The 57,003-nt window shown below is 52.2% G+C and carries 55 protein-coding genes and 1 tRNA gene (2 of these 56 cut by a window edge); 22 read left to right on the forward strand and 34 right to left on the reverse strand.

Annotation, left to right across the window (positions count from 1 at the left end):
* From CCY01nite_RS06455 to rimP, 9 genes are all read right to left on the reverse strand, one after another.
* Positions 1–524, reverse strand: the 5' portion of a protein-coding gene (locus tag CCY01nite_RS06455; RefSeq protein WP_146858900.1) for an anaerobic C4-dicarboxylate transporter family protein. Its footprint begins 817 nt before the window's first position; only the first 524 of its 1,341 coding nucleotides appear in the window; its start codon is at positions 522–524; the stop codon falls past the left edge of the window.
* Positions 525–669: 145 nt separating this feature from the next.
* Positions 670–2,076 carry an aspartate ammonia-lyase gene (aspA, locus tag CCY01nite_RS06460; protein WP_146858903.1) on the reverse strand — a complete coding sequence of 469 codons (1,407 nt, stop codon included), beginning with the start codon at positions 2,074–2,076 and terminating at the stop codon, positions 670–672.
* A 72-nt stretch (positions 2,077–2,148) separates the two neighbouring features.
* The gene (locus CCY01nite_RS06465) at positions 2,149–2,589 is read right to left on the reverse strand and encodes a hypothetical protein (RefSeq protein WP_186830932.1); all 441 of its coding nucleotides are present in this window, start codon (positions 2,587–2,589) and stop codon (positions 2,149–2,151) included.
* A 286-nt stretch (positions 2,590–2,875) separates the two neighbouring features.
* On the reverse strand, positions 2,876–3,379 hold the full coding sequence (locus CCY01nite_RS06470; RefSeq protein WP_146858907.1) for a SixA phosphatase family protein: 504 nt from the start codon (positions 3,377–3,379) through the stop codon (positions 2,876–2,878).
* 124 nt (positions 3,380–3,503) lie between these two features.
* Positions 3,504–5,231, reverse strand: coding sequence for an amidophosphoribosyltransferase (locus CCY01nite_RS06475; protein ID WP_246129871.1), 1,728 nt, complete (start codon positions 5,229–5,231; stop codon positions 3,504–3,506).
* Between the two features lie 249 nt (positions 5,232–5,480).
* Positions 5,481–6,866, reverse strand: a complete 1,386-nt coding sequence (locus CCY01nite_RS06480) for a peptidylprolyl isomerase (protein WP_146858911.1) — start codon at positions 6,864–6,866, stop codon at positions 5,481–5,483.
* A gap of 153 nt (positions 6,867–7,019) precedes the next feature.
* Positions 7,020–10,370: a translation initiation factor IF-2 gene (gene infB, locus CCY01nite_RS06485; RefSeq protein WP_246129872.1), complete on the reverse strand. Its 3,351-nt coding sequence runs from the start codon at positions 10,368–10,370 to the stop codon at positions 7,020–7,022.
* A gap of 71 nt (positions 10,371–10,441) precedes the next feature.
* On the reverse strand, positions 10,442–11,689 hold the full coding sequence (gene nusA / locus CCY01nite_RS06490; protein ID WP_146858913.1) for a transcription termination factor NusA: 1,248 nt from the start codon (positions 11,687–11,689) through the stop codon (positions 10,442–10,444).
* A gap of 16 nt (positions 11,690–11,705) precedes the next feature.
* Complete coding sequence (rimP, locus tag CCY01nite_RS06495) at positions 11,706–12,170, reverse strand: ribosome maturation factor RimP (RefSeq protein WP_146858915.1); 465 nt, start codon at positions 12,168–12,170, stop codon at positions 11,706–11,708.
* Positions 12,171–12,360: 190 nt separating this feature from the next.
* On the opposite strand from rimP, the gene CCY01nite_RS06500 reads away from it, so the two are divergent.
* The 3 genes from CCY01nite_RS06500 (at position 12,361) to CCY01nite_RS06510 (ending at position 13,370) form a co-directional block, all read left to right on the forward strand.
* A complete protein-coding gene (locus CCY01nite_RS06500) occupies positions 12,361–12,669 on the forward strand; it encodes a DUF2752 domain-containing protein (protein WP_146858917.1) in 309 nt (102 codons plus the stop codon).
* On the forward strand, positions 12,666–13,019 hold the full coding sequence (locus tag CCY01nite_RS06505; RefSeq protein ID WP_146858919.1) for a TM2 domain-containing protein: 354 nt from the start codon (positions 12,666–12,668) through the stop codon (positions 13,017–13,019). The genes CCY01nite_RS06500 and CCY01nite_RS06505 overlap by 4 nt, the downstream gene beginning before the upstream one ends.
* A gap of 102 nt (positions 13,020–13,121) precedes the next feature.
* Positions 13,122–13,370, forward strand: coding sequence for a hypothetical protein (locus CCY01nite_RS06510; RefSeq protein ID WP_146858921.1), 249 nt, complete (start codon positions 13,122–13,124; stop codon positions 13,368–13,370).
* Between the two features lie 3 nt (positions 13,371–13,373).
* On the opposite strand, the gene CCY01nite_RS06515 is transcribed toward CCY01nite_RS06510, so the two are convergent.
* Complete coding sequence (locus CCY01nite_RS06515; protein ID WP_146858923.1) at positions 13,374–13,994, reverse strand: HAD family hydrolase; 621 nt, start codon at positions 13,992–13,994, stop codon at positions 13,374–13,376.
* Between the two features lie 123 nt (positions 13,995–14,117).
* Here CCY01nite_RS06515 and CCY01nite_RS06520 point away from each other — a divergent pair.
* Positions 14,118–14,191, forward strand: a tRNA-Ile gene (locus CCY01nite_RS06520).
* 50 nt (positions 14,192–14,241) lie between these two features.
* Here the strand turns inward: CCY01nite_RS06520 and CCY01nite_RS06525 are convergent.
* The 10 genes from CCY01nite_RS06525 to CCY01nite_RS06570 form a co-directional block, all read right to left on the reverse strand.
* Positions 14,242–16,083, reverse strand: a complete 1,842-nt coding sequence (locus tag CCY01nite_RS06525; RefSeq protein ID WP_146858925.1) for a carbon starvation CstA family protein — start codon at positions 16,081–16,083, stop codon at positions 14,242–14,244.
* 157 nt (positions 16,084–16,240) lie between these two features.
* Positions 16,241–17,821, reverse strand: coding sequence for a sulfatase family protein (locus CCY01nite_RS06530; RefSeq protein ID WP_146858927.1), 1,581 nt, complete (start codon positions 17,819–17,821; stop codon positions 16,241–16,243).
* Positions 17,822–17,823: 2 nt separating this feature from the next.
* On the reverse strand, positions 17,824–19,038 hold the full coding sequence (locus CCY01nite_RS06535; RefSeq protein WP_146858929.1) for a hypothetical protein: 1,215 nt from the start codon (positions 19,036–19,038) through the stop codon (positions 17,824–17,826).
* 7 nt (positions 19,039–19,045) lie between these two features.
* Positions 19,046–20,407: a glycoside hydrolase family 2 TIM barrel-domain containing protein gene (locus CCY01nite_RS06540; protein ID WP_146858931.1), complete on the reverse strand. Its 1,362-nt coding sequence runs from the start codon at positions 20,405–20,407 to the stop codon at positions 19,046–19,048.
* Positions 20,408–20,409: 2 nt separating this feature from the next.
* Positions 20,410–22,068, reverse strand: coding sequence for an FAD-dependent oxidoreductase (locus tag CCY01nite_RS06545; protein WP_146858933.1), 1,659 nt, complete (start codon positions 22,066–22,068; stop codon positions 20,410–20,412).
* Positions 22,069–22,163: 95 nt separating this feature from the next.
* Complete coding sequence (locus CCY01nite_RS06550) at positions 22,164–23,741, reverse strand: RagB/SusD family nutrient uptake outer membrane protein (protein ID WP_146858935.1); 1,578 nt, start codon at positions 23,739–23,741, stop codon at positions 22,164–22,166.
* 12 nt (positions 23,742–23,753) lie between these two features.
* Complete coding sequence (locus tag CCY01nite_RS06555) at positions 23,754–26,987, reverse strand: SusC/RagA family TonB-linked outer membrane protein (RefSeq protein WP_222614320.1); 3,234 nt, start codon at positions 26,985–26,987, stop codon at positions 23,754–23,756.
* Positions 26,988–27,235: 248 nt separating this feature from the next.
* Positions 27,236–28,435, reverse strand: a complete 1,200-nt coding sequence (locus CCY01nite_RS06560) for a FecR family protein (protein ID WP_146858939.1) — start codon at positions 28,433–28,435, stop codon at positions 27,236–27,238.
* 83 nt (positions 28,436–28,518) lie between these two features.
* Positions 28,519–29,088 carry an RNA polymerase sigma factor gene (locus CCY01nite_RS06565; RefSeq protein WP_146858941.1) on the reverse strand — a complete coding sequence of 190 codons (570 nt, stop codon included), beginning with the start codon at positions 29,086–29,088 and terminating at the stop codon, positions 28,519–28,521.
* Between the two features lie 82 nt (positions 29,089–29,170).
* Positions 29,171–29,521: a hypothetical protein gene (locus tag CCY01nite_RS06570; RefSeq protein WP_146858943.1), complete on the reverse strand. Its 351-nt coding sequence runs from the start codon at positions 29,519–29,521 to the stop codon at positions 29,171–29,173.
* A gap of 439 nt (positions 29,522–29,960) precedes the next feature.
* Here CCY01nite_RS06570 and CCY01nite_RS06575 point away from each other — a divergent pair, with 439 nt between their 5' ends.
* The 4 genes from CCY01nite_RS06575 (at position 29,961) to CCY01nite_RS06590 (ending at position 33,188) form a co-directional block, all read left to right on the forward strand.
* The gene (locus tag CCY01nite_RS06575; protein WP_186830933.1) at positions 29,961–30,770 is read left to right on the forward strand and encodes a hypothetical protein; all 810 of its coding nucleotides are present in this window, start codon (positions 29,961–29,963) and stop codon (positions 30,768–30,770) included.
* 326 nt (positions 30,771–31,096) lie between these two features.
* Positions 31,097–31,597 (forward strand): DUF1648 domain-containing protein, encoded by a 501-nt coding sequence (locus tag CCY01nite_RS06580; RefSeq protein WP_146858944.1) that lies wholly within the window; start codon positions 31,097–31,099, stop codon positions 31,595–31,597.
* Between the two features lie 21 nt (positions 31,598–31,618).
* Positions 31,619–32,446: a formyltetrahydrofolate deformylase gene (purU, locus tag CCY01nite_RS06585; RefSeq protein ID WP_146858946.1), complete on the forward strand. Its 828-nt coding sequence runs from the start codon at positions 31,619–31,621 to the stop codon at positions 32,444–32,446.
* Position 32,447: 1 nt separating this feature from the next.
* A complete protein-coding gene (locus tag CCY01nite_RS06590) occupies positions 32,448–33,188 on the forward strand; it encodes an SDR family oxidoreductase (protein ID WP_186830934.1) in 741 nt (246 codons plus the stop codon).
* Here CCY01nite_RS06590 and CCY01nite_RS26590 read toward each other — a convergent pair whose 3' ends face one another.
* Together CCY01nite_RS26590 and CCY01nite_RS06600 are read right to left on the reverse strand one after the other, a co-directional pair.
* Positions 33,189–33,470: a hypothetical protein gene (locus CCY01nite_RS26590; protein WP_186830935.1), complete on the reverse strand. Its 282-nt coding sequence runs from the start codon at positions 33,468–33,470 to the stop codon at positions 33,189–33,191.
* 53 nt (positions 33,471–33,523) lie between these two features.
* Complete coding sequence (locus CCY01nite_RS06600; RefSeq protein ID WP_146858950.1) at positions 33,524–34,828, reverse strand: histidine kinase; 1,305 nt, start codon at positions 34,826–34,828, stop codon at positions 33,524–33,526.
* A 52-nt stretch (positions 34,829–34,880) separates the two neighbouring features.
* Here CCY01nite_RS06600 and CCY01nite_RS06605 point away from each other — a divergent pair, with 52 nt between their 5' ends.
* From CCY01nite_RS06605 to CCY01nite_RS06615, 3 genes are read left to right on the forward strand one after another with little or no spacing between them, the layout of a single operon-like run.
* Entirely contained in the window at positions 34,881–35,909 is a 1,029-nt protein-coding gene (locus tag CCY01nite_RS06605; protein ID WP_146858951.1) for a phenylalanine--tRNA ligase subunit alpha, read from the forward strand.
* A gap of 10 nt (positions 35,910–35,919) precedes the next feature.
* Entirely contained in the window at positions 35,920–36,762 is an 843-nt protein-coding gene (locus CCY01nite_RS06610) for a 3-hydroxyacyl-CoA dehydrogenase NAD-binding domain-containing protein (RefSeq protein ID WP_146858953.1), read from the forward strand.
* Positions 36,763–36,813: 51 nt separating this feature from the next.
* Complete coding sequence (locus CCY01nite_RS06615) at positions 36,814–37,815, forward strand: NAD-dependent epimerase/dehydratase family protein (RefSeq protein ID WP_146858955.1); 1,002 nt, start codon at positions 36,814–36,816, stop codon at positions 37,813–37,815.
* Positions 37,816–37,875: 60 nt separating this feature from the next.
* On the opposite strand, the gene CCY01nite_RS06620 is transcribed toward CCY01nite_RS06615, so the two are convergent.
* From CCY01nite_RS06620 to CCY01nite_RS06630, 3 genes are all read right to left on the reverse strand, one after another.
* On the reverse strand, positions 37,876–38,583 hold the full coding sequence (locus CCY01nite_RS06620) for a hypothetical protein (protein ID WP_146858957.1): 708 nt from the start codon (positions 38,581–38,583) through the stop codon (positions 37,876–37,878).
* A gap of 12 nt (positions 38,584–38,595) precedes the next feature.
* A complete protein-coding gene (locus CCY01nite_RS06625; RefSeq protein ID WP_146858959.1) occupies positions 38,596–39,537 on the reverse strand; it encodes a UDP-3-O-(3-hydroxymyristoyl)glucosamine N-acyltransferase in 942 nt (313 codons plus the stop codon).
* Positions 39,538–39,984: 447 nt separating this feature from the next.
* The gene (locus CCY01nite_RS06630; RefSeq protein WP_146858961.1) at positions 39,985–40,689 is read right to left on the reverse strand and encodes a Crp/Fnr family transcriptional regulator; all 705 of its coding nucleotides are present in this window, start codon (positions 40,687–40,689) and stop codon (positions 39,985–39,987) included.
* Between the two features lie 72 nt (positions 40,690–40,761).
* Between CCY01nite_RS06630 and CCY01nite_RS06635 the strand changes: the two genes are divergently transcribed.
* From CCY01nite_RS06635 to CCY01nite_RS06665, 7 genes are all read left to right on the forward strand, one after another.
* Positions 40,762–41,352, forward strand: coding sequence for a pseudouridine synthase (locus CCY01nite_RS06635; protein WP_146858963.1), 591 nt, complete (start codon positions 40,762–40,764; stop codon positions 41,350–41,352).
* Between the two features lie 55 nt (positions 41,353–41,407).
* Complete coding sequence (locus CCY01nite_RS06640; protein ID WP_146858965.1) at positions 41,408–42,283, forward strand: YicC/YloC family endoribonuclease; 876 nt, start codon at positions 41,408–41,410, stop codon at positions 42,281–42,283.
* A gap of 13 nt (positions 42,284–42,296) precedes the next feature.
* Entirely contained in the window at positions 42,297–42,782 is a 486-nt protein-coding gene (locus CCY01nite_RS06645) for a gliding motility lipoprotein GldH (protein WP_186830937.1), read from the forward strand.
* A gap of 9 nt (positions 42,783–42,791) precedes the next feature.
* Positions 42,792–43,808 (forward strand): sensor histidine kinase, encoded by a 1,017-nt coding sequence (locus CCY01nite_RS06650; protein ID WP_146858969.1) that lies wholly within the window; start codon positions 42,792–42,794, stop codon positions 43,806–43,808.
* A gap of 54 nt (positions 43,809–43,862) precedes the next feature.
* Positions 43,863–44,573, forward strand: coding sequence for a response regulator transcription factor (locus CCY01nite_RS06655; protein WP_146858971.1), 711 nt, complete (start codon positions 43,863–43,865; stop codon positions 44,571–44,573).
* A gap of 142 nt (positions 44,574–44,715) precedes the next feature.
* Positions 44,716–45,558, forward strand: a complete 843-nt coding sequence (locus CCY01nite_RS06660; protein WP_186830938.1) for a sensor histidine kinase — start codon at positions 44,716–44,718, stop codon at positions 45,556–45,558.
* Positions 45,559–45,579: 21 nt separating this feature from the next.
* Positions 45,580–46,323, forward strand: coding sequence for a LytR/AlgR family response regulator transcription factor (locus CCY01nite_RS06665; RefSeq protein WP_146858976.1), 744 nt, complete (start codon positions 45,580–45,582; stop codon positions 46,321–46,323).
* 2 nt (positions 46,324–46,325) lie between these two features.
* On the opposite strand, the gene CCY01nite_RS06670 is transcribed toward CCY01nite_RS06665, so the two are convergent.
* From CCY01nite_RS06670 to CCY01nite_RS06680, 3 genes are all read right to left on the reverse strand, one after another.
* Entirely contained in the window at positions 46,326–47,090 is a 765-nt protein-coding gene (locus tag CCY01nite_RS06670) for an SH3 domain-containing protein (RefSeq protein WP_146858978.1), read from the reverse strand.
* A 7-nt stretch (positions 47,091–47,097) separates the two neighbouring features.
* Positions 47,098–49,047 (reverse strand): BatD family protein, encoded by a 1,950-nt coding sequence (locus tag CCY01nite_RS06675; RefSeq protein ID WP_146858980.1) that lies wholly within the window; start codon positions 49,045–49,047, stop codon positions 47,098–47,100.
* A gap of 97 nt (positions 49,048–49,144) precedes the next feature.
* The gene (locus tag CCY01nite_RS06680; protein ID WP_146858982.1) at positions 49,145–49,855 is read right to left on the reverse strand and encodes an SDR family oxidoreductase; all 711 of its coding nucleotides are present in this window, start codon (positions 49,853–49,855) and stop codon (positions 49,145–49,147) included.
* A gap of 99 nt (positions 49,856–49,954) precedes the next feature.
* On the opposite strand from CCY01nite_RS06680, the gene CCY01nite_RS06685 reads away from it, so the two are divergent.
* Positions 49,955–50,650 (forward strand): YjjG family noncanonical pyrimidine nucleotidase, encoded by a 696-nt coding sequence (locus tag CCY01nite_RS06685; protein WP_146858984.1) that lies wholly within the window; start codon positions 49,955–49,957, stop codon positions 50,648–50,650.
* A 79-nt stretch (positions 50,651–50,729) separates the two neighbouring features.
* Here the strand turns inward: CCY01nite_RS06685 and CCY01nite_RS06690 are convergent, their stop codons facing one another.
* Genes CCY01nite_RS06690 through CCY01nite_RS06710 form a run of 5 tightly spaced genes read right to left on the reverse strand, consistent with a single transcriptional unit; the run spans position 50,730 to position 53,745 of the window.
* On the reverse strand, positions 50,730–50,939 hold the full coding sequence (locus tag CCY01nite_RS06690; RefSeq protein ID WP_146858986.1) for a hypothetical protein: 210 nt from the start codon (positions 50,937–50,939) through the stop codon (positions 50,730–50,732).
* An 18-nt stretch (positions 50,940–50,957) separates the two neighbouring features.
* Entirely contained in the window at positions 50,958–51,614 is a 657-nt protein-coding gene (locus CCY01nite_RS06695) for a phosphatidylserine decarboxylase family protein (RefSeq protein WP_146858988.1), read from the reverse strand.
* 45 nt (positions 51,615–51,659) lie between these two features.
* Positions 51,660–52,553, reverse strand: a complete 894-nt coding sequence (locus CCY01nite_RS06700; RefSeq protein WP_146858990.1) for a phosphatidate cytidylyltransferase — start codon at positions 52,551–52,553, stop codon at positions 51,660–51,662.
* Positions 52,554–52,584: 31 nt separating this feature from the next.
* Positions 52,585–52,821, reverse strand: a complete 237-nt coding sequence (locus CCY01nite_RS06705) for a putative signal transducing protein (protein WP_146858992.1) — start codon at positions 52,819–52,821, stop codon at positions 52,585–52,587.
* 3 nt (positions 52,822–52,824) lie between these two features.
* The gene (locus tag CCY01nite_RS06710; RefSeq protein ID WP_186830939.1) at positions 52,825–53,745 is read right to left on the reverse strand and encodes a CPBP family intramembrane glutamic endopeptidase; all 921 of its coding nucleotides are present in this window, start codon (positions 53,743–53,745) and stop codon (positions 52,825–52,827) included.
* 109 nt (positions 53,746–53,854) lie between these two features.
* Here CCY01nite_RS06710 and dusB point away from each other — a divergent pair, with 109 nt between their 5' ends.
* From dusB to proC, 3 genes are all read left to right on the forward strand, one after another.
* Positions 53,855–54,922, forward strand: a complete 1,068-nt coding sequence (dusB, locus tag CCY01nite_RS06715) for a tRNA dihydrouridine synthase DusB (RefSeq protein WP_146858996.1) — start codon at positions 53,855–53,857, stop codon at positions 54,920–54,922.
* Positions 54,923–54,951: 29 nt separating this feature from the next.
* On the forward strand, positions 54,952–55,521 hold the full coding sequence (locus tag CCY01nite_RS06720) for an NUMOD4 domain-containing protein (RefSeq protein WP_146858998.1): 570 nt from the start codon (positions 54,952–54,954) through the stop codon (positions 55,519–55,521).
* 140 nt (positions 55,522–55,661) lie between these two features.
* Positions 55,662–56,462, forward strand: a complete 801-nt coding sequence (proC, locus tag CCY01nite_RS06725; protein ID WP_146859000.1) for a pyrroline-5-carboxylate reductase — start codon at positions 55,662–55,664, stop codon at positions 56,460–56,462.
* A 127-nt stretch (positions 56,463–56,589) separates the two neighbouring features.
* On the opposite strand, the gene CCY01nite_RS06730 is transcribed toward proC, so the two are convergent.
* A protein-coding gene (locus CCY01nite_RS06730) for an efflux RND transporter permease subunit (RefSeq protein WP_146859002.1) crosses the window boundary here: on the reverse strand, positions 56,590–57,003 show its final stretch. Its footprint extends 2,781 nt past the window's final position; the window shows 414 of its 3,195 coding nt (coding positions 2,782–3,195); the start codon falls outside the window, past its right edge; the stop codon is at positions 56,590–56,592.

Below are 57,003 nucleotides of genomic sequence, written 5' to 3' on the forward strand. Positions count from 1 at the left end.
CTGGCGGGGATGCAGACTTTCAGGATGTGCGACAATTGTATCTGCCCCCCGAGAATGGTGATCATAGCTGCCGAAGCAGCGGAAATGGGACTGGCCGTAATGCCGAGGTGCGCCGCTATCACGGACACGCTCAACGGCCGCTCCGGCCGGATGCGCTTGCGGGTAGCCACTTCCGAGATAACGGGCAATAAAGAGTAGGTAATATGGGCAGTGCCGGCAAACACGGTAAAGCAGAAAGTCACCAGCGGCCCCATCAGCGTGATCATGGACGGCTTGCTGCGCAGTATCCGCTCCGCCAGCCGCACCATGTAATCCATGCCACCCGCGGCCTGCATGGTGGCGGCGGTGGACACCACGGCCAGGATAATGAGCATCACGTCGATCGGTGGCTCCGCCGGCCGCATACGGAAAATGAAAATGTAGACCGCCAGCGCCGCCATCCCCATCACCCCGAGGCCAATACCTTTCATCCGGGCGCCGATGAGAATAGCCGCTAACATGATTGCAAACTGAAGCCAGATCATAATCGTGGATATTATAGCCGCACAAGATATCTGTTTTCAGTAAAATATTCCAGGAGTTTTGCTGCTGCGGGCCCGCGGGCTGGAATGCAGGAACCGGAATACCGGTAAGGCATAAAAACCACAGGCAAAAAGTTGCCAGCCTTCGTTACCGGTTGATAAACTTTGGCCGGATCAGGTTTTCGAAGGTGAAGATCTCGTCCCACTTCTCCTGCGTCACCAGCTTTTTTTCCCGCACCGCAATGTCGTGCACGGACTTGCCGGTTTCCAGCGCCTCGCGTGCAATGGCGGCGGACTTTTCATACCCGAGGATAGGGTTGAGTTGTGTTACGATGCCGATGCTTTGCATCACCATGTCCTGCGTGCGGCTGGCGTTCGCGGTGATGCCCGTTACGCATTTCTCCCGCAGGGTGTTGCAGGCATTAGTCATGTAGGTGATGGAGGTAAACAGCGAGAAGGAGATCACCGGTTCCATCACGTTCAGCTGCAGCTGCCCGGCTTCCGCCGCCATGGTCAGCGTAAGGTCTGCACCGATCACGTAGAACGCGGTCTGGTTCACTACTTCGGGGATCACGGGATTTACTTTTCCGGGCATGATGGAAGAGCCGGGCTGCATGGGCGGCAGGTTGATCTCGTTCAGACCCGTACGTGGCCCGGAAGACAGCAGGCGCAAGTCGTTGCAGATCTTGGACACTTTTACGGCGGTACGTTTGAGCACGCCGGAAAGCTGCACGTAGACGCCGGTATCGTAGGTCGCTTCAATGAGGTCTCCCGCCAGCAGGAGGTCCAGCCCCGTTACGGTGCAGAGGTGGCGGGTAACCAGCGCGGGATATGCTTCCGGCGCATTCACGCCCGTGCCGATGGCCGTAGCGCCCATGTTGATCTCTGATATCAGTCTTTTACTGTCTTCTATGCGGGAAAGCTCCTCCCGGATATTGGTGGCAAAGGCTTTGAACTCATCGCCCATGCTCATCGGCACCGCATCCTGCAGCTGCGTGCGGCCCATCTTCAATACCTGTTTGAATTCTTCTCCTTTTTCATAAAAAGCGTCGGCCAGCAATTGCAGGCTCTGGCTGTAAGCGGTGAGCTTGTTGATCAGCGCAATGCGGAAAGCGGTGGGATAGGCGTCGTTGGTGGACTGCGAGCAGTTCACATGGTTGTTCGGATGGCAAAAATCATAATCGCCTTTTTCCTTTCCCATCATTTCCAGCGCAACGTTGGCGATCACCTCGTTGGCGTTCATGTTCACGGAAGTGCCCGCGCCGCCCTGGATAAGGTCTGTGATAAACTGGTCGTTAAACTCGCCGTTGATCACCCGGTTGCTGGCCTGGATGATGCGTTCCGCCACATCCCTGTCCAGCACACCCAGCTCCGCATTTGCCATGGCGGCGGCTTTCTTCACATACCCCAACGCCTGTACGAAAAGCGGTTCGGTTTTGAGCGGGATGCCCGTGATATGAAAATTCTCAATTGCGCGGAGGGTCTGAATGCCGTAGTATACATCTTTCGGGATCTCCCTTTCTCCAAGGAAATCGTGTTCACGACGTTGTGCCATAAGTTTAGCTTTGTTGTTGTTGTTAACGAAGATATTGCATTCATCGTTCACAATGAGCGGGGAGAAAGGGGGTTACCGGAAAGTGCCCTGCTGCTGCTCCAGCCTGATCTTTTCTCTTTCCAGCCGGCGTTCTTCCACCTGCCGGTATTTGAAGTAGAAGTAGATGGACAGGAACAGGAAAAATTTAAAGAGAAGGAAAGCGGTCAGGAGTATCCACTTCCATATTTTGTGTACGGAGATATAGTTTTTCTTGTCCGGGTGGATGTTGATGAAGGTATAGTTCTTCTGTTGGTCCTGCCCGCCGCCCGGATCGGCATCCGCCCAATTATAAGGCTGGAGGGCGCGCTCTCGCAGTTCCATGGGGGGCAGCACGGCTTCTTCAAAAGAAAGACGGTGAAAGGTACGCTCCACCGCATCCAGCTCTGTGCGCAGCCCGGGATGTTCCTTCAGCATAGCGGCCATTTCTGATACTTCCTCGGGGGAAGCCAGTCCTAGCACATAGCTTTCAACCATTCCATTTTCTATGTATTCCTGTAATTTCAATTACCGGTGGAAAATTTAATTGATATGCTTCCTGTTCGCTTATATTTCAGCTTTTCTGCTGCTGTTGACCCTGAGATCCCTTTGCATAAAATACCCGCAGGCGGGTGTGTCGCTAAATTGAATTAATACATTTGCTTCATTACCAGTTCATTCGATGTCCGGGCGTTCATTGATGGATAGTTTCCCGTGTCTTTAATGTATTTACGAAAATAAACATAATCCGGTTGGGTTGGTAATAAAAAAAAGAGGCCGATGCTCAAACGAGCCCTTCGCTTTTGGGGTAGTCAAAAAACAAAAACCGCTTCTTCGCGCGGTCAAAATCTTCCCAGTGGTCTGTTTCCGCTTCAATGGCAAAGATGCCGGTAGTGGGCACATTGTCTATGCGGATCTCTTCGGTGAGGTAATTGGCGAAATCGGTGATGCCGGGGTTATGGGCGAAGATGGCAACAGCATTGAAGTCGTCGTCGATCTTCGTGATCACCTTGAGGAAGGTGGAGGCGTAGCATAGATATAGCTCTTCCTCCAGCAGTATGGCCTGTTTGGGGTATTTCCATTCTTTGGCCATGATACGTGCTGTAGTGCGGGCGCGCTTTGCCGGGCTGGAGATGATCAGTTCAGGGACGGTTCCCCTGGAAAGCAGGCGCGAAGCCATTTCCGGAGCATTTATCTTTCCCCGCTTGTTCAGGGGGCGGTCAAAATCGTCCATGTCCGGATCTGTCCAACTGGATTTGGCGTGGCGAATAAGTAACAATGTTTTCATACACATTGTAAACCATTGAGTACAAACACTTATCCGAATTTACGGCATTTTACGGTAAATTAACACGTTATGGCTTCCGGGGAGAAAGCCAGGGCGGGAATTAAGATAAAATTAACACTGGAACCTAGTACCCTCTTTCGTTCTTGCCTTCCATGAAGTTCATGAAAGCTTTGTTCACCACGCGGTTGCCGCCGGGGGTGGGATAGTTGCCGGTGAAGTACCAGTCGCCGAGGTTATTCGGGCAGCTGGCGTGCAGGCTTTCGATGTTCTGGTAGATCACTTCCACTTTTGCGTTGATGTCCCCAGGTGTAATGATCTCGGCGATCTTGGCGGAGATCTGCTCGGGTGTGAAGGGTTTGTAGACGTTCTTCACTACGTTCTGGGCATGCAGGGTATTGGTGCGTTCCAGTTCCTTGCAAAGGCCGTAGGCTTCCTGCAGGATGTATTCCTTGCCCTGCTCGCGGAGCAGTGCAATAGCGGCCTGGAAGGCCACAAACTCGCCCATTTTGCTCATGTCTATGCCGTAGCAGTCCGGGTAACGGATCTGCGGCGCGGAGCTCATCACGATGATGCGCTTGGGACCGAGGCGGTCGAGCATTTTGATGATGCTTTCGCGCAGCGTGGTGCCTCGTACAATGGAATCGTCGATCACCACAAGGGTGTCTGTTCCCGGTTTCACGGTACCGTAGGTGATGTCGTATACGTGCTGCACCATTTCGTTACGGCTGGCGTCTTCCGTGATGAAGGTGCGCATCTTCACGTCCTTGATGGCGATCTTGTCGATACGGACGCGGCGATTCACCATCTCGCTGAGCTTCTCTTCGTCGAAATCCTTGCCCCAGCTCATGATGCGTTCCACCTTGATGCGGTTCAGGTAGTCTTCCAGCCCTTTGATCAGGCCATAGAAGGCCACTTCGGCCGTATTGGGAATAAAGGAGAAGATGGTATTGCGGAGGTCGTTGTCGATCGCTTTGAGTACGGTTTCGGACAGATGGTAGCCGAGCGCGGAGCGTTCTTTATAGATCTTTTCGTCGTTACCGCGGGAGAAGTAGATACGCTCGAAGCTGCAGGCGCGGCGTTCTTTCGGCGCCAGTATCTGCTCAATGCTGTATTCCCCGTTCTCTTTCACGATGAGGGCGTTGCCGGGCATCAGCTCGAGCACTTCATTTTCCCCTACGTTGAAAGCGGTACGGATGGCGGCCCTTTCGGAAGCCGCTACGATCACTTCATCGTTGATATAATAGTAAGAAGGACGAATGCCGTGCGGATCGCGGATCACGAAGGAATCGCCGGAGCCGATGAGCCCGCAGACGTGGTATCCGCCGTCGAACATGGAAAACGCCTGTTGGAGGATGGCTTTTACGTCCAGCCCGTTCTGGCGCACCTCGTCTTCCTTCGCCAGGAAGTGATGCACTACTTCCAGCATGGCGGCGAGATCGCTGTTCTTGTGGGTTTCCCCGGGGGATACTTTCACGAAGTTGAACAGCTCGTCCACATTCACGAGGTTAAAGTTGCCGGCCATGCAGAGGTTGCGGGCGGGAACCGTGTTGTGGCGCACAAAAGGATGGCACAGCTCAACGTTGTTCCTGCCTTGCGTGGCGTAGCGGAGGTGCCCCATCAGCAGTTCGCCGAGGAAGCGCATATGCCCTTTCATCAGGCCCGGGTAACGGGTGATCTCGGGCTGGTATTTTTCTATTTCTGCTATTTCTTCGCGGATCTTCGAGAAAACGTCCGCAATGGGTTGGGTCTGGCTGCTTCTGATGCGGTGCATGAAGGGAACACCGGGCTCTGTGTGCAATTTTACGGTGGCTACCCCGGCGCCGTCCTGCCCGCGGTTGTGCTGTTTTTCCATGAGCAGGTACAGCTTGTTCAGGCCGTAGAAAACTGTTCCGTGCTGTTGTTGATAATACGAGAATGGTTTCCTTAATCTTATGAATGCTAATCCGCACTCATGTTTTATCGCATCACTCATGGCCGTAAAATTGAAGTCGCAAAGTTACACCTAATATTTCAAACCACCATAAGGTGATGTGGCTGTCAAAAACAAACATCCCGGGCCTTTGCGGGACCCGGGATGCAGCATATCTTTCATGCCTTACGGCTATTTACTGGCAACGGAATTGGCTATCCACTTCGAGATATTGCCGCAGTTGCGGTACTCGGGTTCCACGTGTACGTAGAAGTCGGGGATGTGGTCTGTCAGCCATTTGTTCAGCGCTTCGGCCTGCTTTTCCTGCAGGGTGCGCTGCTGGATGCGGGAGTAGTCGTCCGTCAGGTTTTCCCGGTGCGGCTCGGTGCGTGTTTTCAGGTATACGATCCGCAGCGCTTTGCGGCCCTGCTCGTCTTCAAACATCATGGGTTTGGAAATGCCGCCGGGCTTCAGGGAATCGAGGATCATCACCAGGTCCTTTGTGGAGGGATCATCCAGCATGTCCATCGTAATGAAGTTGCTGCCGGTCATCTGGTTTTGCACCATACCGCCGTTGAACTTCGCCATCGGCTCATCGCTGTTTTTCACTACTGCTTCGGTAAAGGATGTTTTACCGGCGAGGATGGCGGAGCGGATGGAATCCAGGCGGTGCATGGAGGCGGTGATATCGGCGGTCATCACGTTCGGTTTAACGAGGATGTGCTGTACGATCACGTTGTCGCCCTTACGCTGTACCATTTTAATGAGGTGGTAGCCGAACTGTGATTTAACGGGAGATGACATTTCTCCTTCTTTCAGCCGGAAAGAGGCTGCGAGGAAGTCGGGGTCCCAGTTTTTGTCGTTACGGTTCAGGGTATAAGTGCCGCCGTTCTCTCTTACGCCGGGATCTTCAGAATACAGGCTGGCCAGTGTGGCGAACTCTGCTTCTTTCTTTTCCACCCTGTTTTTAAAATCGAGCAGGCGGTCGATCGCGTATTTATCCATTTCGCGGCTGGCTTTCGGCAGGAGTATGAGCTGGCCTACTTCCAGTTCGGATTCGTAAAAGGGAAGGCTGTCTTTCGGGATGCGTTCAAAGTTGTTCTTTACTTCTGTGGGCGTCACTTTTACGGCATTCACGATCTTGTCGCGCATGGCTTTCGCCAGCATGCTTTCGCGGATGGCGTCGCGGAAACGCTCGCGGAGCTGGTAGATGGTATAGCCGGTGACCTCGGTCATTTTCTCGCGGCTGCCGTACCGTTGTTCCGCCCAGCGGATCTGGCTTTCGATACGTCCGTCCACGTCCGATTCAGAGATGGGCAAGCTGTCCCTTTCCGCCTGCAGCACCAGTACTTTCTGGGCTACGATCTGTTCCACGGCGGAGCAGGAGGCGTTGGGCGGCAGCGGCGCGCCTTGCAGGGCCTGCTGCTGCATATCCACCAGGGCGGATTCAATGTCTGAATTAAGGATGATCTTGTCTCCAACCTTGGCCACGATCTTGTCTGCCACAATCTTTTGCTGTGCCACTGCGGCCTGGAACAGGAGCAGCGCGCCAACGGAGGATATGAGAATTTTTTTCATGGTAACGTTACTGTGATCTCAAAATAACCAATAAAAAATTAGCCGCACAAAGACGGCTAATCTATTTAACAAAAATTTCGGATTTGGAGCTGACCGCGGGCCGGGGCTTTGGGCCGGCTCCAAAGGTATTTTCCGGGAGCGTTCGCTTCCCTTTTAAAGTGTCCTTTTCACTTCCACTTCTTCGAAGCCTTCCACGATGTCGCCTACTTTCAGATCGCTGTAGTTCTTGATGCTCAGGCCGCATTCCATGCCGGAAACTACTTCCTTCACGTCATCTTTATAGCGCTTCAGCGACTGCAGTTCCCCGGTGTACACCACGATACCGTCGCGAACGAGGTTCACGCGCGTATTGCGGTTGAGCTTTCCGTCCAGCACATAGCAACCGGCTACGGTCACTTTGTCGAACTTGTAAGTCTCGCGGATCTCCACGTTGGCCACCACTTTCTTCTCGATCTTCGGTTCGAGCATGCCTTCCATGGCGCTCTTCAGCTCGTCGATCGCGTCGTAGATGATGGAGTAGGTGCGGATCTCGATGTTCTCTTTCTCCGCCAGCCTGGCCGCGTTCATGGAAGGGCGTACCTGGAAGCCGATGATCAGTGCGTCGGAGGCGGTTGCCAACAGTACGTCTGATTCGGTGATCTGGCCTACGCCTTTCAGCACCACGCTCACTACGATCTCTTCTGTGGAGAGCTTTTGCAGGGAGTCGCTCAATGCTTCCACGGAGCCGTCCACGTCGCCTTTGATGATGAGGTTCAGCTGCTTGAAGTTGCCGAGTGCAAGACGGCGTCCGATCTCGTCCAGCGTAATGTGTTTCTTGGTACGGATGCCTTGCTCCCGCACGATCTGCGCCCTGCGGTTGGCGATGTCTTTTGCTTCGGACTCATCTTCATACATCCTGAATTTCTCACCCGCCTGCGGCGCGCCGTTCAGGCCGAGCAGCTGTACCGGCGCGGAAGGCCCTGCCTTTTCCACCCGCTGGCCGCGTTCGTTGAACATGGCTTTGATCTTGCCGAAGTGGGAGCCGGATACGATGGTATCTCCCTGGGAAAGGGTACCGTTCTGTACCAGTACGGTCGTAACGTAACCGCGTCCTTTATCGAGCGTGGCTTCGATCACCGAGCCTGTCGCTTCGCGGTCAGGATTGGCTTTCAGTTCCAGCAGCTCTGCTTCGAGGAGTATCTTTTCGAGTAAAACGTCTATGTTCAGGCCGCTTTTGGCGGAGATCTCCTGGCTTTGGTATTTACCGCCCCAGTCTTCCACGAGGAGGTTCATGCCGGCCAGCTGTTCCTTGATCTTTTCCGGGTTGGCGCCATCCTTGTCGATCTTGTTGATCGCAAACACCATCGGCAGGCCTGCGGCCTGTGAGTGGGAGATGGCTTCACGGGTCTGCGGCATGATGGCGTCGTCCGCTGCCACCACGATCACGGCGATGTCTGCCACCTTGGCGCCGCGGGCACGCATCGCGGTAAACGCTTCGTGACCGGGGGTATCGAGGAAAGTGAGTTTCTTGCCGCTGGCAGTGGTCACCTGGTATGCACCGATGTGCTGGGTGATGCCGCCGGCTTCGCCGGCTACCACGTTGGCGCTGCGGATGTAGTCGAGCAAAGAGGTCTTACCGTGGTCAACGTGACCCATGATGGTCACGATCGGCGCGCGCGGCAGCATATCTTCCGGATCATCTACAATTTCTTCTTCATCATCCTCTGTTGCATCGTCTATGCCGATAAATTCCACTTCGTAACCAAATTCGCCGGCTACCAGCTCAATTACTTCCGCATCGAGGCGCTGGTTGATGGATACCATGATCCCCAGGCCCATACATTTCGAGATCACTTCGGCAAAGCTCACGTCCATCAGGTTGGCGAGCTCGCTCACGGAAACGAATTCCGTTACCTGGAGCTTGTTGCCGTCCGCGCTGCCCTGTGCTTCGCGTTCCGCCATTTCGTTCCGCTTGTCGCGGCGGCGGCTGGCCTTGGTGCTGCGGCCGCGTGAGCCTCCGCCCAGCTTGGCCATTGTTTCCTTGATCTTGTTCTGTATCTCGTTCTTGTCGATTTCCTTGTCGTCTGTCCTGCGTGGGGCGCCTTGTCCGAATCCGCCGCCGGGACGCTGGTCACGGCGCTGATGGGGACGGCTGGGTCCGCCGCCGGGGCCACGGTTGCCGTGCTGGCCGCCACCGGGACCTCTGTTACCACCGGGACCACGGTTGCCGCCTTGCTGGCCGCCGCCGGGGCCGCGGTTACCACCCGGTCCACCGGGACCGCGTTGATGTCCGCCACCGGGGCCGCGGTTGTCGCCGCGTGCGGCTACGCCGCCCTGTCCGCCTTCCTTGGCGAATTCGCCTGGCTTGATGGGCTCCGGTTTCTTTTCTATGACGATGCGCTTGCGTTTGCGCTTTTCTTCTTTATTGAAGTTTTTGTTATCCCGGCGATCCTGCTGCACCGGCAGGTCAATCTTTCCGATAACCTTGGGGCCAGAGAGCTTGGTGGCCTGGATATTTTCGATCACGGCGTTGCTGTTGTCTTCTCCTGATTCGTCTGATGGTTTTGCTGCGTCTGCCGGCGCTGCTTCGGGTTCCGCAGCCTGGGCGGCAGGTTTTGCTTCTTTGGGAGGCTTTGCTTCTTTTGCTTCCTTCGCAGGAGGAACAGCTTCCGGCGCCTGGGGTTCTTCTGCCTTGGCGGCCGGTTTTTCCGCCTTCACTTCCTGTTGCGGAGCGGGCTCTTTTGCAGGAGGCGTTTCTTTTTCCGCTACCGGAGCGGGTTCCTGCGCTTTGGGTGCAGGTTTTTCTTCCGGTTCCGCTTTTTTGGCGGCGGATTTTTTGGAGCGGTTAGCGGTATTCAGCGCTTCCAGGTCGATGGTGCCCATTACTTTGGGGCCATTGATCCGGGGAGATTCAGGTTTTGCGGGCTCTTCCGTTTTGGCGGGGGCCGGAGGTTCCTTCTTTGCTTCAGGCTGCGGAGCAGGTTCCGGCGCTGGTTCAGGCTTTGCTTCCTGTACCGGCTCGGGTTTCGGCCTGGGCGTGGGTTCAGGCTTAGGCTCCTGTTTGGCTACCGGCGGTTGCGGAGCCGCTTTGGGAGCTTCCGGTTCTGGTTCCTGTTTGACGGGCGCTTCTTCTTTCTTCTTTGCAGCGGCGGCGGCATCTGCCTCTTCTTTTTCCTTCTTTTTGGCTGCCAGCTCTGCTTCTTCCTTTTCTTTCTTCTTGGCCGCATCCAACACGGTACCCTTCGGCAAAGCTATCTGATCGCTTTTCCTTTTATTTGCCTTGTCTTGCTGGAACTCATTCTGCAAGGAGCTGTACATCTGGGCTGTGAGTTTGGCGTTGGGAGACCCGAAACCGTCCATATCGAAGCCCTTATTGGTCAGGAAATCGATGAGCGTTTCCTTTCCAATATTGAATTCCTTGGCCGCAGCCAGCAATCGCGGTGTGTTGTTTGTTACTTCAGGCATATCGTATTCTCGTCCTTCCCGTTTAATCCCCACCAGCCGGCGGAGCAATTCTTTTAACATTTAACAATAACTCAAAATATCTCTGCAATCAAAAAAGCCTACCCCATGGGAAGGTGTAGCGGCCGGCTTATTTATTCCTTTTCAAATTCTTCCTGCAGGATCCTTCTCACCTCATGTACGGTCTCCTCTTCGAGGTCGGAGCGGCGTACAAGCTCTTCCGGAGTCAGATCCAGCACACTGCGGGCCGTATCGCAACCGATGCGCTTCAGCTCGTCTATCACCCACGCTTCGATCTCGTCTGCAAATTCTTCCAGATCGATATCGAACTCTGTTTGTTCCTGTTCTTCGTCGCGGAACACGTCTATTTCGTATCCCGTCAATTCGCAGGCCAGTTTTATATTCACACCTTTTTTACCGATGGCCAGTGATACCTGGTCAGGTTTCAGGTAAACGGAGGTGTATTTGTTCTCGTTATCCACGTCCATACGGCTGATCCTCGCGGGTGTAAGCGCGCGCTGGATAAGCAGTTGTATGTTGGCGGTATAGTTGATAATGTCGATGTTCTCGTTGCGGAGCTCGCGCACGATGCCGTGAATGCGGCTTCCTTTCATCCCTACGCAGGCGCCTACCGGATCGATGCGGTCGTCATAAGACTCTACGGCCACTTTGGCCCTTTCGCCCGGTTCACGGACGATCTTTTTGATCACGATCAGGCCGTCGAAGATCTCCGGCACCTCAATTTCAAGGAGCTTCGCCAGGAAGGAAGGATGGGTTCTGGAGAGAATGATCAGCGGAGCGTTGTTTTTCATCTCCACTTTTTTCACCACAGCCCGCACATTTTCCCCTTTTTTGAAATAATCGGTAGGAATCTGCTCGGATTTAGGCAATATTAGTTCATTCCCTTCATCATCCAATAATAAAACTTCCTTTTTCCATACCTGGTATACTTCGCCGGTCACGATCTCGCCTACACGGTCGCCATACTTTTTCACCAGGATGTTCTTTTTCAGGTCGCCGATACGCGCTGTGAGCGTTTGTTTGGCGGCGAGGATGGCCCTGCGCCCGAAATCCATGATCTCCACCTCTTCATACAGGTCTTCCCCCACCTGGTAGTCGGGTTCCACCAGGATAGCTTCGGAATATGCGATCTGGGCGTTCTCGTCTTCCACGGTGCCGTCTTCCACGATGGTGCGGCGGCGGAGGATCTCAAGGTCGCCTTTCTCGGTATTTACAATCACGTCAAAGTTCTCATCTGAGCCATATTTCTTACGCAGGAGCGTCTTGAACACATCTTCCAACACCTTCATCAGGGTAGGGCGGTCTATGTTTTCCGCCTCCTTAAACTCGGTGAATGACTCAATCAGGTTAATACTAGCCATGTTCTTTTATTATTGTTTAAAACACGATGCACACCTTTGTGTGCTTTATTTCAGGTAAATTGATGTTTGTCTGTTTCAGTTCCTTTTTCTTGCCCACGGTTTCTTCCAGCACCATTTCATTGTCGTCGATGCGCAGGAGCTTCCCTTCCACCACGGAGCCGTCCAGCTTCGTCACCTCCACTTTCCGGCCGATGTTCTTGATGAACTGCCGGTGTGTTTTCAGGGGCTCGTCCAGCCCCGGAGAAGAAACCTCAAGGGAAAAATCGCCGTCTGGGAACAGTGCCGCGGCTTCCAGTTGCGGGTACAACTGGCGGTTGAAAGCAACCAGTTTGTCGATCGATGCGCCATTGTCCGCATCCAGATATATCTTAACGTTGTTGGTAGGTTTTATCCGGATATCTACCAGAAAATATTCCGGTTTGTCCGCCAGCAGCGCTTCTACCATTTCCCGGATGGGTACTATCACTTGTTCGTTTGCCATACAAAATAGAAGAAGGGGACAACGCGCGTCCCCTTCATTTGAATCATTTTTCCTGTACAAAATTAGCATTTATTTTTATTCCAAGAAAGTATTTCTTCTAAATATAACACTGATTACAAGGGAATTTCTACACATGTTATTTATTCATCATCCAATATCAAAAACCCGGCAGATTGCTTATATTGTAACCATGATGCAGCGCGCCGTTTCCAGGATACCGTTAGAGCTGATCGTATGGACCACCGGGCTGATCTATCTCGCCCTCATCGATCCGCACGGCGCGGTGCCGCAGTTCTGTGTTTACAAGCTTGCCGGCTTTTCCGGCTGCCCGGGCTGCGGCCTCGGCAGCGCCGTCAGCCACCTGTTGCACGGGGAATTGCAGGCGTCCTGGGAAAGCCATCCGCTTGGCGGGCTGGCGCTGGCAGCGCTGGTATTGCGGATATTGCAGCTATTAAGACAACAATTTGCTACATTCAAGCCTGAAAAAAAACCTGTATGAACGACTTTTATTTTGCCATGTTGCCGGGAATAGATCATGAAGAAATGATCTGGCTGGAGGAGCTGACAAAAAAATATGATCCTGATACCCGTCAACGCTTCCTGATCCTGTACCAGGGCAAAAGAAAAGACCCCCAGACCATCCTCATCACCTGCCTGCTCGGTTTCGCGGGCGTGAATGGCGTGCACCGCTTTCTGATGGACCAGATACTGATGGGCATCCTGTTCCTTTTCACGGCGGGGTTCTGCCTCATCGGCACGATCATCGATGCGATCAACTACCGCAAGCTGACCTGGGAGCACAACAAGCAGATCTCGATGGAGATCGCGTCGATGCTGGGAAGGTATTGATTTTCCATGTGCCGCCTCATTTCCGGAAGCGCTGCGCCTGATCGTTAAAGAAATCCTAAAATGGTCGCTTAAAAAAGGCGTAACCGCTATCTTTGTGCGGATATGACACTTTTAAAGCTACTTCTCTACATCTTCATAGGCTGGATACTTTACAAACTGGTATTTGATTTCATCATTCCCGTTTATAATTCTACGAAGCATGTGCGCCGCCAGATGCGGGATATGCAGCAGCATTTGCGTGATCAGTATCAGCAGCAGCAACAACAGAACCAGCCTCCCCCTCCTCCGCAGAAAGAGCCCGCAAAGCAGCGGGACAAGGGAGATTACCTCGATTTTGAAGAGATCAAATAGTATTTATTCCGGCCGGAAAATATCCAGGATGGTTTTTGGCGGCTGCAGGTGAATGGCCTGTATGCCCAGTGCCCGCGCCGCTTCCACGTTGGGGAGCGTGTCGTCTATGAACAGGGTTTGTTCAGGTTGCAGGCTATTTTCATCCAGGATGATCTGGTAGGCTTCTTTCTCCGGTTTCCGGTAACCGATCTGGTGGGAATAATAACTTTTATCGAAAAACACGTCCAGCGAAGGAATGCCGCGGGTCTTTTCCAGGATGGCATTGAATGCCGCCAGGTGAATGGCGTTGGTATTGCTGAGCAGGTAGAGATCGTAATGCTGACGTAATTGCTGCAATAGCTGCAGGCGCGCCACCGGGAAATCGAGCAGCATGGCGTTCCAGGCCCCGATGACCGCCTCCGGCCCGGCCGTTTCCGGCAGGTAGGGCTTCATGGCCTGCACGAAGGCATCGTTCTCCACGCGGCCGGTTTCCAGGTCTTCAAAGAGCGGGTTGGCGTTGAACTGGGAGTACAGTTCGGAGAAGTTTTTTACCCCGAGGTCTGTAAATGCTTTTTCCGTCAGTTTATAATCGATATTAAGAATGACGCCGCCGAGGTCGAAAATAATGTGTTTGATTCCTTGCATGGTGACGCAAAGGTACGGCCGGAGCACAAAAATTTCTGGCGGATTGCAGAAAAAATATTTACTTTTGCCGTCCCCCGGAAAGGGGGCCCAATAAAGTTTATCTATATTTTGTCCGCAAGGACGGGTCCTATAGCTCAGTTGGTTAGAGCATCTGACTCATAATCAGAGGGTCACAGGTTCAAGCCCTGTTGGGACCACAAGGAGAAAGCCTTACCAGTTCAAGCTGGTAAGGCTTTTTTGATTTTGCCTATCTTTCAATCTGCTCCTTGACAGTATCCCCGTAAAAATCAATTTCAGCGCCGTTAATGTTCATCAACTTGTACCACCTTCTGAAGGCACCGATGAACACGATCAGCATCAGCACCATGGCCAGAAAGGCCAATGTGGCCAGCAGGTATTGTGCTGCGGGCATATATACGTTTTTGATCTGCTCGTAACCCGCCCAAAAGGTGATAAGCGCCATAAATATGCCGGGTATGGCGGAACATAATGCATACTTGCCCCTGTTCAGCCGGATCAGCATGGTAGTGCAAACGATCAGTCCGCAGGCAGCCAGCAATTGGTTGCTGATACCAAACAGCGGCCAGATGCTGCTAACATTACCGGTATATACCAGATAACCCCAGGAAAAAGTAAAAAGCAGACTACTGATAACGATACCCGGTATCCAGTTTTTATTGTTGAATTTCGGCATCACATTACCCAGCATTTCCTGCAAAAAGAACCGGCCAACACGTGTGCCTGCATCTATGGCTGTTAGAATAAATACCGCTTCGAACATAATAGCAAAGTTGTACCAGTATGCCATTACATCTTCCATAAAAGGTATCTTGTTAAATATGTGGGCCATTCCTACCGCCAGTGAAACCGCACCGCCTGTTCTTCCATGCAGATCAACCCCGATCTTCTGGCTGAAGTAATCCAGCTCTACCGTATGCAGGCCAGGGTTCTGCGCAATGAAGGCATCATAAGTTTCCTTGGGCGTATTGATAGCGAAGTAATCCCCAGGCATCAGTGTACAGGCCGCGATCAAAGCCATGAGCGCCACGAAACCCTCGACAAGCATCGCGCCGTATCCTACAAATAGTATCTCCTTTTCATTCGTTAACATCTTGGGAGTAGTACCCGTAGCGATCACCGCATGAAAACCCGAGATGGCCCCGCAGGCAATAACGATAAAGATGAAAGGCAAAACCGGCCCTCCGATAATGGGTCCCCCGCCATGTATAAACTCCGTAACAGCGGGCATCTGAAGGGTTGGATGTACGAAAATGACGCCAATGGCCAACATCAATATGGTCCCGATCTTTAAGTAAGTGGATAAATAATCACGGGGCACAAGCAATAGCCATACAGGCAGTATGGATGCAAGAAAACCGTACACAGCAATGGAGATCGAAATGGTTTCAACACGCCAGCTGAATAAGTCGCTGATCGCTTTTATCTGCATCAGTTCATGACCTCCTATGATCGCAGCTATGAGCAATACCCCTCCGATCACACTCGCCAGCGTAACACTGTTTTTCCGGTAGCGCATAATGAGTCCCATTATGACAGCGATGGGCATTGTAGCGATAACCGTGAATAACGACCAGGACGCCTCATGCATAGCGCTGATGCAGGCCAGAGAAAGCCCCGCCAATGTGAGGATCAGAATAAAAAGGACGGCGAATCCCGCAATGATGCCCGTGCCTTTACCAATCTCCTTACCAGCTATGGTGGCAAGGCTCTGCCCTTTGTGCCGGACCGATGCGAAAAGCACGATCATATCGTGCACACCGCCTGCCAGCACGCATCCTATTAATATCCATAAGGTACCGGGCAAATAGCCAAACTGCGCGGCTAATACAGGTCCTACCAAGGGACCGGCAGCCGCGATGGCCGCGAAATGGTGGCCGAACAGCACGTTCTTATTGGTAGCCACGTAATCTTTCCCATCCGCAAACTCTATAGCGGGCGTCATATTTTTCGCATTCAGACGAAGTACTTTATTCGCCATAAAAATACCGTAAACCCTATATGCTATCGCAAATAGGAGCAAGGACGCAAATACCAGTGTGAGCGCATTCGCGCCATTCAAAAAATCCATTTATCAAACCTGTTTTAGACGCATTTAATCCAGGATGCTTAACGCTCTGTCAGTTCTTCACCCGTGGAATCAGACACTAAATGTACCAGTTTCTTTGGAACTCTAATAATCAGCGGCACATGCAGCCCCGATTCATACAGGAATCTTTTCCCTCTGCCTAACGCGCATTTAAATATCCAAGAAATCCTTCCGGATGCTCAAACCCGTCAAGTGTTTGCTGATGTGTGCTCCGGAACAGGGCCCGGTGATCCTTTAAAACGGGAGCGTAGGCTGGTATTAAGGCATCGTTCTCCATTTGCAATGGCCTTTTCTTCATATCGTACAATTGTTCATGGTTCGTTTTCCCACTCACGTATATTCCGTAATAAAAATCTCTTGTAACGATGCCCAGCCCGGTGGAGAACTCTACGGGAACCGCTGTTCTGTTCAGACGCGCGTTGGCGGCATGCAATAATGGGACGATACTCATTCCTTCCCAGTCCGGATCAGGCGGTGCGCCTGCCAGTGCAAAAACGGAGGGAAGAAGGTCCAGCCCATTGGATACAAGATTTACAGTATCCACACGCCCTTTTTTAATACCCGGATGACTGACTATAAACGGTACATGGCATACTTCATCAAAGAAAAGCCCCTTTCCCGCCATTTGATGACTTCCCAATTGTTCACCATGATCACTGGTGAAAATGATAACGGTATTTTCAGCCATGCCGGTCGCTTCGAGCCCATCAAGCAGTTGTCCCAGCTCACGGTCCACATCCTCCACAAAGCGGCAATAGGCATACCGGTGGAGGAGCCAGTCGGTGGAGTCATAATCATTGCGGTATCGCCCGAAAGCGGCGGCCATACCGCTTACAGCTTCCCCTTCGCCTGAAATAACACCGGGTTCGTTCTGCTGCGGCGGGTAGTTGTCCGGCAATGGGGGCGCCTGACCCAGGTAATAATCAATGGGTTCATAACCACCTGCGCCCGGGTACCCCTCCGGAATTTCCAGGTTCCTTAATACGGATGCCCGGAGTTTCGCCTTCCAGCCGCCGCCCTTTGTACGGCTCATGATCTTTTCCATATCAAACCGGTGATCTTTAATGTGCGCATAGCAGATATCGTGCGGGTTCATCAACGAAGTGACCATGAAGAAGGGTTGACCTTTATTATCTTTTGTATGTTTGTTCAACGTTTCGATCGCCTTTGGCACACAATCTTCTCCCCGGTATTCTCTTTCACTTGCATATACCTCAAACCCCATATCTCCGGGAAGAAATTGATAACCGGGAGGACCAAAGTGTGTTTTCCCTCCGTAATAGGTTTTGTACCCGGATTGTTGCAGGCGCGTGGCAATCTTCTTCTCCCGAACGTACTGTATCATATCCGTTTTTTTTGCGCCGGCCTCTTTCGGCACATGCACACCAAACATGCCTGGCCGTTTACCGGTAAGTAAACTTATGCGTGCCGGAATGCATACCGGATTGATGGTGTAAGCCCGGTCGAAACGAACCCCCTTTCTACACAACCGGTCTATATTGGGTGTTTTTACGTATTTATTGCCTGCCGCGGAGATGAAGTCCCAGTTGAGCTGGTCGCTGATAACCACCAGGATATTGGGTTTCCCGGCATTATTAGTTCCCTGGCCAGGAAGCTTTTGCGCCTGCACCTGTATCGTGAACAGGGCTATTACCGCCATGGATACACATGACCGTAGCCATATTATCCGTTGTTCCGGACGATGTTGTGCGTTCATCATGGCTACTTTTGCATTTTTATGTCCACCGTCAAATGGCCTGTATTTGCATTTGCGGATCTGGACTTAACATACAGCAGTCCGTATTTGCTATCTGCCGTTCTGAATACCATCACATTGTTATCCGCCAGGCCACCGGAAGATTCTTCAGCAGCGCCAGCGGCCCCCGTATAAAACGCTTCTATATCGCTTGCGGCAGCCAGGTCGAATTCCTCCCGGCTTATTGATATTTTCTTTATTAAAGTTTGGTTCCTTGTGGGCCAGTTAACCATTGCATCATCGCCGTAAGCGGCCACTGTGTAAATAAACTCCGATACCGAAGCCAGTGTTGGCGAAGTTATATTGTATGCCCTGGACGAACCGCTGTAAAAGACAACTAAATCTATATCGCCTGATTTCGAAGCTGAACCCGTGGTGGCGTACACTTCTCCATTCGCGGCATTAAAAAACGGCCCGTGAGCGACAGATCGCTGCGCACCCAGGTTCACATCAAAATATGCAGTAAAATCAGCGGCCTGGGAACGTTTGATAGTTAATGTAAACTCTTTCTTCACTATATTCCCCATTACATCCATTACTTCCACCAGGAAGGCAAGGGTTTTATCGGCATCCGCGGCCGTTGGCTGATAGGTGAAGTGGTAGCTGTCTTCTCTGGGATTGGTGAAAGTCTCTTTTGTCAAAGATGTGATCTCATTGCCATCTGCAAACGTTTTGATGTATTTGATATCATTCTCTGAAGTGACGGCAATATTAAAATCCGCTGTTTCATTATCAAGGATCTCGGCAGGGGCATCCTCCGGAATGGTAATCCGGATATCCGCCGGAGCCGATTGCACATATATTGTAAAGTCCTTGTTAACCGACCGGCCCTTTTCATCAGAAACAACCAGCCGGAAGATAAGGCTCTTCCCCACTTCATCTTTATCCAGGGTATAGGTGTACTGCACCACGATCTTATTATCAGCGGAAGCTGAAGCCGAGTGCAGTTCATTTTCATCCAGGTGCAGTACCGCCGCCTTCAAGGCCGTGGCAGAATCGGTGGTGATCACCAGATCAAACCGGATTTGATCCTTAGCAGTAACGGTCAGCGGCAATGCTGCGTTCTGCGTAACTTTCGCGGAGAAAGCATCATTTTGTACCACGAGGTCGTCTTCTTTGTTGCAGGCAGCCAGTGTCAGCACTGAAATAAAAAAGAGCAGTTTTAAAGGAATATTTTTCATTATTATACTAATTGACATAAAAAGGAATAACAGCGCTTGCTACTTTTTTATTGGCATCATCGGAAACAAAAACGATCAGCCTGTAGCCTCCGGTTTCTGATGGCGCTTTGAAGGCAATGCCTGATAACTTGTTGTCAGTGATCAGCCCGGGAATACCGTCCGGCAAACTACCATCCGCAGCGGCGGACCCTTCTTTCATGATTATCCAGGAATAGGTCAAGGGATCATTATCAGGGTCCGTGGCAATAACGGAAGCTGTATTGCCGGAACCTTTCTCTACGGAAATATTCTCCTCCGCTTTCTTCCCATTCATTAAAACAGCGTTCCTGTCCTGGATAACGGGTGCCCTGTTGGCGGGGTAGCTGCCCGTCCACGCGAACTGCATGGCATCCACCGCCGGGAACGTGTACCCTTTCTTATCCAAAAGCCCGAACCAGGTGAGCACTTCTCCATGTTTTTGGTATCCCCAGACAAATACGAAAGAGCCAATACATCCGTTTGTGCTGTTCTTTGAAATATGGTCCTGGTAAGCTTGCAGGTACACATCCGCCTTCTCCGTACTGGTTTGTTCCACCAGTCCTCCCCAGTTCAGTACTCTTGTTGGCTCCGGCGCCATTTGCCAGGTGCCGCGCGGGCCAAATTCGGTGATCATGTAAGGCTTCTCCCACCCGGCGGAAGCCAGGTTCGCAGCAACATTGGGCAATGTTGGCGCATAGCTGTTCACAGAAAGAATGTCTATTTCCGGCGCCATATCCGCCACCAGGCCTATTTTAGTAACGTCTGAATTGGACAATGCAACTGTTGTGGGATGATTGGGATCCACCTGATGTATGAATTTCGCCACCTCATTTACAGCGGTCCATAGTTTTGTATTGGTATAGCTGGCTTCTGCTTCATTGCCGATGGACCAACATAACAATGCCGGATGATCTTTAAAACGCAGCACTGCTTCTTTCATTTGTTCATGCTGTTGTTTTACCGCCGCCTCATTGTTGTAGTCGAAGCCATCTGTTTCCCGCTTCATATACAAACCAAAATTCACATACAATCCGGCTTTAAAGGCATCATCCAGTATTTTCTGAGAATCATCCGCCACACCGTATGTTCTGATGGTATTCGCGCCGAAGGCCGCGGACTCACCATAATAATTATTGGCGCAAACCCCTTTTACAAAATGTGCTGTTCCGTCAATGAACATCTTCCATGATCCGCCCGATTTTGAAAGCGTAACCTTGGCCGGAGGCGGCAGCTCCGTTTCTTCAAAAGAATTGCGGGGAATCGGAAAATCATACCGGTTATCGCATCCGAAACACAGCAATACGAACAGGCAGAATGCCCCTTTTTTAATATGATATTTCAACCTGTTCATAGCTATTTTGATTTTGCGTTAATCTCTATTATCTGGTTAAGCGCATGCAGCCGGGGCGCCAACTCGTTGTAAGGAATGTCCTGAACGGCCATATTCCCGTCAATTGCCATAGCAGCGGCAACGGCCGCAGACTGGCCTAAGACCATATAAACCGGTTCCATCCTGATGCTGCTATACGCCACATGTGAAGCAGATAAGCAGACGGGCACGAGGAGGTTCCCGCATTCATTCCGCTTCGGCGTAATGGACAAATAATTGACAGGGTACGGCGTGGTGGCCTGAAAGATCGTTCCCTCGTACCGCAGCTTCCCTTCCTCATCCACCACTTTCGAAACATAATGGCAATCCAGGGCATAAGTGCCGATACCGATGGAATTGGGTGCGGCAGTCCGGTCCTCCTTTACGACATTCTTTTCCGACATCACAAATTCACCCACCATTCTTCTGGCTTCCCGCACATAAATATGGTTAGGGAAATTTCCGTTGTCCTCAAATTCATCTTTCGGCAAGCCCCAGTCTTTCATTTCGTCTCTGATATGTTGCGGGACCCTGGGGTCATGTTCCAGCAGCCATAACATACCAAGCGCATAATTTTTGTGCTGTTCTTCTATATCACCTCTTTTTTTATACCCAGCCTCCGCATAATCGTAACTGGCACCGAAGAAATCCAGGTGGTTCGTATCCGTTTTCCGGTTGGGCATCGGCGTTAAAGTGATTATTTTCTGAAGCGTCATGGCCGGGTTCAGGTTAATATGCCGTACTAGCACTTCATACAGGGAAGGATCATAGTTTTCAGGTTTGGTTATCTTGATTCTATTGGCAGGATCATCCGTGAGTGTAAGGCGGTAGCAATAGGCCTGCACCTTTTTATCTTGCGTACCCTGCGCACCCTGTACTTTTTTATCTATATAAGGCAGAAGGCCCGATTTCGGATAGCCCGATTTCCGGTAGGGGCTCACTTCGCTAAGATTAGTCCCCATGTTATAGTTAACACGGTAGCCGTTGAGGGTTTCATCGTATGTTTTATTATCTTCTCTTCCAACCATATAAGAAACACCGGCAGCCGCGAGCAGGTCGCCTTCATAAGAAGCATCGATGAATACCCTGGCGCTCACGGTTTTACCGCTTTCCAGCGTGATCCTGCTGATCTGAAGATCGTTCTTCTTTACGCCTTTTTTACGTTTCAAACGTTCATGCTGCCACAGCGTTACACCGGCCTCTTTCAGCATATCCAGCATGATGCGTTCCGCTACTTTGGATTCATACACCCATTGCATTTTGCGCTCATCATTCTTACCGGTGTAGGTCCTTTTCCTGGATTTTATAAAGAATTCCTCCCGGTTTTGGTTCTTCCAGACTTCGGGGTTTAAATAGTAGGCGTATATTTTCTGATAAAATTCGCGGGCAAGTCCGCCCACCATGTCATTGCGGTTCATATCGGTAGCGGTAAGGCCTGATGTGACCAATCCGCCGACATGCTGGTTTTTCGAGATCAGCACAACGCTTTTTCCAAGCCGCGCGCTTTGTATTGCCGCCATTACGCCGGCCGCGGATTCACCATATACGCAGATATCAAAAGAATTTTCCCGGCTCTCTCCGTACATATTGCTTGTGGCCATTACCATCCACAAGAAAAGCAACGATTTAACGAATCTGTTCATGAGTTATTTTTAAAGTGAATTTTGTCTATGTCAGGCAAAAGCATTCCAGCGCCTTATGGAAAAGCATCCGGCGCCCATGCGTCAAAAGTTTTGTTCTAATTATATCCCGGGTTCTGAGGGAAATTTTCAGCGCCCATGTTGATGACCTCGGTCTCGGGTATGGGCCATCGTATGAAATGTGGGTTAGCCGGCAGGTTTGTTCTACCCGGCAAAGAGCTGCTTATCTCAGCATCACCGGCATAGCTGGCCACTTGTGAGATGAGTATTCCCAGTCTTTTCAGGAAGTACCAACGGTCGCCTTCAAATGCCAGCTCGCGGGCCTGTTCATCGATGATGTTCTTCAACGACAATGTGCCGGTAAAGGTGGCGTTACCCGCCCGTTCCCAGGTTTCATTGAAATATTTTTTCGCCAGCGTCTGATCACTCTTCATCAAAGCGGCTTCAGCGCCCATGATGTAGGTTTCCGCCAGGCGATAAAGAATAATATCCTTATAACTCCTGGTTTCCGAAGCCGCCCTTGTCCAGATATCGCCGTGTTTAATACAGCCGGGGTACACGAACCGGTTCTTTGTGCCGTTCTTGTAAAGCGGGAAATAAGCGCCCGGCTGAACCGTTACGGCGCCATAAGGTTTAGGATCGGGCGTAGTATTTTTATACTGGTGTATATAAAAACTTTTGTAGCGGGCATCATTGGCGGTATCATACAGCGAGAACAGGTAGGGGTTTGGCAAGCACCGGCCGTAAGTATAGCCCCAGTTGTCAAAACTACAGGAATACTCCGACGTACCTCCTATCTCCTGGCGATAGGAAGCTACATAGAACGCGGCGAAATGGTTTCCTTTCGGAGTGCCGTCAGAAAGGTTCCCTCCCGGATTTCTGCTCCATTGCTGTACCATCAATGCTTCTTTATGATTGAGATCAGCCGCGTTAAAAATGCTCTCCAGCGGCTCCAGGTCGTACTTGCCTGACTGGTCAATTTCGTTCACCTGATCCAGCACCTCATCCCAATCCTTTTTCCAGAGCGCCGCTTTCGCTTTGATGTGCCTTGCCGCGGCCTGGTTGAACCGGCCGGGTTCCGAAGATATCCAGGGCAGGTTCTCTATACTGTAATCCAGGTCTTCATACAGCAGGTTAAACACTTCTTCATTGGTGGCCGCTTTATAATCCTTGGGAAAGTCAACATTTTCCCAGGTGGTGGGCTCCGTATTCAGCCATATCCGGTCAAATGTGCGGTAAAGAAGGAAATAGGATTGCGCCCTGAAACATTTTGCTTCGGCGATCGTGGCCCTCAGCGCATCGGTTTGCTCCAGCTTTTCACCCGCGTAAATTATTTCATTCGCCTTTCCGATGATCTGGTACATGGTCCTCCACATGAAGGCCACCTGGGCGGAAGAAGGTCTGAGAAAGTTCGGATCATAGGTTCCAAAATAATTCCCTGTTCCCCCGTTGGTTACCACCAGGTCCGTAGCTCTTTCCAATGCGAAAATGGTAGCATCGTCATTAGCATAATAGCGTTGTAATGTATAGAGCGCATTCACGGCTAACTTCAAACCGCCTTCACTGCTGTAAATATATTCGGCAGAGTATCTTGTTTTGTTCTCTTCTTCCAGCATTTTGGTGCAGGAAGTGACTACCACTGTGAACAATATAACGATCAGTATTTTATACTTCATGGCTTATACGTATTAGAATGAGCAATTAAGGCCAAACAACAGGGTTCTTGGTTCCGGATAATCGCCGGGGTTCTGTTCAGGCCCATAGCCCTGTACATCTGTAAGGGTCCAGACATTACTGGCGGTGAAAAACAACTTCAGGTTACTGAGTTTCAACCTGCTGACCGCCTTTTCGGGCACATTGTAAGAAAGAGAAACACTGCGGAGCCTTATGTAGTCGGCTTTTTCATAAGCCAGGGAAGTCAAAAAAGCGGGCTGTTGCACAAAATCGGGCGCCGGCGCTTCATTGGAGGGGTTATGCACCGTCCAGTAGTTGCGCCTGATCCCGTTTCGTTTACCGGTAAGATCGCCGCCGGTTTCAAAAGTGGCGAGGTAAGCATTGTACAAATACCCGCCATGCAAGCCATTAATATCCAGGGAAAGACTAAAGTTCCTGTACTCAAAGCTGGTAATAAAAGCGCTGATCAGTTTAGGATCTCTTCTTATAATGTGGCGGTCGTCTACAGAGATCACTTTGTCGCCGTTGAGATCGCTCACCCGGATGCTCCCGGGCGCGGCAGTTGGCATGGCCGATCCGGCGATGTCATCATCCAGTTGCCAGATACCATCGAACTGGTAATCATAATACACGTTCATGGACTGGCCAATGAACCATCTGTTGTTCAGGTCATTTACAGGATTGCCCTGCGGATCCACTGCGCCGTTGATCCTTTCGATCCTGTTCCTGTTGGTAGAAAAGTTCAGCCCAACGTTCCAGGTAAAATCTTTATTCCTTACCGGAACCGCATTCAACGAAAATTCTATCCCTTTATTCCGCACACGGCCAAGGTTTACCAATTGACTGGCATACCCGGAAGTGGTAGACAGCGATTTTTCCACGAGCAGGTCCGTTGTTCTGGTGTCATAAAACTCCACTGAACCGTAAATCCGGTTTTTGAAAAAGCCGTAATCAACCCCTAAATTGGCGGAGGTGGACGTTTCCCACTTCAGGTTCGGGTTCGTCAGTTCCGAATTAGGCAGGTACCCCACCGCGGTCTGGTCTCCAAACTCGGTCAGGTATTTATCGGCCAGTCCCAATGTAGTGTAGGGGCTGATGCCCTGGTTGCCCACCTGGCCATAACTCACGCGGAGTTTCAGGTCAGATATCCATTCACTGCCGGCCATAAAATCCTCGCTGTTGATCCGCCAGGCTACTGCGGCTGACGGGAAGTACCCATATTTATTATTGGCGCCGAAAACGGAGGACCCGTCCACACGCATAGCCAATGTGAGCATGTATTTGCTATCGAAGTTATAGCGGCCCCTGACCAGGTAGGAAAGCAGTTTCCTGTCGGAGAACTCATATACGGGCACTGCGTGGGAAAGCGCCGAAGCAATGGCATGATACGCCAGGTCATCGTTAGCGAAACCAAAGCCCGTATTACCGGTCCGTTTCCACTGAATCCCGTTCAGGCTGGCCATGGCGGTGCCATCCAGGTGGTGCTTTCCTATATCCTTTGTATAGTTAAGAATATTCTCCACCAGGTAATCCGTGTAAGTGCTCTGTGCCACCGTTGCCCGTCCGCCATTGTTCCTGCCTACCGTATGATCGATACCGAGGTAGGCGTTTTCCTGAACGTTTCTTGTATTTATGCTTGCATTAAGGCGGTACGACAAGCCTTTTACAATCTTCCAGTCCGCGATAAAATTCAAATTAAGCCGGTCGGTGATGGTAAGATTTTTTGCGTGCTGGTTGTTCCACAAAGGGTTAAAATGGGATTCCCCCGCTTCTGTTACATCTTCCCGCAGCGAACCATCGCTGTTGTACACTTCGGCCAGGGGAGGCATGGTAATGAAAGAATTGAAGGTCCCGTCCGCAATTTTCCGGTCCGACCGGGTATAGGCGATATTTGCCCCCAGGGATATCTTTTCAGATAATTTCTGATCTACATTAAGCCTGCCCGTAAACCTTCTGAAGTTAGACGATGGAACAATCCCGTCCTGGAAAAAATGTCCGAGGGACAGTGCATATTTTGTTTTATCGTTTCCCGATTGTATCAGTACATCATTCTTGTTTTGCCATGCCGGACTCAGCATCACCTCTTCCCAGTCGATATATTTCTTTGAATGGTATACATCTTTCATCAACCCTCTGAGCGCTTCATCTTCATTATAGTAGCCATATGCATTGTAGAACGCTTCTTTTCTGTAGGCCGCCCACTGCTCTCCGTCATAAAACTCAAAGTTCCTGTACAGGTTCTGCACGCCGGCATAAGTGTTCACATTTACTTTCGTTTTCCCGGAAATCCCTCTTTTGGTGGTGATGAGAATTACGCCATTGGCAGCCCTGGCGCCGTAGATCGATTGGGCGGAGGCATCTTTAAGTATCTCTACGGAAGCTACATCGTTCGCGTTGACATCGTCAATGCTGGCAGTAGGAACACCGTCCACAATATATAACGGATCATTCCCCGCGGACAGTGAGCGCCTGCCCCTGATAAGGATACTGGACGTACCTCCCGGCGCTGCGCTCCCCATCGTAACCTGGAGCCCTGGTGCGGCCCCGCGCAGCATTTCGCTGATGCTGGTTGTAGGCATTTTATTCAACTGTTCCGCTTTCACAGAAGAAATAGCGCCGGTAACATTCGCCCTGGTTTGCGTTCCGTAACCTACCACCACTACTTCATTCAGACCGCTTATTGCCACTTTCATGGTTACGTTGAGCGTATCCCGGGAACCGGCGGCCTGCTCCCTGGGCTCGAACCCGACCATGCTGAACAGCAATACCGCCTTGTCGTCCTGCACCGCGATGCGGTAACGGCCTTCTTCATCGGTATTGGTAGCCTTCATGCTGCCCTTTATGACAACGGTTACGCCGATAAGCGGCATTCCGGCCTCATCCGTCACCTTGCCGGAAACAGTGCGTTCCTGTTGAAAAGGGTCCGGGATATCCAGGCCCGGCACGCCGGCTGTACGCCGGGCGGGCCGCAGCACGATGGTCTGCTCCGTTATGACCCATTCCAGTCCGAGGTCACGGGTCAACACATCCATCGCTTTTTGGAGCGGTACGTTTTTGATGCTGGCGTTTACGCGCATCCCGGCCAGTTTTTCCCCTTTCAGGAAAAACAGGTACCCGGTTTGTTCCTGTATACGCTCCATTACCCTGGTCAGGGGCAAATCACGGGCATTCAAAGTAACAGTCTGTGCGTGACTTGCCGCGGCTGCCTGCAGTACGGTGATGAACGTCAGGAAAACTGCTAATTTCATAATTGACAATAGTCGGTTGATCAAGGGCATGGAACTGCCTTTGACACGTGGAAACAAAATCATACCTTCGTACGGTTGGATTACGTTAAAGAATTGATTGATTCGGTAGCTGTTTTGCAGCTATATAGCGGCATCCAATAATGACCGGACGGTGGCTCTAACACTTTCCGGTTTTCTTCTGGATGATCTTTCCGCCAGCCTTTTAAGTTTTGGTTGTCTTCATCATAACGTTGTTTGGTTTACTATATTCATGGCATAACGATCACCCGGTAAGCGGTGCCATTGTTTTCAATCCTGAAATGTACATTTCCCTCTTTAAGGATATCAAGTACCCCGGCCAGCGAATTGCTCCTGCTGATTTTTCCGTAAAACGGGGTAGGTGGAATATTGCCTTCATAAATAACGTCCACATCATACCAGCGGCTCAACTGCCGCATTGCTTCCCGCAATTCAGTGCCGTTGAATGTAAAATACCCTTCTTTCCAACTGGTATATGCAGCAACATCTACTTCAGCTACACTGATCTGCTTGCCGGAAACAACGCTTTGCTGGCCTGGTTTTAGAACGGCGGATGCCGTATTCTGCGCAGCGCCCACCCGCACGCTGCCTTCCACCAGTGTTGTTTTTGCCGCTGTTTCGTCTGCGTATGCCGCTATGTTGAACTGTGTGCCAAGGACCTCAACGGACTGGCTCCTGGTCCTGACGATGAACGGGACCTTCCGTGAAGGCCCGGAGTTTCCCGATGCCCGTTGTACGGGAGCGCGTATTTCCGAAACTTCAAAATATGCTTCCCCTGCCAGTTCCACGATGCGTTCACTATCACTGAACCGGCTTGGATAGGTTAAGGTGGATGCCGTGTTAAGCCATACCCTTGTGCCATCCGGGAGGGTCACCCGGTAGGTGCTGCCTTTCGGGATAGCGAGGGTCAGCCGCTGCGAAACAGCCGAAGCGTTTTGAGTTGCCGCGCCAGCTCCGTGGCCGGGCGATTGCCCGTTTGTGCCTGGAACCGTAGTGCCGTCTGTGTACTTCACCTCGTCACCCATAACAATGCCGCCTTGCGTATCGCTCAATTTCACAATGCTCCCGTCTGGCAGTGTCAGCGTAGCAGTGTTGCCTCCCGGCAATACATCGGCTGTTTCCCGGCGAAGTCCCTGCTTGCCGCTATTCATCCGTGAATAAGTCCAGATGGCGGCGGATACCACGAAAATCAGCATTGCGGCGTAGGGCAGCCATCTGCGGAAGACAGTTGCCTTCAGGTCTTGTTTCCGCATGCTGCTTTCAAGACGTAATCTGATATCAAGCAGGTCATCCAGCAGTTCGACATCGCTCAGGTCCGGCGGGCCGGCAGCACCATGCAATATCCAGCTTTCTACCAGCTGCCGTTCGGATTCCGTACAATCTCCCGAGCGGTAACGGATCAATAAATCTCTGGCGGAGCTTCTGTCCATATTTAATTTTCTCCAGGCTTTTGCCTTTGATAGAGAAAAGACAGGTTAGCAGGGTCCAGGGGTTAGCGTTTTTTGAAAAAAAATCAGAATACCATGAAAAACAGGTTGCCAAGCCTTGCCTTCAACAGCTTTAATGCAGTGTGCATGTGGCTTTTCACCGTTTCCTCGGAGATGCCTAACTTTTCGGCTATCTCCCTGCGGGTAAGCGAGCTTTGCCGGCTAAGTTCAAATATCTCGCGGGTGCGGGGCTGAAGGTTGCTGATCTCCCGCTGAATAAACGTTTGAAGATCATTATAACGTGCCAGGTAGTCGGCGGACTGATGATCGGCCTGCCCGATGTAGGAAAGAAAGGAATCAATGTACCGGGAAGCGACCTGCTGATGGGCTATGAGGTTGATGATGCGATTGCGGACGGCTGTGTAGAGATAAACGGAAAGACGGCCGGTGATCGCCAGCCGCGAATGATCGGCCCAAAGCCTGAGGAATAGTTCATGCACGATATCCTTGGCTTCTTCGCGGTCTTTCAGACGATTATAGGCAAATATATATAGAAGACCATTGTAGCGGTTGTATATCTCGGCATAAGCTTCCTTGTCACCTTTCTGCAGCAAAGGGACCAATACTTCGTCCGTGTACGTGGAATATTCAGCCATCTTGTTTTCCCCCCGGCTAATGTAACAAATTTGGGAGAATAAAGTGCCTGATAGGGCAATATCGGAAGCACGGTATTACCTGTTACCGACAGAGGCTTCCATGAAAATGATAGGTACAATCAAACGGACACAAAGGATCAATACCCGGCGCCTTTAAAACTTTCATCAGCAGCTTTATGCGTATGACATCTCCGGATTCCACAGGTTCAACATCCTGCTCCTCTCTCGTTAAAGTAACATAGGTGCCGACCGCCACCTCGGCCTCGGGGCTTTCCTCCACCCGGAAAACATTGGAAGAGCATTCCCTGTTGTTCTCATCATACGCATGCACAACCTTTAACTTAAAACATTGGGAGATTTTATTGTCTTTTTTACATCCGGTAAATGAAAGGAGCAATAACGCCGTGACGATTGGAATGATATATTTAGTCATATAGGGAAAATGATAAACCCTTTCACAACGATTCTTCATGTTCTTATCAAGTCGGCATCCGGTCCCTTTAAAGCTCACAAAACATCCGATTGCGGCTCAAATTAAGTGTAAATTGAGCCGCATTTACAATTCATTTGAGCTTGAAAAGGAAATCTTTTTGCTGAAAGGACGTGTGCCACTGAAAAGAGCCAGCGCTTGTTTGACGTCGAAAACAGATTACCATCCCCTTACACGCCAATATGAAACGAAAGGAAGTGTAATTGTTCCCTTGCTAGAGCTGAAAAACAACACGGTTAAATATCTGCCATTTACCGCTTGCCAGTAAATCCGCAGCTTCCTCGTTAATATTCTGTTTACCTTTTTGAATCTTCCCGGTTCTCCCGGCCCAACCTTCTCCGGAAATAAGCGTTATATTCATGTATCAACAAAATCGCACCCCATGGCAAAACAAACTTCTTTGTTCACCTTTTCAGGAAAAGCCGGCAACATGATCGGTTACTACCGGGACGGTAAACATTACTTCCGCAGCATGCCGGAGACCGTCCGGCAGACCACGGCCACCCGCCGCGCGGCACAGCGCTTCGGCGCGGCCAGCAGTAAAGGCAGACTCATCCGCAGGGCGTTTGCGAATGACCTTGATGTCCGTTGCGATGGTGGCCATATCAACCGCCTGAACAAAACGATCATCAAAGGCGGCATCCGCAACACCGAAGCTATCGCAGGCTTCCGCTTTAACCAGCATACGGGAACAGACCGCTTCTTTACCGTAGCGCCCACGCTTTCTGAAGATGGCATACTGCATATTCCCCCGCAGGCGCTGCCGCAGTGCAGGGGCATCTCCACGCTGGAGGTCAAAGTGATCGCCACCCGCATCCATTTCGGGGAGCGCCGGGTAACGGGCACTGAAACCGCCATGATCCTGCTGGATATCCGCGAGGCATTCGCAGGCGCAGCATTGAATGTAGATGTACCCGGCAAGGGAACGTTGATCGTGGCCTTGCAGGTGAGAGGCATGTGCGGCGATAGGGCGTCCTTCAACAGGAAGTACCTGGCCGCTGATATCATTGCCGTGCAGGAACCGCAGACAAAACAGGTCTTCCACAAACCTGAACACCAGCAACAAGCGATGCTGCAGCAGCGGCTGCAATCGCTGGCAGTCACTGCGCAGCAGCAGGCAATATCTTCCACACACCAGGCAACGCAACGCCAGAAAATGGCAGCCTCCCCGCCCGTCATCCAACGGGAATAAGCCATTCCCCGCCAGCGGATGCATTTTGTTGAGTTAATTATCCATTGAACGTTTACCCTCCCACACTACATTTTCAATCAATTTTCCACAAGCGCCTGTTCTTGTGAAGGGCTTACTATTGCCCGGATATCCTGCGCACCAGATTTTTCAAACTTACATCAATTGCAGACCATCTCCGCATCAAGTCCACCTTGCCCAGTGTGATCCTTCGGTGATCACATAGCGATCCGATAGCTATACCAGTATTATAAACCCCGACTCCCCCAAAAACTTCATCTGCTCTGTCTTAATTTTAGTCGTAATTTAATGTAATTGATACTCTACTAATGAACACCAATCCCCGCCTCCAACTCAAACCTTCATCCCTGGACCAGCTCCTGGAAACAACCGCATGGATTACCCTCGTATCCCTCTGGGCCATCACGCTATACCACTACTCCAACCTCCCGGATTCCATCCCCACACATTACAACCTGGAAGGGCGGCCGGACAGTTATGGCAGGAAAGCCACGCTGCTCCTGCTTCCAATTATAGGCACGGCGATCTCTGCCATCTTCACGCTGCTGCATAAATATGAGATTGTCTTCCTCCTGCCCGGTAAGGTAACGAAAGACAGTAACCCGAAACAACATGCTCTCGCCACCCGCTCCCTACGCATCTTCAAACTCGGCATCCTTATCAATTTCCTGGTGATCACCTGGAACACGATCTCCATCGCAACAGGGCAAACAAACGGAATAGGATGGTGGCTGCCGGTTTCGGCGATCTGCTTTATGGTGCTGCCCACCGCTTACTTCATCGTCAGGGCGGTGCAGCTCAGCAAATAAACCATTATCTTCATTCCCGCTATGATCATCCTTATCCAATCTATCGACCGGGTGGGCCTTGTGGCCGCGATCTCGGGCATCACCGCCAAACATGGCCACAACATTGTTTCCCTGCGCGAGCATGTGGACAAAGTGGAGAACCGCTTTTTCATGCGCATCGAAACGGAAAGCGAAACCGCGGCTGCTCCCCTCGAAGCAGAAATAAGGGCCGTATTGCCGCAGGACGCCATTGTCACCATCAACCCGCAACCGGAAAAGAAGATCGTGGTAATGGTCACCAAAGAATATCACTGCCTCGCGGACATTCTCGTGCGAAATTATTTCAGGACGCTGGGCGCTTCGGTGCAATGCGTCATCGGCAACCACAGCGTGCTCGAAAACATCTGCGCCCGTTTTGATGTGCCGTTTCACCTCGTGTCGCATGAGGAACACGACAAACAAACCTTCGAAAACAAGCTGGCGCAGATCATCGGCGAACATCAGCCGGATTACATTGTGCTGGCGAAGTTCATGCGTATTTTATCGCCGGCCTTTGTGAAACAGTTCCCGATGCGCATCATCAACATCCATCATTCTTTCCTGCCGGCATTCGCGGGCGCGCATCCATACCGCAAGGCGTTTGAAAGAGGCGTGAAGCTGATCGGCGCTACCTCTCATTTTGTAACGGATGAGCTGGACGAAGGACCGATCATTGCGCAGCAGGTGATACCCGTGAACCACTCTTTTACGGCGTCTGGCATGATGAAAGCGGGACAGGAAATTGAAGTTTCCGTGCTGGCGCGGGCGTTGCGGCTGGTGTTCACCGACCGTGTGTTTGTGTATGAAAATAAAACGGTCGTATTTGAATGATATGAAAACGATCCTTATAACAGGCGCCAGCCGCGGCATTGGCGCCGCTACCGCTATCCTTGCCGCACAGCGGGGATACCAGGTATGCATCAACTATCACCGCAACAGTGAAGCCGCGGAAGAAGTGGCTGCCGCCATCCGCGCACAGGGCGGAACGGCCTTCCTGCTGCAGGGGGATGTGGGGAAAGAAGAGGATGTGCAACGCATCTTCCGGGCGGTAGACAAGATCGGGCCGCTGCATGCGCTGGTGAACAACGTTGGCGTGCTGGAAAAACAGGTACGGGTTGAATCCATTGATGCAGAACGCCTGCACCGTATCCTGACAACGAATGTGATCAGCTGCTTTATCTGCTCCCGTGAGGCCGTCCGCCGGATGTCTGTCAAACACGGCGGGCAGGGCGGCGCCATTGTAAATGTATCTTCCATTGCAGCGCGCACCGGCTCGCCGGGCGAGTATGTGGATTACGCCGCATCGAAAGGCGCGATGGACGTGCTGACCACCGGCCTCTCGAAAGAAGTCGCGGATGAAGGCATTCGCGTGAACGGCGTACGCCCGGGATTTATTTATACAGATATCCATGCCAGCGGCGGTGAGCCGGGGCGGGTGGACAGACTGAAAGATGCAATACCCATGAAGCGCGGCGGCAAAGCCGAAGAAGTGGCCGAAGCGATATTGTGGCTACTGTCTGACGCAGCATCTTTCTCAACAGGCACTTTCATCGACATTACCGGCGGGCGGTGATCATTCTTTCTTTTGAAGGGGTGGCGGAGGAGGTAGTGGCATGCGTTCCACTTTCGGAGGTGGCGGAGGAGGTGGAGGCGGAGCTTTAGCGGCGGTTTTCTTCATGGCGGAAGGAGTGGCGGCTTTTTTAATGATGGAGGTAGTGGCGGTTTTCTTCGTGGCGGAAGGAGCAGCGGCTTTTTTAACAACAGGCGGCGGCGCAACGGCCTCCTTCTTTTGCGCAAGGAGCGGGCCGCTGGCCAGCATGCAGGCGGCCAACAGCAGCGGAATGTTTTTTTGCATAAGGCGGTCTTTACGCAAATAGATGCAGGTACACTTCTTTTCCACAAACTATTTTACACCGCCTCACTGCCGATCTCGAACGCAATGCTCACCTTCGTTCCCTGCGGCGTTCCATCCTCATCATACAGGTCGAACACCCGGATATTAAAAGTGGTATTGAACAGCGCCTTATACAGGTCCACGCGCTCCATGCAAAGGCTCATGCCTTTGGACACATGACCTTCGTCCCGACGCTTGCGCAGCGCCTGATCGCGGCCCACGCCGTTATCCTGTATCTCGCATAACAGCACCGCTTCTTTCAGGCGCCGCCAGTGTATCTGCAGCCGACGGCTTCCTTCCTTGTTCATCAGCCCATGCCAGATCGCATTTTCCAGAAACGGCTGGATGAGCATGCCTGGCACATGATATTCATCCGGATCGATCCCTTCATCTACCAGGATGCTGAATTCAAACGGCTTGCTGGTGCGCAGCGCTTCTATCTTCAGGTAATGCCCCAGCAGCTCCACTTCCTCGCGCAGGGAAATGAAGTTCTTCTCCGAATGCATCAGCACCATGCGCAGCAGCTTGGCGAAGTTGGACAAATAATCGGATGCCTTGTCGATTTCCGAAGCAATGATGCAATGGTAGATGCCGTTCAGGCAATTGAAAAGAAAATGCGGGTTCATCTGGCTCTTCAGCGTTACCAGCCGGAACTCCGCGAGCTGCTTGTGCAGCAGCTGCACTTCCACTTCCTGCCGCCGCGCTTTTTCTTCCATCAGCGTCCGCGCGATCTTGGAGGAGCAGATGGCCGCGATCTTTTCCAGCATCATCAGGTGCCCGGCGTTATAAAAGTACTTACGGGAATGTTCGGAATCTATTACGCCGATCACTTTATTACCGGAATACACCGGCACGGTGATCTCGGAATGCCTTTTTTCATCGTCCACAATATAGCGCGGGTCCTGCGAGGTATCTCCCACGATCTCCGCTTTGCCGTGCAGCGCAACGGAGCCTACGATTCCCTGCCCGAGGGGTATTTCTATCGGATCGCGGATCTCGAAGCGTTCGGGGTTCTTGGGGCCGTAGGCTGCTTTCTGCACCAGCACCCGCCGGTCATCATCGATCAGGTAGATCACACAATCCTCCAGCTGCAGCTGCGAGATACAGTTCTTGGCAACATCCCACAGGATGTCATCCACCGTATTCTTACCAAAAAGGGAAGTAGTAAAGTAGTTAAGCGTAGCCTCTGCCTTGTATTTCCGCCGGTAGCGCACCATCTGCCGGAACAGCAGCGCGGCCAGCAGCAAAGTGGCTATAAGGATAATATAATAGACGGCGGGCATGAACTGCAAGATATGGTGGTGGTATGCATCTCTCAAAATCCGTCCAAAATTTAATCATTTTTCTCCATAGCACGTTATCTTTGTTGCCATGGAGCAGATAGTGCAGCAAATTGAAGCCTATAAACAGGAGATCGCCGCCTTCCAGCCGAAGACGGCGGATGAGCTGGAGCAATACCGTATTAAATTCCTCGGAACGAAAGGCCTGGTAAAAGCCCTTTTCGGGGAGATGAAGTCCGTGCCCAACGAACAAAAGAAGGAGTTCGGGCAGATCCTGAACGCTTTCAAGCAACTGGCGGAAGGCAAATACGAAGAATTTCAGCAATTGAAAGATGAGGGGGCACAGGCTGGCCATGAGCTGGACCTCACCCTTCCCGCGGAACCGCACCGCCTGGGCACCCGTCACCCTATCAGCATCCTCCGCAATAAAGCCATCCGCATCTTTGAACGCCTCGGCTTTACCATCGCCGAAGGACCGGAGATAGAAGACGACTGGCACAACTTCACCGCATTGAACCTCGCGGAGAACCACCCCGCGCGGGACATGCAGGATACGTTTTACGTCAACCACAATCCCGACTGGCTCCTGCGTACCCATACCTCTTCCGTGCAGGCCCGTGTGATGGAACAGGGCAACCTGCCCATCCGCATCATCTGCCCCGGCAGGGTATACCGGAACGAAACCATCAGCGCCCGCGCGCATTGTTTCTTCCACCAGATAGAAGGTCTTTATATCGCGGAAAATGTATCCTTTGCAGACCTGAAGCAAACCCTCTACTACTTTGTACAGGAAATGTTCGGGAAAGATTTCAAAGTACGTTTCCGTCCTTCCTATTTCCCCTTCACCGAACCAAGCGCGGAAATGGATATCTCCTGCCTTATCTGCGGCGGCGAAGGCTGCAACGTCTGCAAGCACACCGGCTGGGTAGAGATCCTGGGCTGCGGCATGGTGCACCCCCAGATATTGGAAAACTGCGGCATCGATTCTAAAAAATACACCGGCTTTGCATTCGGCATCGGCATAGAACGCCTCACCATGCTCAAATACCAGATCAAAGACCTCCGGCTGTTCTCGGAAAACGACCTCCGCTTCCTGAAGCAATTCCAGGGAACGGTATAATCATCTGTACATGATCGAAACAATCGCTGTTTGCGGCGCCGGCACTATGGGCGCCGGCATTGCACAAGTTTCCGCCGCGGCGGGATATTACACTTTACTGTTCGACGCCCGGCGCGAAGCGCTGGACAAAGGCATGGCGCAGATCAAAAAGAACCTTGATACCGCCGCCGCAAAAGGCAAGCTCGAACCCGGCAGGGTCAGCGAAATTTTGTCCAGAGTACGCCCCGTCAACGATGCGCAGGACTGCATCGCCGAGGTGGTCATCGAAGCCATCGTGGAAAGTATCCCCGCCAAGATCGCCCTCTTCAACCAGCTGGCGGAGATCAATCACAGCGACACCATCTTTGCCACCAACACCTCCTCCCTCTCCGTATCGGAGATCGCCAAAGGCATCGTGAACCCCGCCCGCGTAGCCGGCATGCACTTCTTCAACCCGGCGCATCTCATGCAGCTGGTGGAGATCGTCAGCGGCCAGGCCACCAACGACGCCACCGCCAACGCACTGTTCGAACTGGCGCGGGAAATGGGCAAAACGCCTGTCCGTGCAAAAGATGCGCCCGGCTTCATCGTGAACCGCGTAGCGCGGCATTACTACCTGGAAGCCATGCAGATCGCGGAAGAGAATGTGGCCGGCATACAAACGATAGATCGCCTGCTGGAATCAGCCGGTTTCAGGATGGGGCCCTTTGCATTGATGGACCTCATCGGCAATGATGTCAACTACGCCGTTACCCGTTCCTTATATGAAGCATTCGATAAAGCACCCCGCTTCAAACCCGGGCAAATGCAGGCCGACAAAGTGGCGAAAGGTGAGCTGGGCCGCAAAACCGGGAAAGGCTTTTACGACTATTGATTAACACTTTGAATCTCCTACCTTTGTGCCTTCACTAACGAAGCATTCATCATGATACTTGTGACCGGTGGTTCAGGTTTTCTTGGCAGCTATTTGTTGCGTTCACTGGTGCGGACCGGCAAGCCGGTGCGTGCGCTGTATCGCCGGCATATCCCCGTCCAGTTAGCCGGTATCAAAGACCGGGTGGAATGGATGCAGGGCGATGTGCTGGACATCGGCGCGGTGGAAGATGCGATGCAGGATGTGGAACAGGTATATCATTGCGCCGCGGTGGTATCTTTTCAGCCGGATAAAAGGGCCGAAATGCTCCGGATCAATGTGGAAGGCACCGCCAACGTGGTGAACCTGGCGCTGGAAAACGGCGTAAAAAAGATGGTGCACGTCAGCTCCGTGGCAGCGCTGGGCCGCGCCCGGCAAGCGGAGGACATCAGCGAAGAAGCGCAGTGGGAAGACAGCAAACACAACTCCTACTACGCCATCAGCAAACACCTCAGTGAAATTGAAATATGGAGGGGAATAGCGGAAGGGCTGAACGCCGTGATCGTTAACCCGTCCATTATACTTGGCAGCGGCTTCTGGCACGACGGTTCCGGCATGCTGCTGAAGAACGCCTGGAAAGAATTCCCTTATTATACGGAAGGCATCAATGGTTTTGTAGATGTGGAGGATGTGGTGGATGTGATGACCGCATTGATGGAAAGCGATATCAGGGGGCAGCGGTACATCCTTTCCGCGGAGAACTGGCCTTACCGCCAGCTGTTCACCGTTATGGCGGAAGCCCTCGGGAAAAAGCCGCCGCATATCGCCACCCGCCCCTGGATGGCGGAGCTGGTATGGCGGCTGGAAAAAATAAAAGGGATGATCACCGGCAAGCGTCCTTTGCTCACCAAAGAAACCGCCCGCACCGCGCAGCAGAAAGTATACTACAACAACAGCAAGATATTAAGAGCGCTGCCGGACTTCCGGTTCAAGCCGCTGGAGCAAACGGTGCGGGAGATATCGGCCGCTTTCCTCGCGGAACAGCAGCAGCAATCGCTGCAACCCAGCCTTTAAGCAATTAACGCCGCTTAGCACTTCGTCAGAAGTAAAAACCGGCCGTGCATCAAACACAACCTACCCTTTAAACACCAGCGCCAGCATCGCCGCCGTCAATGTTTGCTGCAAAGCGGCATCGGCCTTTTCATGTATCCAGGCCCGCGGGCTCTCCCCCGGTATCACCGCCGCTACCGGCACTCCCTTCAGCTGAAATTCAAAACACATCTTTTCATAACTGTTCCTGATCCCGAAACGGTTATGCGCGGTAATGCGGATCTCGTCAGACGCGGAACGGAGGATACCTACCGGTTTGTTATCGTTCAGCTCCAGGAAGGAGATGCTGCGTTTCAGGATCAGCTCCCAGCTCTTCAGCGGTTCCAATGCACTGGCGCCGATATGTATGTACCAGAGCGAAGCGTCGCCGGCCAGCTCGTTCAGGTACAACGGCATGGGACGGTTGGAGAAAGTAATGCGCGGCGTGCTCAGCACCTGTACCGGCAGCTGAACGTCCGTAGCTTTCACCGTAAAGTAAAATGCGTCCGTAACATTTTTGAACTGCTTTGCGGGCGTGTTGGAAGCAACGCCGTTGATCCGGGAAGAAGTGGTATAACTGCCGGCCGAGATCGTCTTCGCCGTCAGCCAGCCGTCCTGTATCTTCACCGGCAGCTCATGCGCATCCAGGTATAAGCCGGGGTCCTTTTTCTGCACAACGGTTTTTTTGGTAGCGGTACAGGCTGCCAGCAACAGGCAGAAGGCCGGGATGAACCGGCAAAAGGTTTTTATCATCCGAATAAAAGTTTAACTGTTCAGCTTTGCCCAGATCTCCGGTATGCGTTTCACCCATCCGAGTTCCCTTTTCTTCTCACGGGCATCTTCCGCGGGGGAACCAAAGTATACTTTACCACCTTCTACGGAACTGGGCACACCGCTTTGCGCCAGTACAACCGCGCCTTTGCCGATGGTCAGGTCTTTGGATACGCCCACCTGTCCCCATAAGATCACATTGTCTTCAATAATGGCCTTGCCACCGATACCTACCTGCGCCGCAAAAAGACAGTTCTTGCCGATCACGGCGCCATGCCCGATATGGATCACATTGTCCAGCTTCGTGCCCGCGCCGATGATCGTATCGCCGCTTACGCCCTTGTCGATCGTACAACCCGCACCGATCTCCACATCATGTTCAATGACCACTCTTCCGCAGCTTTCCAGCTTGTCGTACATCACTTCCCGGTCCGCCCGCTTCTTGAAGTAAAAAGCATCGGCGCCGATAACAGTGCCCGCGTGAATGATCACGTTATCACCGATGACGGTATGGTCATAGATGGTAACGTTGGGATGGATGATGCAGTTTTTGCCGATGCGGACATGATGCCCTACAAACACGTTCGGCTGCAATACGGTGCCTTCTCCTATAACGGCCGTATCGCTGATGGGCGTATGTGCCGGAACAAAGGGACGGAAGCGTTTTACAAGGCTTACATAAGCGCTGAAAGGATCATCGAGCACCAGTATCGCCTTGCCTTCGGGAACCTCCACCTTCTTGTTGATGATGATGATGGTGGCGGCCGACTGAAGGGAAGCGTTGTAGTACTTCTCAAAATCCACAAAGGATATATCGCCGGCTGCTACTTTATGGATCTCGTTGATGCCTGTAGCCATCAGGTTTTCATCACCTGAAAGTGCTGCGCCAATCATCGCAGCTATTTCTTTTACCGCTATCGGTTTTTCAAACTTCATATGAACTTCGTTAAAGTAAGCGCAAAGTTAGGGGGCGTTATCCACAATTTTTTTTTGCTTGTGAATAAAATTTCTTGTAAAATTTTTCTTTTGTGATGAAATTCTTTTTAATATTGTGTAGGGAATTTTATTTCCCTGTACTTACTAACCCATTCACATAACAAGAAAGTCTGATTGTTCTCACGGTCAGACTTTTTTTATTGCCTCTACAACCCGCGCCAACAGAGCGTTTCCACAGATCATACTTTTAAGAACAGATAAAGGGGATACTCGTCAGACATCGTTTTTAACGGGTAAAAGGCAAGCTTTGGAAGATGACGGTTTTTGTTAAAAAGGGTGCTTCCAGGTATAAAAGGCTACTAATTAAACGAATAGCCCGGCGGCGGTCCTGCCGGTTGGGCATCTTTATCAACCGGTGGCGGTTATCAAATTCATAAACCGGGGATGTTAATCCTGGAGGTTAGCCATCTTTATCAACTGCTGGAGGCGCAGTATCCTGATCTTCTTGCCCGGAAGGTCTATCACTTTCTCTTTTTTGAACTCGGACAAAAGGCGGATGGCAGACTCTGTTGCGGTGCCTACCAGGTTAGCGATCTCTTCTCTTGAAAGGGTAACGTTGATGGTTTGCTCATCTTCTTCCAGCCCGTAAGTTTCTTTGAGCGTAAGCAGGGTTTCGGCCAGTCTTTCGCGTACCGGCTTCTGGGCAAGGTGCGTGATCTTTGTTTCCGCTCTTCTCAGTTCGCTGGTAAGGATCTGCATCATCCGGAGGGATAGCGCGGTATCTTTTTGCAATACCTGCAGGAACACATCGCGCGGAATGAAACAAACGGCGCTGTCTTCCAGCACGGTGGCGGTAGCGGTATAAGGTTCGTTGCTGATGAGAGCTTTATAACCGATGAGGTCTCCCGGTTTTACCAGCCGGATGATCTGGTCGCGGCCTTCGTCTCCGCTGTGGGAGAGTTTTACTTTACCGGTATTGATGCAGTAGATACCATAGGGATGCGCGCCTTCCTGGAAAATGACCTGGCCTTTCTTGTAAAGGTTGCATTGCTTTACATGGGCAATTGCTTCCGCATGTTCGGGTGCGGAAACCGAAAAAATATCGCTCAGGTATTTACCGCAGTACCTGCACGCTGTGTGATCGCTTGACATAACATACTCCATAAAACCACTATGGATGCGGCAAAATTACTAATTTACAGGCCCTTAACCAAAGCAAGCATTTTGAACCTTCACTATTTTATCGTGTACAAGCCTTATGAAGTACTGACCCGCTTCGGCAAAGAAGGAGACAAAGCGGTGTTGTCCGACTTCTTCAAAGTACCGCGGGATGTGTACCCTGTTGGCCGGCTGGATTACGACAGTGAAGGCTTGCTGATCCTTACCAACGATAAATCCCTCAACCACCGGCTCCTCGATCCCCGCCACGCGCACGAACGGGAATACTGGGTACAGGTAGACGGCGCGGTGACCGGTGCCGCCATCCGCCAGCTGAACGCAGGCGTGACCATCCGGATAGATGGAAAGGACCATCACGTAAAAGCGCTGGACGCGGAAATATTTGAACAGGATCCCGTTGTACCTGACCGTCATCCGCCGATCCGTTTCCGCAAGCTCATTCCCGCTCCCTGGATACGGCTGGTATTGAAAGAAGGCAAGAACAGGCAGGTACGCAGAATGACCGCCGCCGTTGGCTTTCCAACGTTGAGGCTTATCCGTTACCGGATAGAAGGGCTGGACGTTAGCGGCATGCAACCCGGCGATATGGCCACACTTTCACGGGAGGAATTGTACACCGCCCTTCAAATTCGCTGATACCCAATCCAAATATGGCTTAATTTAATTAGGTTTGTCACAATAAACAGATATTATGCTCAAATCCATGACCGGCTTTGGCCGTGCGGAGGTAACCCGGGGGGAAACAACGATCACAGCGGAAATCAAATCGCTGAATGGAAAACAGTTTGAGGTGAACCTTAAAATGTCGCCCCTGTTAAAACCCTACGAATTCGACATCCGTAATATCCTCCAGCAGGAACTGCAACGCGGTACGCTGGACGCTACCATCAACGTCAAACAAAACGGCGCCACCCGCCCCGTAGTGATCAACACGGAGCTGGCGCGCTATTACCACCAGGCGATCACCGCCATGGCGAACGACCTGTCCCTGCCCCAGGAAGATATGCTGAACGTGCTGATGAAGCTGCCGGAAGTAGTAACGCCCGCTTCAGAACAAATGGCGGAATCCGAATGGCTGGAAGTAGCCAAAGTGATCCGCGCCGCCGTTAGCGACATGGACGCGCACCGGATGGACGAAGGCACCATGCTGGAAAAAGACCTGCTGCTGCGCATCGACAACATCCTGTTATATACCGAAAAGGTCCGCGAGCTGGACCCGCTCCGCAAAGACCGCGTACGCCAGCGCCTCGAAACCCTGCTCGCGGAATACGTGGGTAAAGAGAATGTAGACGGCAACCGCCTGGAACAGGAACTGATCTTCTACCTGGAAAAGCTGGACATTTCCGAAGAACTGATCCGCCTGCAGAATCACTGCCGCTATTTCAAGGATATCCTCGCCGAGGCAGATGCGGCCAAAGGAAAGAAACTGGGCTTCGTATTGCAGGAGATCGGCCGCGAGATCAATACCACCGGCTCCAAGGCCAACGACGCCGGCATCCAGCAATGGGTGGTGATGATGAAAGACGAACTGGAAAAAGCCAAGGAACAAGTGCTGAACGTGCTATAAAATGATCGGGAAGATGAAAACTGGAATCACCTGCACCCTGTTGAGCTTGCTGTTCTTCGCCTGCAAGCCGCCAAAGATGGATACCTTTGAAAAGAACCGCGACATCCCCGGCCAGGAATGGCAGGTGGACAACCGGCCGTCCTTCGAACTGGAACTGGCGCCCGGGGATACCGCCTTTTATTACAACATCTATGTAAACTTCCGGCATACCGATGCCTATCCGTATAACAACCTCTGGCTGCTCATCCGCACCTTTGTACCGGGAGACAGCACGGGAACCGTGCGGAGGGTAGAGCTGCCGCTGGCGGATACGTATGGCAAATGGCTCGGCAATGGTCTGGACGATATCTTTGAGCACCGCATTCCCATCCAGCAGAACGCGCTCTTTCCGAAGCCCGGCACATACCGCTTTTCATTCGAGCAGAACATGCGCCAGAACCCGCTGCCCAGTGTGATGAGCGTTGGCCTCCGCATAGAAAAGGCCGCGCCGCGGAAATAAAAGATTACAATGAAGAAATCATCATCAGGCCTGCAAAACAGTAAGGTGATCACCGGCGTGTACGTTTTTGTACTCTCCTACACCGTACTCCAACTGGTATGGTGGGGCGTGCTGCTGCATCAGCAAAGCAGGCAGATCGCACGCTACGAAACGCAGGAACTGGTACACCGCGTTCATGAGCTGAACCAGCCCGCGGAATTCATGACGGAAATGCAGCGCCTCCACAAGGAAGAACGGATGCGCACCTTCAAGTATGTAGGCGAAGGCACCATCTTCCTCATCCTGATCCTCGCCGGCGCCGTGCTCGTGTACCGCTCCGTATGGAAACAGATGCGGCTCTCCCGGCAGCAGCAGAACTTTATGATGGCCGTGACCCATGAGCTGAAAAGCCCCATCGCCGCCGCCAAACTCAACCTGGAAACACTCCGCAAACATAAGCTGGACGAAGAAAAGCAGCTGAAGCTATTGAACAATACCATCCGCGAAACCAACCGGCTGGACCAGCTGTGCAACAACATCCTGCTGGCTTCACAGTTCGAGCATCAGAAATACGAGCTTTTCCTCGAGTTCACCGATCTGTCCAGGCTGCTGTCCACCGGCATTGAGGAACTGCAAAGCCGCATCGCCAGCCATCCCATCCGGGCGGACATCTTTCCGCACGTCTGGCTGCAGGCGGACAAGTTCATGATCCAGCTGATGCTGAACAACCTCGTGGAGAACGCCGTGAAGTATGCGCCCAAAGGAACGGAGATCACCGTTCGCCTGCGCACAACGGAAGAAGGGTTGAAGCTGACCGTCAGCGATGAAGGAGAGGGCATTGCCCCGGAGGAACGAAGCAAGATCTTCCTCAAGTTCTACCGGATCGGGAATGAGAATACCCGTAAGTCCAAAGGCTCCGGACTGGGCCTTTACCTGACCAGGAGGATCGTGGAGCAGCACCGCGGGACCATTGAAGTGAAGGATAACCAGCCCAAAGGCACTACCTTCGAGATCACCTGGAACGATTATTCCGTACAATCTGTATAAAATTAACGGCTTCGTCGTAATTTTATAAGTAATTCATAAAATAACACTTCACACATGAAGGAAGCGACGAAAGCATCAATATTGCTGGTAGAAGACGAAGAGAACCTGCAGGAAGCGTTAAAGCTCAACCTGGAGCTGGAAGGGTATGAAGTGACGGCGGTGGATAATGGCACGGGGGCGTTGAAGGCCGTCAAGAACGAATACTTTGATCTGATCATTCTCGATATCATGCTGCCTGAAATGGACGGGCTGGCCGTATGCGAAAACATCCGCATACAGAACAACGAAGTGCCCATCCTGTTCCTCAGCGCCAAGAACAGCAGCGCGGACCGCGTGCTCGGCCTCAAAAAAGGCGGGGACGATTATATGACCAAGCCCTTCAACCTCGAAGAGCTGCTGCTGCGCGTGGAAAAGCTCATTGTAAAGAACAAGAAGATACAGGATAAGGACAGCGTACCCAACGTGTACCGCTTCGGCGATAATATGATCGACTTTGCCGCGCAGGAATGCGTGGGGAAAGACGGCAAACATCATGAGCTGAGCAAGAAAGAAACCATGCTGCTGAAGCTGCTCATCGAAAACAAAGGTGAAGTGGTTACCCGGGAAAAGATATTGCAGGTAGTATGGGGGTACAACGTATATCCCACCACCCGCACCATCGATAATTTCATTCTCAATTTCCGCAAGTATTTTGAACAGGACAGCCGCAATTCCCGGTATTTCCATTCTGTCCGCGGCGTAGGGTACAAGTTCACGGACGGCTGACCCGTTTCCATCTATCCCCCCACCGCTGCCATCTGTAAGCCGCCTGCTGCCAGTTGTTCAATCCCCCTTTTCCGGGGCTCCCGGTAGCGGTATCTTTGACTGGCTTAGGTATTCTGATATGTATAACCCCGTCAGCGGATCTGTGTTTCAGCATAATGGCTTATGTTTCCTGTTAACCTTCCTGTTAACCGGGAAAGCGCTCATCTGGGCGGGGCTTGCCGTGGTCATCGGGGCCGTCGGGCTTTTCTTCTGGTGGAGGGAAAGGAGGCTGCGCAAGAAGGCCGTGAACCGGATGTCCGCGCAGCGCAACCTGGCCGCACTGGAACTGCATGCCCTGCAATCGCAGATGGACCCGCATTTTATCTTTAACAGCCTGAACGCCATTCACAGCTATATCCTTTCCGCCAGAACGGAACAGGCATCGAGCTACCTCACGCGCTTTTCACGGCTGATGCGGATCACGATCGGCAACAGCGGCAAGGAATGGATCAGCCTCGAAGAAGAGATCGAAGGGCTGGAACTGTACCTTCAATTGGAACAGCTCCGCTTTGAAGGACAGTTCGAATATTCACTGGAGCTGCTGCCTTCCCTGCCAGGCACGGACGTGCTGATACCGCCTTTCATCATACAGCCGTACCTGCAGAACGCGATCTGGTACCGGCTGCTGCAAAAAACGCCGGACAAAAATAAAAAGGGCAACCTGCGCATAGAGATCGGGCGCAGGGACGACGAACTGTATATTCGCCTGGAAGATAATGGTGTGCCGCGCCAAAGCGTATTCCACAGCTACCAGCAAAAAACGGCCGGCACCCGGGTAGCGGCGGAGCGGCTGCACTGGCTGAACGCCCGCTATCACACACACGCCACCATCACCAGCGGGCACCTGTACGACCAGCATCACAAGAAGACCGGCACTTACACCATCATTCATCTGCCCGACGTTACACCTACCAATCTGCCACAGGAAAACGGGATTTTTAAGTAATTTCGATAAACACACCCTGCGATGCAAGCCATTATCATTGATGATGAACAACACTGCCGCGATGTATTGCAAATACTATTGACGCGCCATTGCCCGGAGGTCCGGCTGGTGGCTACGTGCAGCAGTGCGGAGGATGGACTGCAGGCCATCGAGCGGCTCCATCCGCAACTGGTTTTCCTCGATGTGGAAATGCCGGGCATGAATGGCTTCGAGATGCTGGAAGATTGCCCGCGCCGCGGCTTCGCCGTGATCTTCACCACCGCATACGACCGTTACGCCATCAACGCCATCCGGCATAGCGCGCTGGATTTCCTGCTGAAGCCGGTGGACAAGGAAGAGCTGGTACAAGCCGTGCAAAAAGCCAGCGCGCAGAACACCAATACCGCCTCCAAAGTAGACGCGCTCCTGCAATTCCTGCAGCAACATATCCAGCCCAACGAAAGACTGGCGCTTCCCTCTGTGGACGGGTTGCGCATGATGCCCATCAAAGACATCCTCTACTGTGAATCGGAAGGCGGCTATTCGCGCGTTTACCTGCAAAACCAGGGAAAGCCGGTGCTGATCTGCCGCACGCTGAAAGAGGTGGAAGAGGCGCTGAAAGACAAGGGGTTCTTTCGCGTGCATAACAGCTTTCTCATCAACCTTGCGTTCATGTACAAATACATCAAGGGCGACGGTGGGGAGATCATTATGACGGACGGAAAAAATATCCCGGTATCAAGGAACAGGAAACAGGATTTCCTGATGCGGATAGAAAAACTCTGACGTTACAGCTCCTTCACATCGCCTACCGCGATCCAGCCGGTCTTGCCGTCCGCGAGCTGTATCTTGCAATAGTCCTTGGTGGCATCCAGCAGGTTTACTTTGATGCCTTCCCTTGTTTCAAAAAGGTCTTTGCTGCCGTCGTCCGGCGCGGCTTTAACTTTTGCCGTTCTCATCACGATGGCTACGCCGCTGTTGTATGCCTTGTTGTGCATCCAGATGGCCATGCTGAAATAACCGATGAACAACACGGAAACAACGGTCATGCCCCAACGAACATACCGGTTGCCCTGGTAGCGCGGTATAAAGAAATAAGCAATCGCCGCCGCGCAGCAGATCCAGAACAGCACGATGGTGCCGATGGCCCATCCGGCAGCGGAATGCAATTGCTGCCATTGCATCCACCATCTTTCAAAAAATAAAAGCGGAAGTGATTCGATGTTGTTGTGCACCCGCTGGTTGGCCATGTCGAGATTATGTTCGATGGCTTCATCGCCGGGCTTGAGGGTCAGCGCCTTTTCAAAGCTGTACACGGCCATGCCGGTCTGATCGTTTTTATAGTAGGCGTTGCCTGCATTAAAATAAAGGTCCGCCACCTGGTAGCCGGAGTCGATCAGCTGCTGGTATTTTTCGGCGGCTTCTTTGTAACGCTGCTGTTTGTAAAGCTGGTTGGCTTCCCGGAAAAGCACGGGGTCCTGCGCCTGCAGCGCAGTGCCGGCCAGCAGGCAGAAGAATAACAGAAAAACGGGGTACGTGAATGATCGCGTCATAATCTTTTTATTTTGCGGACCGGCCTTTTAATTCATCTTCCAGGGAACTGATCACCTGCACGGCCTCCTGGTAGGCGCCCTGGCGGTGTTCGTTACTGCTCACGGGGGCGTACAGCGCCATTTCGCAGCGGTCTATCAGCTCTGACAATTGTAGGCCCGTAGTACCGTTGATCTGCAATTGCTGCAATTTTTCCTGTACCACCTGCTTGTTCAGCTCCGCCATCGGGATCTTCAGCTTGTGGCTGAGATAACCCCACACGGCCCTGGATGTTTCTTCATAGAAAGCCTTGTCTTTCCCCTCCTTCAGATAACGCGCGGCCAGCTCCAGCCGTTTCAGCGCTACCTTGTTGGCATGCCGGTGACGGAGCAGCGCTACGTTGCTCTGGCGGAACTGCTGCCGCCTGTAGTACGCGGCCATGCCGCCGAGCGCCAGCAAAGGCAATATCAACAAGGCCCAGAAAAGCGGCTTGCCGAAGAAGAAGGGACTGCGTTTGCTCCAATGTTGTCCGGATGTGCGGATATCCGCCAATTCTGTACTGCCAAAATCTTCTTTCTCTTTCTTCGCCAGCTTGCCCGCAATTACATGCAGCGGGAAGGAAGCGGATTGCAGGGTTTTATATGCCTTCGCTACCGGATCGAAATAAGAAAATTCCACCGGCGGCAAGGTAAAGTGACCTTTCTCCTGCGGCATGAGTACATACTGGAACTGCCGCGTTCCGCTGAGCGGATTGCTGTTTTTGTCGATATTATCGGAAACGCTGGGATCGTATTTTTCAAAGGCGGAAGGAATATTCAGCGGCGGCGCGTTCAGCAGGTTCACGTTGCCCTGGCCGGTGATATTCACTTTCAGCGTGATGGCATCGTCTGTGCTCAGCTCCGCTTTATCCACCGCCGCCGTCATTCTGAAATTACCTACGGCGCCGCTGAAGCTGGCCGGGCGGCCTTCCGCGGGCAGCGGCTTCACCGTTATCTTTACGGTCGGGCTTTGTATCTTGTAAGGCACTACTTCATATTGCGGGCTGGCGAATGCATCTTCGAAAAACGGATCATCAAAGGGATTGCTGCCGCCGAATGCATCCCGGAAAAAAGGATCGTTAAAAGGATCATTGCCAGCGCGCTTTTTCCTGTTCACGCTTACGAGGTGTACCTGGTTATCCACTTCCGCGGGGTCCAGCTCCAGCTGTCCGCTTTGCAGGGGGAACAGTAATGTTTTCCGGATGATGAAAACCTTGAACGGCACGCCGTTCACCATTTCTTCGGTAGCCTGCGGCGGGTTGGGCAGGTCGATGTCTTTTGCGGAAAATCCTTTGAAGGCTGGCACCTTGGTCACACTGGAATTCGTTGGCAGGCGGGTGTACAGCTTGTAGGTGGCCGTCAGCTGCTCGCCTTCATATACGGTGGTTTTGTCCACATCCACTTTCACAAAAATATTCTTTCGCAGTTTTTCCTTTACGTCTTCTCCCTGCCGGAGCACGCCGGGCTGTGATTCGCCACGGTCGGGGAAGGCCCTTCGCGGCGGCTGTTGTGGCTGTTGCTGTGGCATTTGTGTGCCCGCTCCGCCTTTCACCACTTCAATGTTCACGGGATTGCTTTTCACGATGCGGCCGTCTACCCGCGCACTGGCGGCGGGAATGGTGAATGAGCCGACCTGTTTCGGCTGCAGCACGTAGCTGAAAGCGTAGTAAGTGGAGGCGCGGCCGTTGATGATCGAGGTACCCTGCATCTGCTGCGGGCCCTGTACCACTTCAAAGCCTTTGAATTCGGGGGGATTGAATGAGCTGAGGTTCTGCGGATTTTCTATCATGAACTGGATTCTCACCAGCTCGTCCGTTCCGATCGTATTTGAATTTACCGCAGCCGTAAAACGGAACTCCTGGGCATTCGCATAAGATGCAACACAACAGATCAGCAGGAGTGTGTAAACAGTTTTTTTAAAATTGGCAATAATGACCTTCATCCTGAAAACAAATTTAACCAAAGCGCCCGGCGCTACCTTTCCATCCTCGTTAAAAGTTAGTTAAAAATCACGCTCAAATTAGCCACTACAAAGGATTTCATTCAATGTCACCCAGCATGGGGCGCATCAGTATGTCTTCCACAACGGCCTGTTTGCTAAGGGTATAGGCGGCCCAGATCATGGAAGCTACGTCCGCCGGCTCCATCAGCCGGTCTGCCGGCCCGCTGAACCCCTCCCAGGAGGCGGTGAGCGTTGGGCCGGGGCTTACAGACGTCACTTTTACACCAAAAGGTTTCATTTCCTCGCGCAGGTTTTTGGAAAAACCGAGCAGCGCGAACTTGGTGATGCTGTATGATCCTCCGTTCGGATACGCTTTGTGGCTGGCGGTGGAGCACAGGTTGAAAATATGCCCGCTGCGCGCTTCCTTCATGGCGGGCAGCAGCAGGCGGGTGAGGTGATACGCGCTGTAGAGGTTCACGGCCATCATCTTTTCGAGATGCCCGTCTTCTTCCTCATGCACGGCGCCCGGTACAAAGATGCCGGCGTTGTTCACGAGAATGTCCGGCACAGGCCCCAGTTCGGCCTGCACTTTCCTGCCGAAGGCCAGCACCTGTTCCTTATCTCCCATATCCACTACTTCAGCCAGCACCCTGACGCCCGTGCGCTGCGCTTCCACTTCCGCTTTGGCAACGGCCAGCACCGCTTCATTGCGGGCACAGATGGCAATATCAAAGCCCTCGGCGGCCAGCTTCTCCGCGATGGCCCTGCCGATCCCTTTACTGGCTCCTGTTATGACTGCATACTTCATCGCATAAAAATAAGCTGTGCGGATGAAAACCGGAAAAAACGTTAAAACAGCTTTACGGGTGGGGGTTCTGGCACAGTTGTCGTACTTTTGCAGCAGGATATGAGATATAAACACATTTTTTTTGACCTGGACCATACGCTCTGGGATTTTGAAGCCAACGCCATCGCAACACTGCAGGAACTGTACGTGGAACACGCCCTGGAAAAACTGGGCATACCTTCCTTCGATGCGTTCTATGCGTCTTATTCCGTTATCAATGACAAGCTGTGGGACCGCTTCCGCAAGGGCTTCATCAACCGCCAGGAGCTGCGCACCAAGCGCTTCAGCATGACCTTCCTGGATTTCAAGATATGTAACGATAAAGTGTGCCAGGACATGGGCGCGCGCTTCATTGAAGTGCTGCCTACCAAAACGGCGCTGTTCCCTTACACCACGGACATACTGGATTACCTCCGGGCAAAGAATTACCCGATCCACATCATCACCAACGGTTTTGAGGAAACGCAAAAGCTGAAGATGGAACATTCCGGCATACATCATTATTTCACGCACATCATCACTTCCGAAACCTGCGGTCGGCTGAAACCGCATCGCGAGATCTTCGACTATGCCGTGAACCTGGCTGCGGCCACGCATGCGGAAAGCATTATGATCGGAGATACGCTGGACGTGGATATTCTAGGGGCGCAGGAAGCGGGGATAGACCAGGTGTATTTTGCGCCGGACAAGGTGCAGGAGGGGGTGAAGCCGACTTATACGATCAAGTGTTTGCAGGAGTTGAAGGAGATTTTGTGATAGCTGTGGATAGCAAAATTTTTATAAAAAAAGGAGAAAGCGGTTGGCTTTCTCCTTTTGTATTTCAAGATCGTATTGCTCAATGTTTATCCGCCGGCTTTGCTGTTGACCGTATGGCCGAAGCTTTTGAAGGCATGCAGCAGGATTTGCCGGTGACTTGCTCCTTGTTGCTGCATTCGGGAACCGGTTTTTTATCGGCGGGCTTCTGTTGTGCGGGTTTCTGCTGAGCCACCACAATGGTTCCGGCAATTAACGCCGCCGCTGCAAATGCTAAAAACAGTTTCTTCATTCCTGAAAATTAATCAAATTATCCCAGTTTCGCAATCACTGTTTGTCCGCCCCGCACGGTTTGCTCCAGCTGCACGTCCACTTTTGTGCCTACAGGCAGGTAAATATCCACGCGCGAACCGAATTTGATGAAGCCCATTTCGTCGTTCTGCTTCACCTGCATGCCAGCTTTGAGGTAGTTCACGATCCTGCGGGCCAGCGCGCCGGCGATCTGGCGTACGAGGATTTCATTGGCGCCGTTGCCGATCACCACGGTATGCCTTTCGTTTTCGGTGGAAGACTTCGGGTGCCAGGCCACGAGGTATTTGCCGGCGTGGTACTGGCTCAGCTTCACCTCCCCGCTGATGGGGTTCCTGTTCACATGCACGTTCGCCGGGCTCATGAAGATGGACACCTGCAGGCGTTTATCTTTAAAATATTCCGTTTCCACCGTTTCTTCGATCACCACCACACGCCCGTCCGCCGGAGCTACCACAAGCTGTTCGCCTTCGGTATGCTCACGTTTGGGAAGCCGGAAAAAGGAAATGATAAAAAGGAACAGGGCGGCGGAAATACCGAGCACCGTCCAGAAAAGTACGGGTGATCCGGGCACGAAATAATAGATCGCGCCATTGATCAGCGCCAGCAGGATAAAGGTCAGGGTAATAGTGGCCGTTCCCTCGCGGTGGATAGTCATTGTTCTGATTTAAAATTTAATTCGGCACGAAGTTATGAAGAAATTTCAGGCTATGAAGAGCCTCACATAGATCCAGGCAAAAGGAGCCGCCACGAGCAGGGAATCGAACCTGTCCAGGAACCCGCCGTGCCCGGGCATGATGCGGCCGGAATCCTTTACGCCGGCGAGGCGTTTCAGGCGTGATTCCAGCAGGTCGCCCGCCGTTCCGAAGATCGCGGCGATGCAGGCGAGCGCCATCCAGTGCGGCCAGTGCAGCCACTGATCTCCCCAGAAATATCCGAAGACGCCGGCCGCGGCGATCGCCAGGATCATTCCGCCTACCGTTCCTTCGATGGTTTTCTTCGGAGAGATGGAGGGGAAGAACGGCGTACGGCCGATCAGCGAACCCACGATATAGGCCATGGTATCATTGATCCAGATGAAAATGATCAGCAGCAGCGGGATCAGGAATCCGTGCAGCTCGCCGCGGATTTCCGTATGCCAACCGGGAACTACGCTGACGGGATAAGGGAATAAACGCAGGTCTACCATCAGGCTCAGCGGCGCGGTCACATACAGCAGCCCGAGCAGTGAATACCCGATCGTTTTCAGCGAAAAGTTGCGGCTCATCAATATTTCCCCGAGCGGCAGCAGCAGGATGAAGATGAAGGCCATCACCCAGCCGATCTCGCCCAGCGAAACGCCGCTTCCGCCGAAATGTTTATCGGTTACCGCCATCATTACCGCGCATCCGGCGATCAGCACGCCGAACTTGTGCCAGGGAGATACTTCCTTGTATTCCGGGTCTATCTGGCGTACGAGCAGAAAATATTCCTGCAGCGCAAAAAAGTTGATCAGAAAGAAAAGGAGAAAAAACGACAGCTCATTCCACAGGATACCCCCGAGCATGATGGCAACAAAAAAGAGGGCAGTAACGGTGCGCGTGATGAATGTCTTCATGCTTGACTACGATGTTGGACCGGGCGTAAAGCTACACATTGTTTTCCAGGTTACCAGCCTGTCCGCCCGCGGCGATCAGCTCCCTGGCTTTTGCCTCGTTGGAATTGTGCACATACACCTCGTCCATGCCCGGCAGCATGGTCACAAAGGAAGAGTCCTGCCGGTTGATCACCACGGCGTCGATGCCGTTTTCCGCCAGCATTCCCCTGATGATCTCGGCTTCGTATGATACGTTGCTGCCGAAAACTTTTATCCAGTCTTTTTCCATATATCAGTCTTTAAATATTGAATCCTGGTCTTCCTCTTCGGCGGGTTCCTCCGGCAGATCGAAGGTCTGGCCCGCGGCTTTCGCGCGTTTGTGCAGTACCATCAGCAAAAATCCTACCAGCAGCAGGCTGAACAGGCCGAAATAAATGGGCGTATGTTCATCTTTCATCACATCATAAGAGATCATTTTTGCCTGGAACAGGTAAGCCAGCACAACCTGCAGTCCATTGTTGAGGAAGTGCCCGGCGATGGACAGCCAGAGGTTGCCGGTGAGGAAATAAATGGCGCCCATCACGAAGCCCAGTACCACCCGCGGCACGAAGCCGAGGAACTGCATATGTATGGCGCTGAAAAAAACAGCCGTGATAAAAACAGCCAGCCAGCCGTTCTTCACCAGTTGCATCACCAGCCTTTGCACCACGCCGCGGAAGAAAAATTCCTCCGCAATGGCCGGCAAAAGTGCCAGCAGGAAGAGCGAGAATAACATGGAGCCCGCATCCGGCATGTTCAGCAGCAGTTTGGTCTGTTCGGCCGCCATGTCTTCCAGGTCTTTGATCGCTTCAGATACCGGCCAGCTGGCGTTCCATTCGGCAGTAACGCCCACCAGCGGCAGCGAGCAGGCCACTACGAGAACGGCCAGCAGCAGCTGGCTGCCCTTCGGCGGCTGTTCCAGGCCGAGGTACTGCGCGGGCCGGGGATGCGCGAGGTAAGCGAAGATACAGGCCGGCAGCAGAAAGCCCACCACCGTATATAATAGCTGCACGATCTTCAGCGCCTGCACGAAACCGGGATCTTTCCAAACTTTTGGATCGGTAAATTGTTCTATCGTATAGCCGCCACTGATAGCCGGGAAAAAGCCCGCCATAAACAGGGAATGCAGCATCATAAAAGCAAACATCAGTCCCAGGAAGGTGACCAGTTGCATGAAAGGAGAATATTGCCGGAGGTAGCCCATAAACAATCGCTGTGGTAAATTTGCGTAAATTTACAGCGCGTTTGCCACTGTTCGGCAAAATACATTTGAATACGGTTATATGGTGAAAATAGGAGATATAGAATTAGGTGAGTTTCCGTTACTGCTGGCGCCCATGGAAGATGTGAGCGATCCTCCCTTCCGTGCGGTCTGCAAAGCGAACGGGGCCGATCTCATGTATTCGGAGTTCATTTCTTCGGAGGGGCTTATCCGTGATGCCATCAAAAGCAGGCAAAAGCTGGATATTTTCGATTACGAGCGCCCCGTGGGCATACAGATCTTCGGCGGGGACGAGGAACCCATGGCCATGGCGGCACAGATCGTGGAGGTGGCGAACCCTGACCTGCTGGACATTAACTTCGGATGCCCCGTGAAGAAGGTCACCTGCAAAGGCGCGGGCGCCGGCATCCTGAAAGACATCCCCAAAATGGTGCGCCTCACCGAAGCCGTGGTGAAAGCCACCCGCCTGCCTGTTACCGTAAAAACCCGCCTCGGCTGGGACGATAACTCGAAAAATATAGAAGAAGTGGCCGAAAGGCTGCAGGACGTGGGCATCAAAGCCCTCACCATCCATGGCCGCACCCGCACCCAGATGTACAAGGGCAATGCAGACTGGTCCCTCATCGGCAAAGTGAAGAACAATCCCCGGATCAACATCCCCATCTTTGGTAACGGTGACATCTGTACGCCGGAGCAGGCCAAAAGCGCCCGGGCGAAGTTCGGCATAGACGGGGTGATGATCGGCCGCGCCGCCATCGGCTACCCCTGGATATTCAACGAAATAAAACACTACCTTCATACCGGAAAGCACCTGCCACCGCCTACAGTGGAAGAACGGGTGAAAGTCTGCAAACAACACCTCCGCCACAGCATCAGCTGGAAAGGAGAGATTGTTGGAATACTGGAGATGCGGAGGCATTACGCCAATTACCTGAAAGGTTTGCCGCATATCAAAGAATTCCGTGCACAATTAGTAACTTGCAATACACCGTCAGCGGTTGAAGAGGTCTTGGATGCCATCGCATTACAGTATAAAGATCATATATTTGAGCGGACAATGCCCCTTATAGCTGATACAACCGAATCGTCAGTTCATCCAGATGAAGTAATGTGTGGTTTCCCTGGTTGATCCCTTTGAATCACAAAAAAACTTTCACAATGGCCACGATTAAAAATCTGAAAAACGAAGTCTGGAAAGACTTGCAGATTAAAAACAAAGCTGCGCTGCGCAAACGGTACGCAGTGTCCAACATGGGAAGAGTGATCAGTTACCATGAAAGCATCGAGGATGGCAAATTGTTGACCGGTTCTACCGTAGAAGGCTATACGGTACTGAACATCAAGCCGGCAGACTCCTACCAGTCCCTCTACCTTCACCGCGAGGTCGCCAAATTATTTGCCCAGAAAGCGGGACGAACACAGAAATACGTTATTCACCTGGATTTCGATAAAAAGAACAACAAAGTTTCCAACCTCCGCTGGGCATCCAAGGAGGAAATGGAAAAGCACCAGCAGAAAAGCCCCGCCAAGCTGGCCTACAAGGAAAAGCAGCGCAACCGCCTGAAAGGGCTGAAGCTGAACGTGGCTAAAGTGAAAAGCATCAAGCGCCTGCTGGAAAGGCCGGGTAAGAAAACAATGAAACAGATCGCCGAGCAGTTCGATATCAGTGAAATGCAGCTGTACCGTATCAAAAGCGGTGAGAACTGGGCGCATGTAACGCTGGATTAATGCCTGAGTCATCAGGAATGGTCATATTTTGATGTTGTCTGACGATGGTCTCCGGGGTTCCGGGGGCCATTGCCTTTTATGGGATTCTTGCAGGGTTGCGGCTTTTATCATACCTTACTCTTCCAAAATGATAGACTGTTATGTCCGGTAAGAAAATAGCCATTATCGGCGGAGGGAACTTAGGCTCCGCCATCGCAGAGGGCCTGCTGAAAAGCGGGTTCTCCCAAGCATCCGATATCACCATTACCAAAAGGAATATCGCCACCCTCTCCGCACTCCGCGAACAGGGCGTACATATTGAATCAGACAATGCCAAAGCCATCAGCCAGGCCGAAGTAGTAGTGATCGCGCTCAAACCGTACAACGTAAAGGAAGTGCTGAGCGAATTGCGTGCCTCGTTTGACGTGGAAAAACAGATCCTCATCAGCGTGGTGACGGGCGTGCTGCTGGACGACCTGGAAGCCATCACCCTCCCCGGCCTGCCCATTTTCCGCGCCATGCCCAACACCGCCATCGCCATACAGGAATCGATGACCTGCATCTGCCACCGCAACGGCACCGCGGAACAGGTAGCGTTCGTGCAAAAAATGTTCGACCAGCTAGGCGTTACCGTTAATATCGATGAAAAGCTGATGGACGCCGCCACCGTGCTCGGCGCCTGCGGCATCGCCTACGCCTTCCGCTTCATCCGCGCCAACATCCAGGGCGGCATCGAGATCGGATTTGACGTGCGCACCGCCAACCTCATCGCGGCACAGACCGTGAAAGGCGCTGCCGAATTGCTGATCCGCGAAAAACGTCATCCTGAAGAGGAAATCGATAAAGTGACCACGCCCAAAGGCTGCACCATTGCGGGTTTGAATGAGATGGAGCACCAGGGGTTCAGCTCTTCGCTGATCAAGGGGATCATGGCTTCGTATGACAAGATATTGAAGGGGTAAATAGCCATACAGATTTGTAGCAAAACATAAAGGCCGGGGTAAGACTACCCCGGCCATTTAGTTAAACCTACAACTGTTACACTGTTTGTAACACTATCATTATATAGTGCTTATCTAAAAAGTTTCATCAATTCATCATAGCGGCCGTTTCCAGCTCTACGGTTTCCAGCTCGGCCTTTGTAGGCGCTACCATCCGCTGGCGGATCAGGCGTTTTTTGGAAACGCGGCCCATGCCGAGCTTCTGCATTCCTTTATCCACCACATAATAGATCACCGGCACCACGATCAGCGTCAGGAACATGGAGCTGATCAGCCCGCCGATAATTACCCAGGCCAGGCCGTTCTTCGTGGAAGCCACGCCGCCTGTGGCCAGCGCGATCGGCAACATACCGATCACCATGGCGATGGTGGTCATCAGGATCGGGCGGAGACGCGCGTGGTTGGCGTGGATCAGCGCATCGTAGGTGCTCTGCCCTTCTTCCTTCATCTGGTTGGTAAAGTCCACCAGGATGATCGCGTTCTTCGCCACAAGGCCGATCAG

The sequence above is a fragment of the Chitinophaga cymbidii genome, assembly GCF_007992715.1.
Taxonomy (GTDB): Bacteria; Bacteroidota; Bacteroidia; order Chitinophagales; family Chitinophagaceae; genus Chitinophaga; species Chitinophaga cymbidii.

Bases quoted from the DNA above. Each gene is read 5' to 3' on its own strand.
- CCY01nite_RS06550 (WP_146858935.1), bottom strand. From the start codon at position 23,741: ATGAAGTATAAAATACTGATCGTTATATTGTTCACAGTGGTAGTCACT.
- CCY01nite_RS06510 (WP_146858921.1), top strand. From the start codon at position 13,122: ATGACACTTTTAAAGCTACTTCTCTACATCTTCATAGGCTGGATACTT.
- CCY01nite_RS06675 (WP_146858980.1), bottom strand. From the start codon at position 49,047: ATGAAGGTCATTATTGCCAATTTTAAAAAAACTGTTTACACACTCCTG.
- CCY01nite_RS06480 (WP_146858911.1), bottom strand. From the start codon at position 6,866: ATGAAAAAAATTCTCATATCCTCCGTTGGCGCGCTGCTCCTGTTCCAG.
- dusB (WP_146858996.1), top strand. From the start codon at position 53,855: ATGGTGAAAATAGGAGATATAGAATTAGGTGAGTTTCCGTTACTGCTG.
- CCY01nite_RS06525 (WP_146858925.1), bottom strand. From the start codon at position 16,083: ATGGATTTTTTGAATGGCGCGAATGCGCTCACACTGGTATTTGCGTCC.
- proC (WP_146859000.1), top strand. From the start codon at position 55,662: ATGTCCGGTAAGAAAATAGCCATTATCGGCGGAGGGAACTTAGGCTCC.
- CCY01nite_RS06630 (WP_146858961.1), bottom strand. From the start codon at position 40,689: ATGTCAAGCGATCACACAGCGTGCAGGTACTGCGGTAAATACCTGAGC.
- CCY01nite_RS06685 (WP_146858984.1), top strand. From the start codon at position 49,955: ATGAGATATAAACACATTTTTTTTGACCTGGACCATACGCTCTGGGAT.
- CCY01nite_RS06705 (WP_146858992.1), bottom strand. From the start codon at position 52,821: ATGGAAAAAGACTGGATAAAAGTTTTCGGCAGCAACGTATCATACGAA.
- CCY01nite_RS06505 (WP_146858919.1), top strand. From the start codon at position 12,666: ATGAACGACTTTTATTTTGCCATGTTGCCGGGAATAGATCATGAAGAA.
- CCY01nite_RS06535 (WP_146858929.1), bottom strand. From the start codon at position 19,038: ATGAAAAATATTCCTTTAAAACTGCTCTTTTTTATTTCAGTGCTGACA.
- CCY01nite_RS06655 (WP_146858971.1), top strand. From the start codon at position 43,863: ATGAAGGAAGCGACGAAAGCATCAATATTGCTGGTAGAAGACGAAGAG.
- CCY01nite_RS06500 (WP_146858917.1), top strand. From the start codon at position 12,361: ATGATGCAGCGCGCCGTTTCCAGGATACCGTTAGAGCTGATCGTATGG.
- CCY01nite_RS06540 (WP_146858931.1), bottom strand. From the start codon at position 20,407: ATGAACAGGTTGAAATATCATATTAAAAAAGGGGCATTCTGCCTGTTC.
- CCY01nite_RS06580 (WP_146858944.1), top strand. From the start codon at position 31,097: ATGAACACCAATCCCCGCCTCCAACTCAAACCTTCATCCCTGGACCAG.
- CCY01nite_RS06475 (WP_246129871.1), bottom strand. From the start codon at position 5,231: ATGGAAAAACAGCACAACCGCGGGCAGGACGGCGCCGGGGTAGCCACC.
- CCY01nite_RS06575 (WP_186830933.1), top strand. From the start codon at position 29,961: ATGGCAAAACAAACTTCTTTGTTCACCTTTTCAGGAAAAGCCGGCAAC.
- CCY01nite_RS06650 (WP_146858969.1), top strand. From the start codon at position 42,792: ATGAAGAAATCATCATCAGGCCTGCAAAACAGTAAGGTGATCACCGGC.
- CCY01nite_RS06590 (WP_186830934.1), top strand. From the start codon at position 32,448: ATGAAAACGATCCTTATAACAGGCGCCAGCCGCGGCATTGGCGCCGCT.
- CCY01nite_RS06680 (WP_146858982.1), bottom strand. From the start codon at position 49,855: ATGAAGTATGCAGTCATAACAGGAGCCAGTAAAGGGATCGGCAGGGCC.
- CCY01nite_RS06710 (WP_186830939.1), bottom strand. From the start codon at position 53,745: ATGCAACTGGTCACCTTCCTGGGACTGATGTTTGCTTTTATGATGCTG.
- CCY01nite_RS06515 (WP_146858923.1), bottom strand. From the start codon at position 13,994: ATGCAAGGAATCAAACACATTATTTTCGACCTCGGCGGCGTCATTCTT.
- CCY01nite_RS06620 (WP_146858957.1), bottom strand. From the start codon at position 38,583: ATGATAAAAACCTTTTGCCGGTTCATCCCGGCCTTCTGCCTGTTGCTG.
- CCY01nite_RS06605 (WP_146858951.1), top strand. From the start codon at position 34,881: ATGGAGCAGATAGTGCAGCAAATTGAAGCCTATAAACAGGAGATCGCC.
- CCY01nite_RS06470 (WP_146858907.1), bottom strand. From the start codon at position 3,379: ATGAAAACATTGTTACTTATTCGCCACGCCAAATCCAGTTGGACAGAT.
- CCY01nite_RS06690 (WP_146858986.1), bottom strand. From the start codon at position 50,939: ATGAAGAAACTGTTTTTAGCATTTGCAGCGGCGGCGTTAATTGCCGGA.
- CCY01nite_RS06615 (WP_146858955.1), top strand. From the start codon at position 36,814: ATGATACTTGTGACCGGTGGTTCAGGTTTTCTTGGCAGCTATTTGTTG.
- CCY01nite_RS06555 (WP_222614320.1), bottom strand. From the start codon at position 26,987: ATGAAATTAGCAGTTTTCCTGACGTTCATCACCGTACTGCAGGCAGCC.
- purU (WP_146858946.1), top strand. From the start codon at position 31,619: ATGATCATCCTTATCCAATCTATCGACCGGGTGGGCCTTGTGGCCGCG.
- CCY01nite_RS06665 (WP_146858976.1), top strand. From the start codon at position 45,580: ATGCAAGCCATTATCATTGATGATGAACAACACTGCCGCGATGTATTG.
- CCY01nite_RS06570 (WP_146858943.1), bottom strand. From the start codon at position 29,521: ATGACTAAATATATCATTCCAATCGTCACGGCGTTATTGCTCCTTTCA.
- infB (WP_246129872.1), bottom strand. From the start codon at position 10,370: ATGTTAAAAGAATTGCTCCGCCGGCTGGTGGGGATTAAACGGGAAGGA.
- CCY01nite_RS06560 (WP_146858939.1), bottom strand. From the start codon at position 28,435: ATGGACAGAAGCTCCGCCAGAGATTTATTGATCCGTTACCGCTCGGGA.
- CCY01nite_RS06645 (WP_186830937.1), top strand. From the start codon at position 42,297: ATGAAAACTGGAATCACCTGCACCCTGTTGAGCTTGCTGTTCTTCGCC.
- CCY01nite_RS06640 (WP_146858965.1), top strand. From the start codon at position 41,408: ATGCTCAAATCCATGACCGGCTTTGGCCGTGCGGAGGTAACCCGGGGG.
- aspA (WP_146858903.1), bottom strand. From the start codon at position 2,076: ATGGCACAACGTCGTGAACACGATTTCCTTGGAGAAAGGGAGATCCCG.
- CCY01nite_RS06700 (WP_146858990.1), bottom strand. From the start codon at position 52,553: ATGAAGACATTCATCACGCGCACCGTTACTGCCCTCTTTTTTGTTGCC.
- CCY01nite_RS06625 (WP_146858959.1), bottom strand. From the start codon at position 39,537: ATGAAGTTTGAAAAACCGATAGCGGTAAAAGAAATAGCTGCGATGATT.
- CCY01nite_RS06565 (WP_146858941.1), bottom strand. From the start codon at position 29,088: ATGGCTGAATATTCCACGTACACGGACGAAGTATTGGTCCCTTTGCTG.
- CCY01nite_RS06545 (WP_146858933.1), bottom strand. From the start codon at position 22,068: ATGAACAGATTCGTTAAATCGTTGCTTTTCTTGTGGATGGTAATGGCC.
- nusA (WP_146858913.1), bottom strand. From the start codon at position 11,689: ATGGCTAGTATTAACCTGATTGAGTCATTCACCGAGTTTAAGGAGGCG.
- CCY01nite_RS06720 (WP_146858998.1), top strand. From the start codon at position 54,952: ATGGCCACGATTAAAAATCTGAAAAACGAAGTCTGGAAAGACTTGCAG.
- CCY01nite_RS06610 (WP_146858953.1), top strand. From the start codon at position 35,920: ATGATCGAAACAATCGCTGTTTGCGGCGCCGGCACTATGGGCGCCGGC.
- rimP (WP_146858915.1), bottom strand. From the start codon at position 12,170: ATGGCAAACGAACAAGTGATAGTACCCATCCGGGAAATGGTAGAAGCG.
- CCY01nite_RS06465 (WP_186830932.1), bottom strand. From the start codon at position 2,589: ATGGTTGAAAGCTATGTGCTAGGACTGGCTTCCCCCGAGGAAGTATCA.
- CCY01nite_RS06695 (WP_146858988.1), bottom strand. From the start codon at position 51,614: ATGACTATCCACCGCGAGGGAACGGCCACTATTACCCTGACCTTTATC.
- CCY01nite_RS06670 (WP_146858978.1), bottom strand. From the start codon at position 47,090: ATGACGCGATCATTCACGTACCCCGTTTTTCTGTTATTCTTCTGCCTG.
- CCY01nite_RS26590 (WP_186830935.1), bottom strand. From the start codon at position 33,470: ATGCAAAAAAACATTCCGCTGCTGTTGGCCGCCTGCATGCTGGCCAGC.
- CCY01nite_RS06530 (WP_146858927.1), bottom strand. From the start codon at position 17,821: ATGATGAACGCACAACATCGTCCGGAACAACGGATAATATGGCTACGG.